The organism is Pandoraea apista, from assembly GCF_001465595.2.
Lineage (GTDB): Bacteria > Pseudomonadota > Gammaproteobacteria > Burkholderiales > Burkholderiaceae > Pandoraea > Pandoraea apista.
In genome coordinates, this window is sequence record NZ_CP013481.2 from 2,119,454 (window position 1) to 2,175,798 (window position 56,345).

At 62.9% G+C, this 56,345-nt stretch carries 54 protein-coding genes (2 of these 54 running past the window's edge); 33 read left to right on the forward strand and 21 right to left on the reverse strand.

Annotated features, from left to right (window positions below; translation table 11 throughout):
- From AT395_RS09840 to AT395_RS09855, 4 genes are all read left to right on the forward strand, one after another.
- A protein-coding gene (locus AT395_RS09840) for a branched-chain amino acid ABC transporter permease (protein WP_042115367.1) crosses the window boundary here: on the forward strand, positions 1-473 show its 3' portion. The gene continues 403 nt to the left of window position 1, outside the view; 473 of the gene's 876 nt are visible here — the last part of the coding sequence; its start codon lies beyond the left edge, outside the window; it ends in the stop codon at positions 471-473.
- A gap of 18 nt (positions 474-491) precedes the next feature.
- A complete protein-coding gene (locus AT395_RS09845; RefSeq protein ID WP_048629152.1) occupies positions 492-1,292 on the forward strand; it encodes an ABC transporter ATP-binding protein in 801 nt (266 codons plus the stop codon).
- Positions 1,289-2,002, forward strand: coding sequence for an ABC transporter ATP-binding protein (locus tag AT395_RS09850; protein ID WP_042115371.1), 714 nt, complete (start codon positions 1,289-1,291; stop codon positions 2,000-2,002). Before AT395_RS09845 ends, AT395_RS09850 begins: the two co-directional genes overlap by 4 nt.
- 365 nt (positions 2,003-2,367) lie before the next feature.
- Complete coding sequence (locus AT395_RS09855) at positions 2,368-3,807, forward strand: sensor domain-containing diguanylate cyclase (RefSeq protein WP_048629153.1); 1,440 nt, start codon at positions 2,368-2,370, stop codon at positions 3,805-3,807.
- Between the two features lie 128 nt (positions 3,808-3,935).
- Here the strand turns inward: AT395_RS09855 and AT395_RS09860 are convergent, their stop codons facing one another.
- The 3 genes from AT395_RS09860 to AT395_RS09870 are packed head-to-tail and all read right to left on the reverse strand — an operon-like array spanning position 3,936 to position 6,384.
- Positions 3,936-4,424, reverse strand: coding sequence for a dihydrofolate reductase (locus AT395_RS09860; RefSeq protein WP_048629154.1), 489 nt, complete (start codon positions 4,422-4,424; stop codon positions 3,936-3,938).
- Positions 4,421-5,215, reverse strand: a complete 795-nt coding sequence (locus AT395_RS09865; protein WP_042115377.1) for a thymidylate synthase — start codon at positions 5,213-5,215, stop codon at positions 4,421-4,423. Before AT395_RS09865 ends, AT395_RS09860 begins: the two co-directional genes overlap by 4 nt.
- Positions 5,216-5,274: 59 nt before the next feature.
- Positions 5,275-6,384 (reverse strand): ABC transporter ATP-binding protein, encoded by a 1,110-nt coding sequence (locus AT395_RS09870; RefSeq protein WP_042115379.1) that lies wholly within the window; start codon positions 6,382-6,384, stop codon positions 5,275-5,277.
- 297 nt (positions 6,385-6,681) lie between these two features.
- On the opposite strand from AT395_RS09870, the gene AT395_RS09875 reads away from it, so the two are divergent.
- A complete protein-coding gene (locus AT395_RS09875; protein ID WP_094068862.1) occupies positions 6,682-8,496 on the forward strand; it encodes an ABC transporter permease in 1,815 nt (604 codons plus the stop codon).
- A gap of 18 nt (positions 8,497-8,514) precedes the next feature.
- Here the strand turns inward: AT395_RS09875 and AT395_RS25545 are convergent, their stop codons facing one another.
- The gene (locus tag AT395_RS25545; RefSeq protein WP_125347423.1) at positions 8,515-8,697 is read right to left on the reverse strand and encodes a hypothetical protein; all 183 of its coding nucleotides are present in this window, start codon (positions 8,695-8,697) and stop codon (positions 8,515-8,517) included.
- Between the two features lie 324 nt (positions 8,698-9,021).
- On the opposite strand from AT395_RS25545, the gene AT395_RS09880 reads away from it, so the two are divergent.
- The 8 genes from AT395_RS09880 to AT395_RS09915 all read left to right on the forward strand — a co-directional run bounded on the left by AT395_RS09880 (position 9,022) and on the right by AT395_RS09915 (position 18,502).
- A complete protein-coding gene (locus tag AT395_RS09880; RefSeq protein WP_042115381.1) occupies positions 9,022-9,945 on the forward strand; it encodes a LysR family transcriptional regulator in 924 nt (307 codons plus the stop codon).
- A 161-nt stretch (positions 9,946-10,106) separates the two neighbouring features.
- A complete protein-coding gene (locus AT395_RS09885; RefSeq protein ID WP_048629155.1) occupies positions 10,107-11,183 on the forward strand; it encodes an ABC transporter substrate-binding protein in 1,077 nt (358 codons plus the stop codon).
- A gap of 128 nt (positions 11,184-11,311) precedes the next feature.
- Positions 11,312-13,339, forward strand: coding sequence for an aconitase family protein (locus tag AT395_RS09890; protein ID WP_072632809.1), 2,028 nt, complete (start codon positions 11,312-11,314; stop codon positions 13,337-13,339).
- 3 nt (positions 13,340-13,342) lie between these two features.
- The gene (locus tag AT395_RS09895; RefSeq protein ID WP_048629156.1) at positions 13,343-14,626 is read left to right on the forward strand and encodes a CaiB/BaiF CoA transferase family protein; all 1,284 of its coding nucleotides are present in this window, start codon (positions 13,343-13,345) and stop codon (positions 14,624-14,626) included.
- Positions 14,627-14,738: 112 nt separating this feature from the next.
- On the forward strand, positions 14,739-15,848 hold the full coding sequence (locus tag AT395_RS09900; RefSeq protein WP_072632810.1) for a CaiB/BaiF CoA transferase family protein: 1,110 nt from the start codon (positions 14,739-14,741) through the stop codon (positions 15,846-15,848).
- A gap of 131 nt (positions 15,849-15,979) precedes the next feature.
- Positions 15,980-16,768 carry a hypothetical protein gene (locus AT395_RS09905; protein WP_376738382.1) on the forward strand — a complete coding sequence of 263 codons (789 nt, stop codon included), beginning with the start codon at positions 15,980-15,982 and terminating at the stop codon, positions 16,766-16,768.
- Positions 16,769-16,839: 71 nt separating this feature from the next.
- Positions 16,840-17,967 (forward strand): DNA polymerase IV, encoded by a 1,128-nt coding sequence (gene dinB, locus AT395_RS09910; protein WP_042118179.1) that lies wholly within the window; start codon positions 16,840-16,842, stop codon positions 17,965-17,967.
- Positions 17,968-17,992: 25 nt separating this feature from the next.
- Positions 17,993-18,502, forward strand: coding sequence for an MgtC/SapB family protein (locus AT395_RS09915; protein WP_042115384.1), 510 nt, complete (start codon positions 17,993-17,995; stop codon positions 18,500-18,502).
- Positions 18,503-18,748: 246 nt separating this feature from the next.
- Here the strand turns inward: AT395_RS09915 and AT395_RS09920 are convergent, their stop codons facing one another.
- Positions 18,749-19,204, reverse strand: a complete 456-nt coding sequence (locus AT395_RS09920) for a hypothetical protein (protein WP_048629157.1) — start codon at positions 19,202-19,204, stop codon at positions 18,749-18,751.
- 111 nt (positions 19,205-19,315) lie between these two features.
- Between AT395_RS09920 and AT395_RS09925 the strand changes: the two genes are divergently transcribed.
- Positions 19,316-20,812: a cryptochrome/photolyase family protein gene (locus AT395_RS09925; RefSeq protein WP_048629186.1), complete on the forward strand. Its 1,497-nt coding sequence runs from the start codon at positions 19,316-19,318 to the stop codon at positions 20,810-20,812.
- A 303-nt stretch (positions 20,813-21,115) separates the two neighbouring features.
- Here AT395_RS09925 and AT395_RS09930 read toward each other — a convergent pair whose 3' ends face one another.
- The 3 genes from AT395_RS09930 to AT395_RS09940 form a co-directional block, all read right to left on the reverse strand.
- The gene (locus AT395_RS09930) at positions 21,116-21,991 is read right to left on the reverse strand and encodes an urea transporter (RefSeq protein ID WP_048629158.1); all 876 of its coding nucleotides are present in this window, start codon (positions 21,989-21,991) and stop codon (positions 21,116-21,118) included.
- 342 nt (positions 21,992-22,333) lie between these two features.
- Entirely contained in the window at positions 22,334-24,052 is a 1,719-nt protein-coding gene (locus AT395_RS09935) for a glutamine--tRNA ligase/YqeY domain fusion protein (protein WP_042115388.1), read from the reverse strand.
- Positions 24,053-24,281: 229 nt separating this feature from the next.
- Entirely contained in the window at positions 24,282-24,479 is a 198-nt protein-coding gene (locus AT395_RS09940; RefSeq protein WP_042115389.1) for a hypothetical protein, read from the reverse strand.
- Between the two features lie 147 nt (positions 24,480-24,626).
- Between AT395_RS09940 and AT395_RS09945 the strand changes: the two genes are divergently transcribed.
- The 9 genes from AT395_RS09945 to AT395_RS09985 all read left to right on the forward strand — a co-directional run bounded on the left by AT395_RS09945 (position 24,627) and on the right by AT395_RS09985 (position 35,362).
- A complete protein-coding gene (locus AT395_RS09945; protein WP_042115390.1) occupies positions 24,627-25,142 on the forward strand; it encodes a hypothetical protein in 516 nt (171 codons plus the stop codon).
- 557 nt (positions 25,143-25,699) lie between these two features.
- Positions 25,700-25,933: a hypothetical protein gene (locus AT395_RS09950; RefSeq protein WP_042115391.1), complete on the forward strand. Its 234-nt coding sequence runs from the start codon at positions 25,700-25,702 to the stop codon at positions 25,931-25,933.
- Positions 25,934-26,030: 97 nt separating this feature from the next.
- Positions 26,031-26,498: a GNAT family N-acetyltransferase gene (locus tag AT395_RS09955; RefSeq protein ID WP_048629159.1), complete on the forward strand. Its 468-nt coding sequence runs from the start codon at positions 26,031-26,033 to the stop codon at positions 26,496-26,498.
- A gap of 129 nt (positions 26,499-26,627) precedes the next feature.
- On the forward strand, positions 26,628-28,559 hold the full coding sequence (locus tag AT395_RS09960; protein ID WP_048629160.1) for an ATP-binding cassette domain-containing protein: 1,932 nt from the start codon (positions 26,628-26,630) through the stop codon (positions 28,557-28,559).
- A 295-nt stretch (positions 28,560-28,854) separates the two neighbouring features.
- A complete protein-coding gene (locus AT395_RS09965; protein ID WP_042115394.1) occupies positions 28,855-30,834 on the forward strand; it encodes a DNA topoisomerase IV subunit B in 1,980 nt (659 codons plus the stop codon).
- A 110-nt stretch (positions 30,835-30,944) separates the two neighbouring features.
- The gene (locus AT395_RS09970) at positions 30,945-31,364 is read left to right on the forward strand and encodes a DUF4399 domain-containing protein (RefSeq protein ID WP_197090698.1); all 420 of its coding nucleotides are present in this window, start codon (positions 30,945-30,947) and stop codon (positions 31,362-31,364) included.
- The gene (locus AT395_RS09975; protein ID WP_082164799.1) at positions 31,345-32,295 is read left to right on the forward strand and encodes a lytic transglycosylase domain-containing protein; all 951 of its coding nucleotides are present in this window, start codon (positions 31,345-31,347) and stop codon (positions 32,293-32,295) included. Before AT395_RS09970 ends, AT395_RS09975 begins: the two co-directional genes overlap by 20 nt.
- A gap of 265 nt (positions 32,296-32,560) precedes the next feature.
- A complete protein-coding gene (gene parC, locus AT395_RS09980; RefSeq protein WP_048629161.1) occupies positions 32,561-34,897 on the forward strand; it encodes a DNA topoisomerase IV subunit A in 2,337 nt (778 codons plus the stop codon).
- 12 nt (positions 34,898-34,909) lie between these two features.
- Entirely contained in the window at positions 34,910-35,362 is a 453-nt protein-coding gene (locus tag AT395_RS09985; protein WP_042115396.1) for a CopD family protein, read from the forward strand.
- A gap of 7 nt (positions 35,363-35,369) precedes the next feature.
- On the opposite strand, the gene AT395_RS09990 is transcribed toward AT395_RS09985, so the two are convergent.
- Positions 35,370-36,293 (reverse strand): LysR substrate-binding domain-containing protein, encoded by a 924-nt coding sequence (locus AT395_RS09990; RefSeq protein ID WP_048629162.1) that lies wholly within the window; start codon positions 36,291-36,293, stop codon positions 35,370-35,372.
- 131 nt (positions 36,294-36,424) lie between these two features.
- Here AT395_RS09990 and AT395_RS09995 point away from each other — a divergent pair, with 131 nt between their 5' ends.
- Positions 36,425-37,690: an MFS transporter gene (locus AT395_RS09995; RefSeq protein ID WP_042115398.1), complete on the forward strand. Its 1,266-nt coding sequence runs from the start codon at positions 36,425-36,427 to the stop codon at positions 37,688-37,690.
- 136 nt (positions 37,691-37,826) lie between these two features.
- On the opposite strand, the gene AT395_RS10000 is transcribed toward AT395_RS09995, so the two are convergent.
- The 5 genes from AT395_RS10000 to AT395_RS10020 form a co-directional block, all read right to left on the reverse strand.
- Positions 37,827-38,282: a RidA family protein gene (locus AT395_RS10000; RefSeq protein WP_042115399.1), complete on the reverse strand. Its 456-nt coding sequence runs from the start codon at positions 38,280-38,282 to the stop codon at positions 37,827-37,829.
- A gap of 183 nt (positions 38,283-38,465) precedes the next feature.
- Positions 38,466-39,656 carry an aminotransferase-like domain-containing protein gene (locus AT395_RS10005; protein WP_042115400.1) on the reverse strand — a complete coding sequence of 397 codons (1,191 nt, stop codon included), beginning with the start codon at positions 39,654-39,656 and terminating at the stop codon, positions 38,466-38,468.
- A 140-nt stretch (positions 39,657-39,796) separates the two neighbouring features.
- Positions 39,797-40,693: a DMT family transporter gene (locus AT395_RS10010; protein WP_042115401.1), complete on the reverse strand. Its 897-nt coding sequence runs from the start codon at positions 40,691-40,693 to the stop codon at positions 39,797-39,799.
- Between the two features lie 75 nt (positions 40,694-40,768).
- Positions 40,769-41,455 (reverse strand): VOC family protein, encoded by a 687-nt coding sequence (locus AT395_RS10015; RefSeq protein WP_048629163.1) that lies wholly within the window; start codon positions 41,453-41,455, stop codon positions 40,769-40,771.
- Positions 41,456-41,509: 54 nt separating this feature from the next.
- Positions 41,510-41,875: a DUF2917 domain-containing protein gene (locus AT395_RS10020; protein ID WP_048629164.1), complete on the reverse strand. Its 366-nt coding sequence runs from the start codon at positions 41,873-41,875 to the stop codon at positions 41,510-41,512.
- 191 nt (positions 41,876-42,066) lie between these two features.
- Between AT395_RS10020 and AT395_RS10025 the strand changes: the two genes are divergently transcribed.
- From AT395_RS10025 to AT395_RS10045, 5 genes are all read left to right on the forward strand, one after another.
- Positions 42,067-43,512: an aminotransferase-like domain-containing protein gene (locus tag AT395_RS10025; protein ID WP_047014184.1), complete on the forward strand. Its 1,446-nt coding sequence runs from the start codon at positions 42,067-42,069 to the stop codon at positions 43,510-43,512.
- Between the two features lie 302 nt (positions 43,513-43,814).
- A complete protein-coding gene (htpG, locus tag AT395_RS10030; protein ID WP_048629165.1) occupies positions 43,815-45,701 on the forward strand; it encodes a molecular chaperone HtpG in 1,887 nt (628 codons plus the stop codon).
- A 228-nt stretch (positions 45,702-45,929) separates the two neighbouring features.
- A complete protein-coding gene (locus AT395_RS10035) occupies positions 45,930-46,511 on the forward strand; it encodes a chorismate--pyruvate lyase family protein (protein WP_042115404.1) in 582 nt (193 codons plus the stop codon).
- A 5-nt stretch (positions 46,512-46,516) separates the two neighbouring features.
- Positions 46,517-47,044 (forward strand): DNA-deoxyinosine glycosylase, encoded by a 528-nt coding sequence (locus AT395_RS10040; protein ID WP_042115405.1) that lies wholly within the window; start codon positions 46,517-46,519, stop codon positions 47,042-47,044.
- A gap of 113 nt (positions 47,045-47,157) precedes the next feature.
- Positions 47,158-48,000, forward strand: a complete 843-nt coding sequence (locus AT395_RS10045; RefSeq protein ID WP_042115406.1) for a class I SAM-dependent methyltransferase — start codon at positions 47,158-47,160, stop codon at positions 47,998-48,000.
- A gap of 98 nt (positions 48,001-48,098) precedes the next feature.
- Here AT395_RS10045 and AT395_RS10050 read toward each other — a convergent pair whose 3' ends face one another.
- The 4 genes from AT395_RS10050 to AT395_RS10065 all read right to left on the reverse strand — a co-directional run bounded on the left by AT395_RS10050 (position 48,099) and on the right by AT395_RS10065 (position 51,898).
- The gene (locus AT395_RS10050; RefSeq protein ID WP_042118187.1) at positions 48,099-48,443 is read right to left on the reverse strand and encodes a DUF2322 family protein; all 345 of its coding nucleotides are present in this window, start codon (positions 48,441-48,443) and stop codon (positions 48,099-48,101) included.
- Positions 48,444-48,526: 83 nt separating this feature from the next.
- Entirely contained in the window at positions 48,527-49,723 is a 1,197-nt protein-coding gene (locus AT395_RS10055; protein WP_048629166.1) for a benzoate/H(+) symporter BenE family transporter, read from the reverse strand.
- Between the two features lie 143 nt (positions 49,724-49,866).
- The gene (locus AT395_RS10060) at positions 49,867-51,042 is read right to left on the reverse strand and encodes a vWA domain-containing protein (RefSeq protein WP_048629167.1); all 1,176 of its coding nucleotides are present in this window, start codon (positions 51,040-51,042) and stop codon (positions 49,867-49,869) included.
- A gap of 13 nt (positions 51,043-51,055) precedes the next feature.
- A complete protein-coding gene (locus AT395_RS10065) occupies positions 51,056-51,898 on the reverse strand; it encodes an AAA family ATPase (protein WP_048629168.1) in 843 nt (280 codons plus the stop codon).
- Between the two features lie 281 nt (positions 51,899-52,179).
- On the opposite strand from AT395_RS10065, the gene AT395_RS10070 reads away from it, so the two are divergent.
- A complete protein-coding gene (locus tag AT395_RS10070; protein WP_042115410.1) occupies positions 52,180-52,545 on the forward strand; it encodes a c-type cytochrome in 366 nt (121 codons plus the stop codon).
- A gap of 25 nt (positions 52,546-52,570) precedes the next feature.
- Entirely contained in the window at positions 52,571-52,984 is a 414-nt protein-coding gene (locus AT395_RS10075; protein WP_224787377.1) for a c-type cytochrome, read from the forward strand.
- Positions 52,985-53,057: 73 nt separating this feature from the next.
- Here AT395_RS10075 and AT395_RS10080 read toward each other — a convergent pair whose 3' ends face one another.
- A complete protein-coding gene (locus AT395_RS10080; RefSeq protein WP_010807475.1) occupies positions 53,058-53,489 on the reverse strand; it encodes a DUF1841 family protein in 432 nt (143 codons plus the stop codon).
- Positions 53,490-53,694: 205 nt separating this feature from the next.
- On the opposite strand from AT395_RS10080, the gene AT395_RS10085 reads away from it, so the two are divergent.
- On the forward strand, positions 53,695-54,591 hold the full coding sequence (locus AT395_RS10085) for a DMT family transporter (RefSeq protein ID WP_048629188.1): 897 nt from the start codon (positions 53,695-53,697) through the stop codon (positions 54,589-54,591).
- Positions 54,592-54,682: 91 nt separating this feature from the next.
- Positions 54,683-55,276: a malonic semialdehyde reductase gene (locus AT395_RS10090; protein WP_042115411.1), complete on the forward strand. Its 594-nt coding sequence runs from the start codon at positions 54,683-54,685 to the stop codon at positions 55,274-55,276.
- A gap of 113 nt (positions 55,277-55,389) precedes the next feature.
- Here the strand turns inward: AT395_RS10090 and nth are convergent, their stop codons facing one another.
- Both nth and rsxB read right to left on the reverse strand, forming a co-directional pair.
- Positions 55,390-56,034 carry an endonuclease III gene (gene nth, locus AT395_RS10095; protein ID WP_042115412.1) on the reverse strand — a complete coding sequence of 215 codons (645 nt, stop codon included), beginning with the start codon at positions 56,032-56,034 and terminating at the stop codon, positions 55,390-55,392.
- Between the two features lie 64 nt (positions 56,035-56,098).
- Positions 56,099-56,345, reverse strand: the final stretch of a protein-coding gene (rsxB, locus tag AT395_RS10100; RefSeq protein ID WP_048629189.1) for an electron transport complex subunit RsxB. 677 nt of this gene lie beyond the right edge of the window; 247 of the gene's 924 nt are visible here — the last part of the coding sequence; the start codon falls outside the window, past its right edge; its stop codon occupies positions 56,099-56,101.

Sequence of the window (56,345 nt, forward strand, 5' to 3'; positions counted from 1 at the left end):
GTGCTGTCGTGATCACCCTTGCGGTGCTGTGGCGCCTGCGCCGCTCGAAGGTGGGCCGTGCGTTCGAGGCCATCAAGGAAGACGAGACGGCGGCGGGCCTCATGGGCATCAACGTCACGGGCTACAAGATGCTCGCGTTCGTGCTGGGGGCGGTGCTTGCCGGGCTGGCAGGGGCGCTCAATGCGCATCTTACGTTCTTCATCGGCCCGAACGAATTCGGGTTCGACCGTGGCGTCGAGATTCTGACGATGGCAATTCTGGGCGGGATCAACGGGTTGATGGGGCCGATATTGGGCAGCACCATTCTGACGTTGTTGCCCGAGTTGCTGCGCGCGTTCAACGACTTCCGCCTTGTGGTCAACGGCCTGATCCTGGTGCTGATCGTGCTGTTTCTGCCCAAGGGTATCTGGGACCCGATGCGATTTCGCCGTTGGTTCCGTGCCGACAAGGCGCGTTCGGCCTCTTCCACGTAAGCGGACGGGGAACACGACATGCTCAAGCTTTCCAATATTTCCAAACGATTCGGTGGATTGCACGTTCTGCAGGACGTGAACATCGAGGTGCCGCAGGGCACCATCTTCGGCCTGATTGGCCCGAACGGCGCCGGTAAAACGACCGTTTTCAACCTCATCACCGGCCTGTTGCAGCCGACTGGCGGCAGCATCACGTTCGACGGCGAGACGCTCGTGGGGCAGAAGCCCCACAAGATCACGCAGCGCGGTATTGCCCGTACGTTTCAGAACATCCGCATCTTCAAGGAGATGACGCTGATCGAGAACGTGGTGGTCGGTATGCATCGCCACCTCTCCTATGGCCCGGCGGGGCTATTGCTCTCGCTGCCGGGTTTTCGCGAGATGGAGAAGCGTTCGCGCGAGCGCGCTCACGAATTGCTGTCGTGGGTGAAGCTCGACCATAAGGCATACGACATAGCCGATAACCTCTCGTACGGCGACCAGCGCAAGCTGGAGCTGGCGCGAGCGTTGGCCACCGAGCCCAAGCTGTTGCTGCTCGACGAGCCGGTGGCGGGCATGAACACAGGCGAGAAGGTCGATCTCATGAGCGAGATCGAGAACATCAAGGCGCGCGGTTACACGATCTTCATGATCGAGCACGACATGCGCTTCGTGATGGGCCTGTGCGAACGCATCGCGGTGTTGAACTTCGGCCGCATCATTGCCGAAGGCAAGCCCGAAGAGATCAAGAACAACCCGCAGGTCATCGAGGCTTATCTCGGCCGCGACGACGACGACGATGCGGCCGCGCTTGCGGCCGGCGCGGAGGACAAAGCATGAGCGCGCTGCTTGAAGTGAAGGGCCTTAAGGTGGCCTATGGGCATATCGAAGCGGTGAAGGGCGTTGATTTCTCGTTGCGCGAGCACGAAATCACCTCGCTTGTGGGGGCCAATGGCGCAGGTAAGTCCACGACATTGCTGGCGCTATCCGGTCTCATCAAGAAGCAGAGCGGCTCGATCCTGTTCCAGGGCGAAGAGATCGGTGGTCTGGCGCCGAACAAGATCGTGCAGCGCGGTCTCGTTCAGGTTGCCGAGGGACGAGCTACGCTCACGACAATGTCAGTACGCGAGAACCTTGAGCTCGGCGCCTATACGCGTCGAGACAAGCAGAACGTGAAGCCGGACCTGGACAAGGTGCTCGATCGTTTCCCGCGTCTTGCCGAGCGCATCGATCAGATGGCGGGCAACCTGTCGGGCGGCGAGCAGCAGATGCTGGCAATCGGGCGTGCGTTGATGGCACGTCCGCGCTTGCTGCTGCTCGACGAGCCTTCGATGGGGCTGGCGCCGATCATTGTGCAGGGCATCTTCAGCACCTTGAAAGAGATCAACGCCGATGGCTTGACGATTTTCCTGGTGGAGCAGAACGTGCGTCAGGCGCTGAAGATCGCGCAACATGGCTACGTGCTGGAGACCGGCAAGGTCGTGTTGGAAGACACGGGCCGCAGCCTGCTGGGCAATCCACGCGTGCTCGAAGCCTATTTGGGCGGTTGACGTCGGCCCGCATTGAGGGATCGTCTTCCGTTATGCGGTGACGTTGCCGAGATGCCGACAGACAGCCGAAAACGCGCCGATGGGTCTTGAGTGACCGATCGGCGCGTTTTGTTTTTCTCGGTGCGAGGGCGTCGTTACCGTGCGGTGGTCTACCTTATTACGTACTCGGGCTCCGATACCGCAAGTGACGACGGCGCTACGATCCCCCGCAGCCCATGCGGATCCGGTGCTCGCGGCGCCCCGGCCGTTGGCATCCGGCGAGAATTGGTGCATGCTTCGCGAATCACCTGCCTACGCAGCGACTCGACTGCAACGCGCCGGTGCGAGCACGAGACACAGACTCGCGAGGGACTTAAGGAGCCTTCATGGACGGCTTTCTGATGACGCGGGCATCACGGGGGCAGCGGGCATTTGCCGGCGGTCTGGCGATCGCGATCCTCGCAGCCCTGATATTGGCGGCGCCGCAGGCAACGGCAGTCTTGCCCGCGGTCGCGCCTTTCCTGCCGATGTGCGGGCTGACGGTGTTCACGACGGCGTCGATTGCGTCGTTCCTGTTGGCTGCGCAGTTTCAAGTGAGCCGGTTGCCGGTCTTCGGGCTGCTGGCTGGCGCCTATGCCTTCACGGCGTTGACGGTTGCCATGCAGTTGTTGACCTTCCCGGGCCTGTTCTCGCCGCAAGGGTTGTTTGGCGCGTTTCCCTCTACATCGGGTTGGATTTGGGCGATTTGGCATGCGGGGTTTCCCACGCTCGTGCTCATCGCGATGATTTCGCGGCGTCTGTTCGCCACGCAGTCCGTAACGCAATTGCCGCCGACGGGACGCGCCTTGTGGGTCTTCGTCGGCTTGCCGCTCCTCGTGGGGGCGCTGCTTTGCATGACGGTACTGGCCGTGCAGTTACCGCCAGCGTTGTCACCGGCAACCGCCCCGGGGGATTTTTCGGCGAGGGGGGCGGGCCTGGTGTTGCTCGTGGTGAATCTGGCGGCGCTGGGAGCGGTGCTGGCTATCGGCCGTCTGCGTACGGTGCTCGATCTGTGGGTGGCGCTGGCTGTCCTCGCATGTGTGACCGATACCGTGCTCAGCCTGATGAGTACGGTGCGGTTTTCGCTGGGCTGGTACCTGGCGCGACTGTTCAGCATGTCGGCACCGGGGCTGCTGGTTTGCTTGCTGGTATGGGAGGTCACGCGGCTTTATCGAGAGCTTACGCGCGCGCATCTGCGTCTGATCGAGTACAGCAACCGTGATGCACTCACCGGCATTTTCAATCGTCGTTTCTTCAACGACCGGTTTCCGCGCGACTTCGAGCAGGCGCGTCGCTCGGGGCAGCCGCTATCGCTGCTCATGATCGACGTGGACTATTTCAAGCGTTACAACGACCAGTATGGCCACCCCGTGGGCGACGAGTGCCTCGAGCATGTGGCATTGGCGCTTATGCGGGCGACGCACCGACCGGCGGACGTTGTGGCGCGTTACGGCGGGGAGGAGTTCGTGATCGTGCTGCCCGACACCGGCGCGAACGGCGCGTATTTCGTCGCCACCCGTGTGACGGAGAGCGTGCGGGCACTGGCGAGGCCGGCACCCGAGCCGCAAGGCATTGTGACCGTCAGTGTGGGGTGTGCGACACATGTGCCGCAGTACGGAAATCCTGCCGACACGCCGGAGCGCCTGATCGCGCTGGCCGACGAGGCGTTGTACACGGCCAAACGTCTTGGCCGCGATCGCGTGCATGTTTCGGAGGGAATTCTGCCGGTAAGCGGCGGGGAGACGAGCACGGCGGCACAGGTGCCGCACGCCGATCTGCGCGCGTGAGCGCAAGAGCAGGAACGCAAGAACGGGAACGCAAGAACGGGAACGCAAGAACGGGAACGCAAGAACGGGAACGCAAGAACGGGAACGCAAGAACGGGAACGGCGCGTGCGCGCCGCCCGTCGAATCTCTCAAATCCGTTCGTACGTTACAAACGCGTAGTCGAAGTCGTTCGGGGCGGGGGAGTGATGCGTCTCGCGCGCGGTCTCTTGCCACTGCGCAGCGGGCAGGTCGGGGAAATGCGCGTCGCCCTCGAAGGCTTTGGCAATCTCCGTGACGATCACCTTGTCCGCACTCGCCAGCGACTCCGCGTACAACTGCGCGCCGCCGATCAGGCAGATCTCCTCTACACCCACACACAGGCGCATCGCATCGATGAGCGAGCTGGCCACCTCGCACCCGTCGATCTTCAGGTCCGGATTGCGCGACACCACGATGTTACGGCGTCCCGGCAGCGGGCGGCCGATCGAATCGTAAGTCTTGCGTCCCATGACAACGGGCTTGCCGAGCGTTGTGCGCTTGAAGTGGGCAAGATCTTCCGGCAAACGCCACGGCAATTGATTGTCGCGCCCGATCACGCCGTTTTCGGCGCGGGCGACCACCAGCGTCAGTATCGTCATACGGCCACCGGCGCCTTGATATGCGGATGCGCCTCGTACCCAACGATCCGGAAGTCTTCGAAACGGTAATCGAAAATCGAATCGGGCTTGCGCGCGATCTCCAGCTTCGGCAGCGGGAACGGCTCGCGCTCGAGTTGCGTGGCGACCTGTTCCAGATGATTGTTGTACAGATGGCAGTCGCCGCCCGTCCACACGAAGTCGCCGACCTCCAGCCCAGTCTGCTGCGCCATCATGTGCGTGAGCAATGCGTAGCTCGCGATGTTGAACGGCACGCCGAGGAAGATATCCGCGCTGCGTTGGTAAAGCTGGCATGACAGCTTGCCGTTGGCCACATAGAACTGGAAGAACGCGTGGCACGGCGGCAGCGCCATGCGCGGAATTTCACCGACGTTCCATGCGGAAACGATCAGACGGCGCGAGTCGGGTGTTGTGCGGATCTGCTCGACAAGTTGCGTGATCTGATCGATATGACCACCGTCGGGGGTTGGCCACGAGCGCCATTGGGCGCCGTACACCGGGCCGAGTTCACCGTCGGCATCGGCCCATTCGTTCCAGATGGACACGCCGTTTTCCTGCAGATAGCCCACGTTAGTGCTGCCCTGCAGGAACCACAGGAGTTCATGCACGATGGACTTGATATGCACTTTCTTGGTCGTGACGAGCGGGAATCCTTCCTGCAGGTCGAAGCGCATCTGATAGCCGAACACCGAGCGCGTGCCCGTGCCCGTGCGGTCGGTCTTGTCTGTGCCATGTTCGAGTACATGGCGCATGAAGTCGAGGTACTGTTTCATAGGCCCATCCGTTTTGCCGGATTTTACCAGCCTCTGAGTGACGGCGTGCTGTCGAGGCGTCAGACCGGCGCGGTACCGGCCGCAAACGCCACCGGATGCTGTACCGCAAGACGCAGCCCCACCCGTTCGCCTGCCTCGTGCGTCAACTCGCCGTCGACGCGCGCAATGACCTCCTGGCCCGACGCCAGGCGCAACGTGTAAAGCTGATCGGCGCCGCGGAACGCGCGCCGCACCAGCGTGGCTTCGAACGGACTGGCGGGGTCATGCGCAATATCGTCTGCGCGCAGCAACACGTCGACGTTCACTGGATACGCGTCTTTCGCGGCGGTGCGCAGCAGCTTGTCGGCCAATGCCGGCGAGACGGCGATCTCCCCGAGTTCGATCGAGATGCCGCCGCCGTCGGCGTTGCCTCGGAACGTGCCCGGAATCAGCGCGCCGCGTCCGATGAAATCGGCGACCACGCGGTTGGCGGGCGTGCGCCACAACTCTCGGGCGGGCGACCACTGGGCGATCGCGCCCGCATGCATCACCCCGATGCGATCGGCCATCGCGAAGGCCTCATGTTGATCGTGCGTGACGAGAATCGCTGTCGCGCCGCTCGCCCGGATGATCTCGCGCACCTCCACGGCCAGCCGTTCGCGCAGATCGAGGTCGAGATTCGAGAATGGTTCGTCGAGCAGCAGCAGGGCAGGCGAAGGCGCCAGGGCGCGTGCAAGCGCCACGCGTTGCTGTTGACCCCCGGAGAGTTCGTGCGGGTATTGGCGCAAGGCGCCGGCCAGACCCACACGTTCGGCGAGGGTCGCCACCCGGTCCTCACGTTCGGCCCGGGTCATGCGTCCGAGGCCAAAACCGATGTTCTGAGCGACATTCAGATGCGGGAACAACGCGTAATCCTGAAACACCACGCCCACATGACGTCGCTCCGGCGGTTCGCTCAATTGCGCGTTGGCGACCTCGTGACCGTCGAGCACGATACGTCCGCCGGAGAGCGGCTCGAAGCCGCACACGGCGCGCAACACCGTGGTCTTTCCGCAGCCGGACGGGCCAAGCAGACAACCGATCTCGCCGCGCGCGAGCGATAGCGTCAGGTCGCGAACGGCCGTGTGGAGGTGGCCGCCGGCGTCGTAATTCACCGAGATGTGGTCGAGCAGCAGGTAAGGCAGGGGCATCGGTTCGGGAGGGCGTGTGTCGACGCAGGTGCGTCAACGAAAGTGGATCGAAAAATCAGCTCGACAGGCCGATCGACGCAAGCGATTCGGTGGGCTCTGCACGGCGGCAGGGCACTTTCTGCGGCGGGCCGCGTCAGAGATCCAATCGCGAATGCGTATAATTTACAACGCTTTAGACCGGCGAGCGTCTTCCGGTTCCCTGAGACGATGCAAGGCGCACGGCCGTCGGCCGTCATGGGCGTACTTTCCGCCACCTGATTGTCCCTCCCATTTACCGCTACCCATCACGATTTGCCGATGTCATCGACGCCCCCGTCACGCGCCGCCAATGATTCTGTTTCCGTCGATGCCTTGTCCCGGCTGGGCGATCCGGCTGAGGGCCTGATCACGTCCCCCGCACAGGCTGGCACTGCGCAGACGCAGCCCCTCGGCCGTCGTTCGTCGGTGCCCGACCGTGAAGTCGGCTACGCCGGCCGGCGCCCACGGGCAGGCCGGCTTTCCCGTGCGTGGGCGTGGCGACTGGTGGCGTGGCTGCCTGCATTGGTCGTGCTCGTGCCGATGTTCGGCATCGTAGCGGCGTTGGGAACGGGAGACGCGCAGACGCGCGCCATCCTCGTTCATATGCTCGACACGGTGCTGCCCGAATACGCCCTCAACTCACTACGCATCTCGCTGGCAGTCAGCGCTGGCGTCGTTGTGATGGGGGTGGCAAGTGCCTGGCTGGTTGTGCACTATGCGTTTCCGGGACGACGTCTGCTCGAGTGGGCGTTGATCCTGCCGCTCGCGATGCCTGCCTATGTGACCGCCTACGCGTACACCGACTTCCTCCAGTTCGCCGGGCCCGTGCAGAGCGCACTGCGCCAGTGGCTCGCCGTTGATCGTGTGGTGTGGTTTCCGGAGATTCGCTCGTGGTACGGCGCGGCATGGGTGTTCGCCGGCGCCTTCTATCCGTATGTCTATCTGCTGGCCCGCACGGCGTTTCTCGAGCACAGCCAGCGCTTCTTCGAGGCGGCGCGCACGCTCGGCTGCACGCCCTTGCAGGCGTTCATGCGTGTGGCCTTGCCGCTGGCGCGACCGGCGCTGGTCGCGGGCGTGGCGCTCGTGCTCATGGAGACACTTGCCGATTATGGGGCCGTCGCTTACTTCGGCGTGCCGACATTTACAACCGGCATTTACCGCGCGTGGTTGTCTATGGGGGATCGGGTCGCCGCCGCACAACTCTCCGCATGTCTGCTGTTTGCCGTTCTTTTCCTGCTGATCGCGGAGGCACGCAGCAGGGCGCGGCTGCGGTATTACGGGACACCGGGACGTGCGCCGACGATCTCGCGGCGCACCCGCCTGCGAGGCGCGCGCGCAGCGTTGGCGACGCTCGCATGTGCGCTGCCGCTCATCGCCGGCTTCGTGCTGCCCGCACTGGTCATGCTGCGACTGGCCGTCTCGGAACTGGATCAGGTGCCTTGGCCCCGCTATGGCGAATGGGTCTACAACACCGTGCGTCTGGCGGCCGTGGCGGCGCTTGTCGCGAGTGCCTTCGCCATTGTGCTTGGCTATGCGCAGCGTCTGGCGCCGGGACGTGTGACGCGCGTTGCTACCCGGCTGGTAGGGGTGGGCTACGCGATTCCCGGCGCCGTCATTGCCCTGGGCATTCTCACGCCGGTGTTGTTTCTCGACACCTGGCTGGGCAACGTGTTTGGGGCCAGGGGGCTGGTGCTTGCCGGCACGGGCGGCGTCCTGATCTATGCCTACGTCGTACGATTCCTGCCGGCGGCGCTGCAAAGTGTGGATGCCGGCTTCGCGCGCATCGCGCCGAATCTCGATGCCAGCGCCCGCAGCCTGGGCGTGGGCGGCTGGTCGATGTTGCGCCGGGTGCATTTGCCGTTGCTGCGCGGCAGCGTGCTGACGGCCGCGCTGCTGGTGTTCGTCGACGTGATGAAAGAACTGCCCGCCACGCTCGCGTTGCGCCCGTTCAATATGGATACGCTGGCGGTTGTCACCAGCCACCTGGCGGCCGACGAGCGCCTCGCCGAGGCCGCCGTGCCCGCCCTGACGCTGGTGCTCGTGGGCTTGCTGCCCGTGCTGGTACTTGCGCGCGCCATTGCGCGACGGGCCTGAACCTGCGACAGATTCCGGTCACGTTATTTCCTGAAATGATTGATGGTTGCCGCCCCGATAGCGCCGCACTATAGTCAAAGCAGACCCGGCGACGAAACCGGGATGACTGAGCGTCAACAAAATGATTGCGATCGTCATTTGCAAATGTTGGCTCTTCATGGCCTTGGCGTCGGCACCGCCGCCCGAGGTATCGTTCGACACGGCGGACGGCGGCTGGAATGCCGTACTGATGGCGGGAGCGATACGCTAGGCGCAGTCCTGGGAGGGACCGGTGCAGGCACCTGAATCGGACGCCCGACGTCCGATGGCTGCGTGTAACCTGTGGGCTTGAAGACAGTTTCATGTCATTCGGCGTCTGACGCGTTCTCCCCCTCCTGAGTCGTCGAGCCATCGGGTTTTCTGAATTTCGCGTTCTATTGGCGATTTCGGTGTTGTTTTCCGGTGTCGTCGGGGGTGGTCGCGCGTGGTGTTTTTGCCACATGCGCCGCAAAATCGCTGTCAATGCAGTGCCTTCGGGAGATGGGCATGGCGCTATGGCGGATCGATCTTGTCTCGCTGCGACTGTTTGTCGCCGTTTGCGAAGAAAGCAGTATTGCCCGTGCCGCCGAGCGCGAATTCATTGCGCCCTCGGCTGTCAGCAAGCGCATCAACGACCTCGAGTCACTCGTGGGGTCGGCGCTTCTCCAGCGCCACAAATGGGGCGTTCGGGCCACTCCGGCAGGCGAAGCCCTGTTGCATCACGCGCGCAACGTCTTGCGCAGTCTCGAGAAGATGCAGGGCGATTTGTCTGAGTACACCAGTGGTGTGCGCGGGCACATTCGTATCTTCGCCAATGTTTCCTCGATCGTCGAAACCTTGCCCGATGAACTGGGCGCGTTCCTGCGCCGCCATGAAGGGGTGAAGGTCGACCTCGAAGAGCACACCAGTGCACAGGTGGTGCGTGGCGTGGCCGACGGTGCGACCGACATCGGTATTTGCTGGGATGCGGTCGACACCCGCGACGTCGAAGTCTTTCCCTACCGTCACGACCAGATCGTGACCGTGCTGCACCGTGAACACCCGTTGGCGTGCGCGGAGCAACTCGCGTTCGTCGAAACGCTCGACTTCGATCAGGTCGGTGTGCATCCGGACAGCGCCATGTATACCGTGCTGCGGCGTCTGGCCGCCGAGCAGGGCAAGACTGTCAAATTCCGCATCCATGTCTCGACCTTCGAAGCGGTTTGCCGCATGGTGCGCGCGAACCTTGGGTTGGCGATCGCGCCGCGCGAGGCGGTCGGCATCTATTCGCAGGTGACGGACGGAGAGGCGCTGCGCATTGTGCCGCTGACCGATCCGTGGGCGCAGCGGCGTCTGATTGTGTGCGTGCGCCGGTACGATGCCCTGCCGGTGGCGTCGCGCATGCTGGTCGACCATTTGTGTGCACGTAACGTAACAGAGGGTAACGCCTGATGCGTGGCGCGGTGGCAAGCATCGTGATCGACGATGTCTGGCATGCCGAAACACAACTTGCCGAGGCATCGGGGGCGGCGGATGCTTTGTGGGCCGATAGCGATTCCGGCCGGCGAGCCGGAGCGCGCCTGTGTCCCGCATCGTGCGGGAGGAGACACGCGATGACACATGTCGAAGCGCGCCGTGTGCGCGATGCCGTAGGACGCCTGATTTTCGTGCTCATCTTGATTGCGCTGGGCCTCGTGGCGTTGAGCCTGAGCGCCGGGGCGTCTGCGGCTGCCGCTCAGCCGCTCGAAAAGCCGAAGATCACCATTGCCGTAGGCGGAAAACCCGGTCTTTATTACCTGCCGCTGACCATCGCCGAACAACTGGGCTACTTCAAGGATGAAGGTCTAGATGTCACTATCGACGATTTCGCGGGGGGCTCGAAAGCGTTGCAGGCCGTGGTCGGCGGCAGCGCGGATGTGGGCACCGGCGCTTTCGAACATACGTTGCTGATGCAGACCAAGGGGCTGACCTATCAGGCGTTCGCCGTGCTGGGCGCCGCACCGCAACTGGTACTCGGCGTGGTGAAGGCCAAGGCCGGTGAGGTCAGATCGGTCAAGGACCTGAAAGGGATGCGGATCGGTGTCAGTGCACCGGGATCGAGTACGCACATGCTGGTGAACGTGGCGCTTGCGAAGGTCGGGCTCAAACCGTCCGATGTCTCGATTGTCGGTGTCGGCAGCAACGCAACGGTGGTCGCTGCCGCCCGTGGCGGACAAGTCGACGCCGTCTCCAACGTCGATCCGATGATGACGCTGTTGCAGGAGTCGGGCGATCTCAAGGTACTTGTCGATACCCGTACGCAGGCCGGCACTCGCGCCATGTTCGGCGGCCCGATGCCCGCGGCTGTCATGTATGCACCGCAAAGTTTCATTCAGAAGAACCCACGGACTGTGCAGGCGTTAGCCAATGCCATCGTGCGGGCGGACAAATGGCTCCAGCGCGCCTCTGCCGCCGACCTCCTGAAAACCGTGCCGGAAGCCTATCTGCTGGGGGACAAGACGCTTTATCTGAAGGCATTCGCCAACTGTCGCGAGGCGTTTTCGCCGGACGGCATGATGCCCCCCGATGGCCCCGCCACCGCGCTCAAGGCGCTCGCGTCGTTCACCCCCGAAGTCAAGCCGTCGCAGATCCGGCTTGGCGACACGTGGACCAACACGTTTGCGATACAGGCAAATCGGCAGTACCCCTGAGCATCTGCTGACAAACGCGTGTTTGGACGTCATGACCTCACATTCCCCACCTTGCCGCGCGAGCGTTCGGCACGGAACTTGCGATCAAAACGGGTGAACCCATGCGGGAACATTCGAGGAGCGATCTTATGCAAGCCACCGTGCGACTGAACGGACGTGTGCTGTGGTTGAGCGACCGTGCCGAAGTCATGACCCGTCAACTGGCGGGCGAGTCCCTGACGCGGGCCGAAGCCGGGCCTCTGCGCGACCAGATTTCCACCGACGAGATGACGCCCGCGTGGGCGTGCCTGGCGTTCGACGAAACGCTGGGCGACTACGTTTATGTCGGATTGCGATGCAGCGAAGACTCGGCTGACCCCGCCGGGGTGTTTCCCGTCAGGCCGAAGGCGGTACGTGAGGGGGGCTTTGCACTCTCGGTCGCGGGCCTGCGCCGGGGCAAGGGGTCGTCGCGAGAGGCCAGTCCGTTTGCCGAATGGTGCGCGGGAATTCGCGTGGTGATTGCCGAGAGTTTCGAGCGTATCTACGCGCAGAACTGTCAGAACCTCGGGCTCTTGATGTCGACCGACCTGACGCTTGCGGAGCGCTTGCAGGCGGGAGAGGCGGTACCGATCGAAGCCTTTCTCGAAGATTGCGATTCGTTGGGCGAGGCGATCGTGCGCAGCGGCGGGCTGTTCGGCTATACGCGACGGCGGCTGGCGGGCGATACCGTGCCGCCGCGTCCCGCCCACCCGCCGGGCGCGATGACCTACGGCGAAAAGCTGATTGCGAAGGCGCTTGGCGTTGCGCGCGTGCGAGCGGGAGACGCGGTGTTCGTGCCCGCCGACTGGCGTTTCTCCCACGAATATGTGACGCCGATGGCCGTGAGTTTCCTTCGGCATGCCTTTGGCAACGCTGTGCCGGCGTTGCACGATCCGGAGTCGATGCTGTGCTTCGAGGACCACCTGACCCATCTCGACGCGGTTTCCGCCGACGGCAGCCGCCCGCCGCCGCTGGTGGATGCGGCGAGACGCTTGGGGGCGGTGCAGCGGGAATTCTGCGCGCAGTACGATCTGCGCCTTCACGGGCGTGCGCCCGGCGGCGGCTCGGAAGGCATCTGCCACGCGCTGATGCTTGAGCGCTACGCACTGCCGGGGCAGGTGATTGTGGGAACCGATTCGCACACCCCGCATTGCGGTGCTGTCGGTGCGTTTGCGTTCGGCGTCGGTGCGACGGAAATGGCGAACGCCTGGCTCACGGGCGACGCACGTCTGGCCGTACCCGGCACCTGCCTCATTCATTTGCGCTCGCGTTTGCCGGCGGGGGTCGGGGCGAAGGATCTGGCGTTGCATCTGCTGCATCTGCCGTATATTCGCGACGGCCGCGCGATCGGCCAGATCATCGAATTTTCCGGCGAGGCGGTGGCGCACCTGTCGACCGACGAGCGCGCCACGCTTACCAATATGGTCGCCGAGATCGGCGGGCTGACCGGACTGATCGTGCCCGACGCCGAGACCGTCCGTTATCTGCGCGAGCGGCGTGGCATCGACTTCGCGTTGGCCCCGTGGATGACGAGCGATGCGCAGGCGTCATATGCCCATGTGATCGAGATCGATTGCGCGTGTCTCGGGGCAATGGTGGCGAGTCCCGGAGATCCCGGCAACGGTCTGGCGCTCGCCGATCTGAGGGCGTCGGTGCCGATCGACATTGCGTATGGCGGGTCGTGTACGGGCAGCAAGCGCGACGATTTGCGTGCCTGCCACGACGTACTCGCGTGGGGGCTGTCGCGGGGGCACCGTGTGGCCGAAGGCGTGCGCTTCTACCTGCAGTACGGCAGCGAAGATGTGCGCGCGTGGTGCGAGAGACAGGGTTACACCGAGGTATTCAGGGCGGCGGGCGTGACGATGCTCTCGCCCGGGTGCGGCGCATGCGTGAATGCCGGGCCGGGCGTGTCTCGCGCGCCGGGTGAGGTGGTCATCAGCGCGCAGAACCGTAATTTTCCCGGACGCTCCGGTCCGGGACAGATGTGGCTGGGAAGTCCGGCCACCGTGGCGGCGAGTGCCTTGGCGGGGTACATCGTCGGCTTCGATCAACTACAACGCGACGGATTCGTTTCGCAGGCCGTGAGCACGCCGGGCCGGTCGTGCAGCGAAGCGTCGCGGGCAGGTTCGGGGGGGTAGCAGATGCCGGATGAATCTCCTGCGGCGCCGACGCCGTTGCAAGGCATTCGCGTCGTGGAGTTTTCCCATATGGTCATGGGCCCCATGTGCGGCATGGTGCTTGGCGATCTCGGTGCCGACGTCATCAAGGTGGAGCCGGTAGGGGGCGACGCAACGCGGCGTTTGCTGGGCACCGGGGCGGGCTTCTTCCGCACATTCAATCGCAACAAGCGCAGCCTCGCCGTGGATGTTACGCGGCCCGAAGGGCGCGAACTGATTTTGCGTCTGGTGAGCAAGGCCGACGTGGTGACCGAGAACTTCAAGCCGGGGCGAATGCGTCAGATCGGGTTGGACTATGCGACGTTGTCGCGGTTGAACCCGGCGCTTGTCTACGTCTCGCTCAAAGGCTTCTTGCCGGGACCGTACGCCGCACGCACGGCGCTCGACGAGGTCGTGCAGATGATGGCGGGGCTGGCCTATATGACGGGGCCGGTCGGGCAGCCATTGCGTGCAGGCACGTCGGTCAACGACATCATGGGCGGTGTGTTCGGCGCACTCGCTGCCATCGCGGCGTTGTACGAGCGCAAGACGACCGGACGGGGACAGGAAGTGCAGGGTGCCCTGTTCGAGAACTGTGTGTTGCTCGCGGCGCAGCACATGCAGCAGTACGCGGTGACCGGCGTGGCGCCCGACCCGATGCCTGCGCGCGTGTCGGCCTGGGGCATTTATGACGTGTTCACGGCGCGCGATGGCGTGCAGATCTTTCTCGCCGTCGTGAGCGATACCCAGTGGCGGATTTTCTGCGACGTGTTCGGTCGCCACGATCTGGCCGACGACGCCCGGCTCGCGACGAACAATGACCGGGTTCTGGCCCGTGACTGGCTGTTGCCTCTGCTGCGCGAGATGATGCAAGGGTTCGACGCCGGTTATCTGGCGGCAGCGTTCGAGCGTCACGGTCTGCCGTTCGCGCCGATCGTCACGCCACAGGCGTTGTTCGACGATCCGCATTTGCTCGCCAGCGGCGGATTGGGCGACCTGGTGACTGAGAACAGTGAGCACACGCAGGTGCCGTTGCTGCCGATCACCCTGGCGGGGCAGCGTTTGCCCGCGCGTTTGCCGTTGCCGGCGGTGGGGGAGAATACACATGAAATCCTGCGCGATCTGGGATATCTCGATGCCCAGATCTCCCGTCTGGTGACGGAGGGGGTGGTGGCCGGTCCGGCGGACGAACCTCATACGGACGCTACCTCGGATGTCGGCGATCCCGCCAACGCCGTTATGTGGGAAGACGGCACCCGCCGCGGCTGAATTCGGCGTTTTCCGAGAGAGGTAAGCGTGTTGTCTGCTTGCCGGCAGACGGCAGGGCGCGGTACGGTGTGGGCATCGCCCCTCACTCGTTTGCCGCCCACTACCGCCCACTATGACCGAACCGCTCGAACCGTCTCAGGCACGTGAATCGTCCGCCCAGTTTTCAGCCTCGGCGTCTTCCGGAGCGCCGGACACTCCCGACGCTCCGCTTGTTGGCGTCACCGTTCTGGATCTCACACGTTTGTTACCCGGTCCGCTCGCGGGGCTTCGCCTCGCCGAATTGGGGGCACGCGTCATCAAGATCGAGGACAAGGGCGCCGGTGACTATGCCCGCGAGATGATGCTTGGTGAGAGCGAGGCGCCACCGAGCGCCTTCTGGCGTTTGCTCAATCGCGGCAAGGCGATCGAACGACTCGACCTCAAAGACGACACCGATCGCGCGACGTTTCGGGAATGGGTGTCTCGTGCCGACGTGTTGCTCGAGGGTTTCCGCCCCGGCGTGATGGCGCGACTTGGCTTCGATTACGAGACACTGGCGCGTCTCCGGCCGTCGCTGGTGATGGCGTCGATTACGGGTTACGGACAGCATGGCCCAATGGCACACGCCGCGGGGCATGACATCAACTACATCGGCTACGCCGGCGTGCTCGATCAGTTGGGTGACACGGCAGACGCACCGATCGTTCCGAACTTCCAGATCGGCGACTTGTACGGCGGCGGGCAGGCGACGGTGCAAGCCGTATTGGCGGCACTTGTCTCGGCACTGCGTACGGGGCGCGGCAGATGGCTCGATATCTCGATGACCCACGAGGTGTTTCGGGCGAATCTTATCCCTGCGGTCGCGTTGCATCGGCAGGGGCATGTATCGCGGGCGGGCACCGATTTGCTCAACGGGGGCGTGCCTTGCTATCAGGTCTATCGTACGCAGGATGGACGGCACATGGCCGTGGGGGCGCTTGAGCTCAAGTTCTGGCAAGCCTTGTGCGACGTGCTCGGGCGCAACGACTGGAAGTCGCGGCACTGGTCACTTGGGCAAGTGATCGGCGGCGCCGATGCTCGTGCGCTTCAGGGCGAACTGGCCGCGGTGTTTGCGAGCGCGTCGCTGGCAGACTGGACGTTGCGTTTTGCCAATGCGGATTGCTGTGTCACTCCTGTGTTGCGTCTGGAGGAAGCCATGACGCACCCGCTGTTCGCTCAGACGCGCGGGTCGCTGACGCCGTGATGCCGAGGTGAGGGCGCCGAGGGGGCGGATAGTGCGGAGCGTTACCGAATGTCACAATTTTTCAGGCAGGAGAAACGCGAAGCGTGGCTGTTCATCGCGTAGAGTCGTCGCTGACTGACACAGATACGCTCATGACCCGACGGCTTGCCCTGCACCAACATCGATACTGGATTACCCGTGCCGCGCGAGGACGACTGGCAATGGTGCTCGTGAGTGCGGCTGCGGGCGCGGCGGTTTCCGGGTGTGTGTCTTATCAGGATGCGCCGATCGATCACGGGAAGGTGCGATCGACGCCGATGACGACGGCCGATCTGGCGCAGACGGACATCAATCGGATGGCGACGCTGGGCATGCGGGCCAATCTCGAGAGTCTGTACGTGCTTGCCGACAAGCTTTACAAACGCAACCCGCGCGAATGGCGTAAGGGCGGGCTCGCGACTCAGGCGCAGGCAATGGCGCAGTTGCGCGCTGCGGTGGAAGGGCGTCGCAATCTGCCGGAACTGAAGGACCTGCGCGACGTGAAGGCACTCTCGCTCTCACTCGATCCGGCATTTGGCGGCGATCGCGTGGCCGCTTTCGTCTTCAGCCTGTCCGATACGATCATTGCCGCGCATGGCGGAACGACCGTGTTTTATCTGAGCGATGGTCTTGACGCGCAGCGAATCTACAACGCCGCGCGCAACGTCGAAATCGCGGCCTGGTTGCTGGCGAGCCGTCGTGACGCCGTGGGCAAACCACTACTGCTGGCGAACGAGATCGCCGACGTGCGGAACGTGAGCTTTGAACGGGAATTCGGCAAGATCATCGGCCGACTCGATCTGCTGGCCGAAATGCTTGACGAGAAGTACCGTCGGGCGGGCATCGGTTACGCCCAAAATCTGCTCGGTGCGCAGTTTCTCCAGTTCCTGCCGGTGCGATGACCAGACGTTACTGATGGGGCGCAGATGCTGCGCAAATGCTGTATATTTGCACAGTGTTTTCGCTGCCCGCCATGTCATCCTCAATTCGCAAGATCATTCACTGCGACGCTGACTGCTTCTACGCCTCCGTCGAGATGCGTGACGATCCGTCGTTGCGAGGAATCCCGTTGGCCGTCGGTGGGCAGCCCGATCAGCGCGGCGTGGTTGCGACATGCAATTACGAGGCTCGCGCCTTTGGTGTGCGTTCCGCAATGCCGTCGGCTCAGGCGCTCAAGCTGTGTCCCGAACTGCGCATTATTCCGCCCGCGATGAGCCGGTACCAGGAGGCGTCGCGGCGCATCATGGCGATCTATCGCGATTACACGGATCTCGTCGAACCGCTTTCGCTGGATGAAGCGTATCTGGACGTGACGGACAGTGAGCATTGCGATGGCTCAGCGACATTGATCGCTCGCGAGATTCGCGCGCGCGTCGCGGCCGAAGTCGGGCTGACGGTCTCGGCAGGCGTAGCGCCTAACAAGTTCATCGCGAAGATTGCCAGTGACTGGCGCAAGCCCGACGGCATGTTCGTTGTGAAGCCCGCGCAGGTCGATGCGTTCGTGGCGGAGCTGCCGGTCGAACGTCTGTTCGGCGTGGGGAAGGTCACGGCTGAGAAGCTCCGCGCGCTGGGCGTAGATTCGTGCAGCGATCTGCGACGTCATTCGATGGCTGATCTCACCGAGCGTTTCGGTGTGTTCGGACAACGTCTTTTCGAGCGATGCCGCGGCATCGACACGCGCGAAGTGAGCCCAGATCGTGAGCGCAAGTCGATCAGCGTCGAGACGACTTACACGCGCGATCTGCGAACGCTCGCCGAATGCGAGACGGCGCTCGAACCGCTGCTTCGCCAATTGTTCGAGCGCATTGAGCGCGCGCGACGCAGCGAGCCGCTTTCGGTTGCCAAGGTCTTCGTCAAAATCCGCTTCGCCGACTTTTCGCGCACGACAGCCGAAGCCGGTGCGTTGCGCGTCGACCCCGCGCAGTGCCGAGAACTGCTGGCGGAAGCCGTGGGACGCAAGCGCAAACCGGTTCGACTGATGGGCGTTGGCGTGCGCCTCATGGAGGCGCAGGCTGCCCGCCAGTTGCGACTGTTCGACGACTGGGATGACGCCACCTTACTCATTGCGCCGACGGGTGATAATGCTCCATCACAGTCATAGATCGCACAGGCGAGTGAGGTGAGGGATGGCGGAGATCATCGAGGTCACATTGCGACTGACGGCGGCATTGATTCTGGGCGGCCTTGTCGGACTCAATCGAAATCTGCATCACAAGTCTGTCGGCTTGCGAACGCTGGCAATCGTGTCGTTTGGCTCGGCGTTATTCGTGCTGGCGGTCGTGCCGTTTCCGGGGTCGTCGCTCCCCTATGACGGTTCGTCGGTCAGCCGGGTGATACAAGGCATTGTTGCCGGCATCGGTTTTCTCGGCGCGGGTTGCATCATCCGTCCGAGTCACGGTGCCTCGGTCCATGGGTTCACGACGGCGGCGGCGCTTTGGAGCACCACGGGAATTGGCATTATTTGCGGTCTGGGGCGCTGGCACATTGCGCTCGTGGCGATGGTGCTACTGCTTATCGTGCTGGCTGTCGGCGGGCGCATCGAAGCGCTCGTACACCGCTGGCTGGGACACGGCGAACCGCAGGCGCCGTCGTTTGACGGGGACGCATCGGCGCCGCGTGAGCGCGACGGCAAGTGACATCCATCCAGCGTCTGCAAAAGATGCACATCGCTGCCCCCTTGCCCGGGAAGTCACGGGAAAAATCCTGCGGATACCGAAGAAAAATGCCCGCCGAAGCGGGCAAATGACGTTGTCGCAGTACCCCCAAAAGGACGTAAGAGGGCGATTTCATTTTGGTCAGCGGCGTGTCGTTCGCCAATCGGGGCTTGCCCGATTAGGGAAAGCACGTCGGGGGGACTACGTAGGTTCCCGCGATATCCCGCTTTACCGGATCGCGCGAAGTTCCGTGGCGCGGGCGCGTGCAACGCGCAGGCCGTCGGCCTTCAGGGAGAGGGTAGCAGCGTCGGCTTGCTGCGCGGCGTCGGTTGCTGAGGTGTACGTCAGAATGGCCGCCTGCCGCTCACGGTAAAACCGCTCGGTAATCGGTGCGCACTCCGCAGCGGCTTCGTCTGCCAGCCGGCCGGGATCGGGCACGAGATTGATGTAACGCGCCACATGGCCGTAAAGGCACGTACGGTACTGATCGGCTGCGGCGTCAGCGGCCGCCAGATGTCGCTCACGCAAAGTCGCGGCGTCCGGCGCGGCAGGACGCGTTGCCGCAGGTCCGGTATTCGGTTTCGACGGGGTGGCGCAGCCGGTGACAAGCAGGGCGGTTGCGACACAGAAGAGGGCCGGCGCGACAAGGCACGCACGGACCAAATTCGGAAACTTCCGAGTCATGAGGTAATCGAGGCCGATGGCATAAAGTCCGCGATATCGCTATGGTACGGGATTTGAAGGATTCGTCCCGAATCAACCGACAACGGCGCGCAGGTGTCGCGCCAATCCGACATGAGCGAATTTCAAAAAGGGCTGGTATGGATGCGGCGCGATCTGCGCTGCACCGATAACGCAACACTGACGCAGGCGCTCAATGCGTGCCGCGAGGTGTATGCCGTGTTCGTTTTCGACACCACGATTCTCGAGGGATTGCCGACCAACGATCGTCGTGTTGCATTTATTCACGAGAGTGTCGCCGAGTTGGCGCGAACCTTTGAAACTGCCGGAGGGGCCCTGATCGTGCGTCACGGCGATCCGACGGTGGAGATACCCTCGTTGGCGAAGTCGCTGGGTGTTCAGGCAGTGTTTTCAGGGCGGGACTACGAACCGGCAGCGGTGGCGCGCGATCGCTCTGTGGCGCACCTTCTCGACGATCTCGGCATCGCGTTCGAGACAGTGAAGGATCAGGTGATCTTCGAGGCGAACGAGATTCTGACCGCACAGGGCGAGCCGTACAGCGTGTTCACGCCTTATCAGCGGGCGTGGTTGAAGCAGGTGCGTCCGGTCGATCTGGCGCCTCACGGGCGTAAAGGCGATCTGCAACGTCTGGCGGTACCCCCGGGCGGCGCCCAGCCACTTCCTTCGCTCGCGTCGATGGGATTCGAGGTGCCCGAAGCACGCCGGATCGCGATCCCCGCCGGAGAATCCGGTGCGCGGCAACTGCTGGAGGATTTTCTGCCGCGCATGGCGCATTACCACGAGTGGCGGGATTATCCCGCAGTGCGAGGGCCGAGCTATCTGTCGGTTCATTTGCGATTCGGCACGATCTCGATCCGTACGCTGGCACGCGAGGCGCATCAGGCCATGTTGAAGGGCGGTGACGGGGGCAGTGGCGCCCAGACGTGGCTAAGCGAACTGATCTGGCGCGAGTTTTACTTCATGATCCTGCATCACCATCCCGAGGTCGTCGGGCGCGCATTCAAGCCGGCGTACGACGCCATCGAATGGGCCTTGGGCAAGGCTGCCGAGGCGAATTTTCAAGCCTGGTGTGAGGGCCGAACGGGGTATCCACTGGTCGATGCGGCCATGCGTCAGATCAACCAGACCGGCTACATGCACAACCGTCTGCGGATGGTCACTGCCAGTTTCCTGGTCAAGGATCTGGGCATCGATTGGCGGAGGGGAGAGGCGTATTTTGCCCGCGCGCTCAACGATTTCGACTTGGCGGCGAACAACGGAGGCTGGCAATGGGCTGCCTCGACGGGGTGCGACGCGCAACCCTATTTCCGCATCTTCAACCCGGTCACGCAGTCGGAGAAGTTCGACCCGCAAGGCCGTTTCATCCGGAAGTACGTGCCAGAGCTGGCCGGATTGCCGGATAAGGCGCTACATGCGCCGTGGCGAGCCGATGCGCAGACGCTGCTGGACGCCAAAGTGACGCTGGGACGCGACTATCCGCAGCCCCTGGTTGCCCACGACCTAGCGCGAAAGGAGACGCTGGCGCGGTATGCGGTGGTGAAAACGCCTGCCGTTTCCAGCGACAACGACGACACGTCGAGCGCCGATTGACGAGAGATCGGTGTATACCCCGGTCAACTTTTTCTGTGGCCGACCGTTGATATCGGTAGGGCCCGTGAGAGGCCCAGGCTTCCGTAACGGTTCGCAACGTCGGGGGGCGTTAGTGAGCGTCAGTGAGCGCCAGTGGGTGTCAGGGAGGGAGTCGTACACCAGCGAGAAGTGCTCGGAAACGAGCGAGGGCAGGCCAAAACCACACGGAGAAGCTGAAAAATCCTTTGCCGCACAGACGGCAGCTTCGCCACACGGGGTTTGCGAAGAGCGAATGCCCGGAGCGTGATCGTTCCGGGCATTTTTTTATGGAGCGCCGGGCCGCCGACGCCGAGCGGTGGCCCCCAAAACGATCCAGACTGCCAGATTGAACGGCAGTGTGAAGTACGGCCAGCCCAGAGGGCCCAGCGCCTGACCCAGCGCGATACAGATAACGCTGGCCAGCGCGGCGCCAGCAAAGCGCAGGGCGGGTCGGCGGTTGAATACGCCCAGCCCGAGTGCCGCTAGAAACGCGTTCACGCCAATACCGCCCGCCTGCGCGGCCATCGCAGGCCATGGGATGGCCAGACCTGCGAGACCCGCCCACACGGAGATACCTGCTGCAAGCGCCCACAGCGTGACCCGCACGTTCCACAGCGCGAGGAGGTACCAGGTGAGCAGGCCCAGCACCAACGGGGCCACGAAGACGACCTGACCGACGGAGCAGAAGACGAAACCGGGGGTGCCTGTGTCGCACGAGAGTGCCCCCATGCGTGGCAGTAACGCCAGCCAGGGCTGCGCGGCCCATGTGAGCACCATAACGCCTACGAACGGGCCGGTCAGCGCCGGGAGGCTGTGGCGGGCGAGTATGACCGTCATGAAGACAGTCAGGCAGACGCAAACCACGAGCCACGCAGCGAACGTGGCGTTGGGCTGCCACAAGGCGCCAAATGCAATGCCGGTCAATGCACCGTTGTAGCCGAGTAATCCGCTGCGGCGCTGCTCGCGTGGCAGCCGTAGCGCAATCCCCAGACACGACGCGGCAACGCTGGCGGCCAACCCCGACAGCGCCGCAGGTAAGTCAGCGAGCGCGAGTAGGGCGAACAACAGCATGCCGATGCCGGCCGATGGAATGAAATAGATCTGCGCAAAGTTCGCGACCGTGCCGCGTAGCTCGTCGATCAGCCAATGGCGCTCGCCCATCGCTTGCCTCGGGGACCTCGGGGCGGGGGATGCTGGCATGGGTGAGGGGCGAGGCAGTGGCATGGGCGTACAGCAGTAATTCGGGCGAATGTTGACGGTGGGCTCACGGCGCACGGCGGCTCGGTGGGAGGCGTGGCCCACATGAGCAGGAGCGATGGGCGCGAGCTTACGCCGAACCGGCGTGGGCGAGTGCGGCGGCTAGTTATAGTTGGTATTTGGTGCAACGTGATGGCGTCTCGTCGGACGGTTTGCCTGTCTGGCCGTTGGGCGTTGCACCCCGGAAAAAACAAAACCCGCGCACAACGGCGCGGGTTTGGTTTGGCGATTGTCGCTACGCGGCGATTACTTGCCGCCGCCCTTGGCCGGTTTGACCGCCCAGCTATCCTTCAGCGACACGCTGCGATTGAAAACGGGCTTGCCCGGTACCGAATCGTGACGATCGGCAACGAAGTAGCCGTGACGCTCGAATTGCACTCGATCTTCCGGCGCAACATGCATCAGGCCCGGTTCGACATAGGCCTGCGTGACACGCTTGGCGTTCGGGTTGAGGGCGTCGAGGAAGTTCTTGTCACCCGCGTCCGGATTCGGATCGAGGAACAGGCGGTCGTAGATACGCACCTCGGCGGCAACCGCGTGCGGCGCACTCACCCAGTGGATGTTGCCTTTGACCTTGTAGTTGTCGGCCCCCGGCGTGCCCGAACGGCTGTCTTCAAAGTAATTGCAATGCACGGCGGTGACGTTGCCGTCGGCATCGGTATCGAAGCCCGTGCACTCCACCACGTAACCGTAGCGCAGACGCACCTTGTTGCCCGGGAACAGGCGGAAGAAACCCTTGACCGGCTCTGCCTGGAAGTCTTCGCGCTCGATCCACAACTCGCGCGAGATCGGGAACGTGCGCATGCCGCGCTCCGGGAAGTGCGGGTGCACCGGGGCCTGACAGTCTTCCTGCTGGCCTTCCGGGTAGTTGTCGATAATGAGCTTGAGCGGATCGAGCACCGCCGTGGCGCGTGGTGCCTTCGGGTCGAGGTCGTCGCGCAGGGCCTGCTCGAGAATGCTCATGTCGATCCACGAGGCCGACTTCGCTACGCCGATGCGCTCGCAGAACAGTTGCAGGCTTTCCGGCGAGAAGCCGCGACGGCGCAGGCCGACGAGCGTGGGCATGCGCGGGTCGTCCCAACCGTCGACGTGCTTTTCGTCGACCAATTGGCGAAGCTTGCGCTTGCTGGTGATGGCATAGGTCAGTTGCAGACGCGCGAATTCGATTTGCTGCGGCGTGGGGCGCGTGAACATACCGGCATCGGCCAACTCGCCGAGTACCCAATCGTAGAACGGACGCTGATCTTCGAATTCCAGCGTGCACAGACTGTGCGTGATGTTCTCGATGGCGTCTTCGAGCGGGTGTGCGTAGGTGTACATCGGATAGATGCACCAGGCATCGCCCGTACGATGATGGTGGGCGTGACGGATACGATAGATGGCCGGGTCGCGCAGGTTGATGTTCGGCGAGGCCATGTCGATCTTGGCGCGCAGCACATGCGTGCCGTCGGCGAATTCGCCCGCGCGCATACGGCGGAACAGATCGAGATTCTCTTCGATCGAACGGTTGCGGAACGGCGAATCCTTGCCCGGTTCGGTGAGCGTGCCACGGTTGGCGCGCATGTCGTCGGCGCTTTGGCTGTCGACGTATGCTTTGCCACGCAGTATCAGGGTCTCGGCGCCCTGATAGAGCGTCTCGAAATAATCGCTGGCGAAGTAGAGGTGTTCTTTCTGCGGCGTTTGATAGCTGAAACCGAGCCACTTGACCATTTCAATGATCGAGTCGACGTATTCGGTCTCTTCCTTTTCCGGGTTCGTGTCGTCGAAGCGCAGATGGCACACGCCATCGTAGTCGCGCGCCATGCCGAAGTTCACGCAAATGGCTTTCGCGTGACCAATGTGCAGATAACCGTTGGGCTCCGGCGGGAAGCGCGTTTCAACGCGCTGGCCCCATTTGCCCGAGCGATTGTCTTCGTCAATGATGTTGCGGATGAAATTGGATGCCGCGTTCAGCTCTGTGCTCATGCCTGACCAGTATTTGGAGTTTGGCGAATATTCTACCGTACCGCATTGCACCATGGGCGAGCGTTCATGCGGGAATACGGCGGGTGGGCGGGGCGGCGCAGCGTTTCGCCTTGAGGCATGGCGACAGAAGGGGGGCTGATGTCGTGCAAACCACGTCCTGCAAACCAGCACATCAGCGCGGGAGCGCAGATCGCCGATGCCTCGCGCGAGGGGCACCGGCGCGGCAGCGTCAGACGTTCGGGGCCTGTACGGCCGAGCGTTGTCCCGGCCAGTTGGCATAGGACAACAACCAGAGAGAAATGATGTTCACGACCGGGATGAAGGCCAATATCGTGAACCATGGCGACAGGCCGAGCCGCGTCAGAATGCGCCAGACGGGAACACCAACGAGCACGATAGCGACGAGCAAGCCAATAAGACTGGACATACGATATCTCCCGAAAGTCCCGCCGGCGGCGGGCCGTGACGCCAAGTATATCGTGCCGCCCTGCCGTCGCTGCGCCTGGATTGTTCTATCCTGAAAAGACTGCCGGTGCTACCGGCGGCCTGTGAGAATCCCTCAAGGGAGGACATCATGGAACTGCACCTCCACTCGCATCGCTATACGCACCGTTCGCCCGACTGGGTGGCCGCCGCCGTCGCAGGCTTCGTCGCCTGCGCCTTCTTTTCCGCGGTGGAAATGCTCATGGTGCTGCTGGTCTCCGGCCAGAGCCCGTGGGTGCCGCCCCGAATGGTCGCAGCCATTGTGCTGGGGCCAGGCATTCTGTCTCAGCCCGCCACCTTTGATGTGTCGATCGTTGCCATGGCACTCCTGGTTCATGCGGCCATTGGCGTTGTGCTAGGTGTCGTGCTTGGCGCTATCGTTGCCCCGTTCCGGCTGGACTCGGACGTGGTCACGGTGTCGGTTGCCGGCGCCGTTTTCGGGCTGATTGTCTACGCCGTCAATTTCTACGTGATGACGCAGTTGTTCCCCTGGTTCATCGAGTCTCGGGGCTGGACGATGGTGGCCGGTCACGTGATCTTCGGGGCGTTCGCGGGCTACATGTATTGGGTGCTGGCCCAAATCGACGATCGTACGTCGGCGCCGTAGTCATAGTGGGCGCATTCGCCTGCTTTGGTGCATGAGCAGGATTTTTCTGTTATCATTCGCCAACTGTGCTCATTTTTCCGACATCTTCGGATTTAATGGGTAGCAGTCACCCGTGGCATGAATTGCCGGACAGGTTCAGACCCCGTCCGGAGATAGCCAGCGTGTGGCACGATTATCACTACACAAGTGCCGCACGACCGTGCTACCGCATGTCGCCCTGAATGTTCGGCGCGATTCCACGTGACCAACGTTCTTGCCGCTGCCCTCGACCGGGCGGCAGTGCATCGTTCCCCGAAATAGGAAGTCGTACACAGAACGCCCCCATTGCACCTTACGTTGTGCAGTGACGGTGTGCATGCGGTCTTGCGCCATATGCAGCGTTCGGCAGTGCCATCCGTCGTATGTCAGTCACGCGAATGTCTCGTGCCTGTCACATTTGACGGATACGCTGCGTGCACTTCACGGAAACATTTGTGCAAATCTGCACTCTCATCACCGTAAGCCGATTCGAGAGGGATAGTTATTAGTCAAATTTTATGCAGTAAGAAGGATACAAAATGAAAACATCGCAATATCAAGAATTCCAGTACAGCGTTCGTGCAGTGGAGCGTGACAACGCCCGTTGGGACGCGTTCTACGAGATTCACCGCCCGACCCATCGAGGTATGGAAAAAGTGGGCGCCTACCAGGTTCAGACCGCCTACGGCTTCGCGACGCAAGGTAACGCCCTTGACGACGCCGAGCGTAACGCCCGCGCCGACATCGAGCAGGGCATCGTCTACTACCAGTAATTCAGTTCCCCTCATTCCCTGTGCGCGATGCCGGCATCGTCGTTTTGTGACGGTGCTATAGTCCCGCCTTTCGCAACGCGAGGCTGGAGAGTCGGGAATGGAATGGATGTGCAAGTCGTTCGACGAGTTGGGCAGCACACTGCTTTATCGCATTCTGGCGGCGCGAAATGCCGTATTCGTGGTTGAGCAACAGTGCCCCTATCAGGACATCGACGGACGCGATCCCCATAGCCTGCATCTCGTCGCGCAAGCGCGCGATGCGTCGGATCAGCCGCAGATAGCCGCATATCTGCGCTTGCTGTCACCGGGACTTGCCTACGACGAAGCGTCGATCGGGCGGGTGATCACGGCGTCGTCGCATCGCGGTACCGGACTCGGGCGCGAGTTGCTGGCCCGGGCGGTAGCCATTGCCGAGGTGCAGTGGCCGTCGGCCTCGCTGCGTATTGGTGCTCAGGCACATCTGGAAGCGTTCTACGGCGCATTCGGGTTCGTCAAGGCAAGCGAGCCGTATGACGAAGACGGCATCATGCATATTGAAATGCTGCGTGCACCGGCCGCGCAATGACAGTGCCGTAGCCAAGTCATGGCGGCGTAATCGCAGTCCCATAGCAATGCCATAGCAGTGCAATATCGGCCGGGCCTTAGTGCCCGGCACTACAATACCTTCCATCGCAGTTCTCCCGTTCCCCGACACATGGCCTTGTATTCCATCACGGGCGCCCAACTGGCGTTCGGTCACGTGGCATTGCTCGACAATGCCGATTTTTCGCTCGAAGCCGGTGAGCGCGTCGGGCTTATCGGGCGCAATGGCGCAGGTAAGTCGTCGCTGCTCAAGATCGTGGCGGGCCTGACCGCGCCCGATGACGGGCTGGTGGCCCGTCAGGCGGGACTCCATACGGTCTATGTGCCGCAAGAGCCCGAGTTCGACGCCGAGCAGACAGTATTCGACGCCGTCGCGCTGGGTCTCGGCGACTCGCACCTGCTGCTCTCCGATTACGATCGCACGGCCGAGGCGCTCGCCGACGCTCCCGAGGGCGCGGAGCACGATGCATTGCTCGCGCGTCTCAACAGCCTGCAATCTTCGCTCGACGCCGCCGGTGCATGGCAGCTCAAGACACGTGTCGAGACGACCATCGCCCAACTGGGTCTCGATGGTCATGCTCGTGTCGGAGCGCTCTCCGGCGGGATGCAAAAGCGCGTTTCGCTGGCGCAGGCCTGGGTGGCCAAGCCCGACGTGCTGCTGCTCGACGAGCCGACCAACCACCTTGATTTCGACGCGATCCGCTGGCTCGAAGACCTGCTCATCGGCTTTCGCGGCGCGTTGCTGTTCATCACCCACGATCGCAGTTTCCTTGACCGTGTTGCCACGCGCATCGTCGAACTCGATCGCGGACGTTTGCTTTCGTACCCCGGCAACTTCACGCAGTATCAGGAACGCAAAGCCGCACAGCTTGAAGTCGAGCGCGTGGAGAACGAGAAGTTCGACAAGCTGCTCGCGCAGGAAGAAGTGTGGATTCGCAAGGGCGTTGAAGCGCGCCGTACGCGCAGCGTGTCGCGTATCGAGCGCTTGAAGACGATGCGCAACGAGCGCGCCGAGCGCCGTGAAATTCAGGGCAACGTGCGCATGGACGTGGCGCAGGCAGAAAAGTCCGGCAAGATCGTGGCGGAACTCACCAACGTGACGAAGTCGTATGGCGATCGCGTCATCGTGCGCGACTTCACGGCGACTCTCATGCGCGGCGACAAGGTGGGCCTTGTGGGCCCGAACGGCGTTGGCAAGACCACGATGCTCAAGCTCATCCTCGGCCAAATCGCGCCGGACAGCGGGCAGATTCGCGTTGGCACCAATTTGCAGGTGGCGTACTTCGATCAGATGCGCGCCCAACTCGATCCCGAGAAGAGCCTGCTCGACACGATCAGCCCGGGCAGCGACTGGATCGAAATCAGCGGCGTGCGCAAGCACGTCATGAGCTATCTCGGCGACTTTCTGTTCTCGCCGGAGCGTGCGCGCTCGCCGGTGAAGTCGCTCTCGGGCGGGGAGCGAAACCGGTTGCTGCTCGCGCGTCTGTTTGCGCGTCCGGCCAACGTGCTGGTGCTCGACGAGCCGACCAACGACCTGGATATCCCGACCCTCGAGTTGCTCGAAGAACTGCTCGAGGACTACAGCGGCACGGTATTCCTCGTGAGCCACGACCGGACGTTCCTGGATAACGTCGTGACCTCGGTCATTGCGGCCGAGGGGGACGGCAACTGGCGCGAGTATGTCGGCGGCTTCACCGACTGGCAGGTGCAGAGCGAACGCTCCGCTGCGCTTGCCGCGCAGCGCGCACCGGCAGAGGAGACCTCCAGGGAAGCGGCCGGCGCCGCCAAGCGCAGCGCCAATCGCACGGTCAAATTGAGCTACAAGGAACAGCGCGAACTCGACGGTCTGCCGGCGCGCATTGCCGCCTTGGAAAATGAACAAAAGGACGCCGCAGCGAAGATCGAAGACGGTTCGATCTTTGTGAAAGATCCGGCAGCAGGGGCGGCGTTGTCCGAACGTTTCGAGGCCATTGAACTGGAATTGCTCGAAGCGCTCGAACGCTGGGAAGTACTCGAAGCCAAGCAGCGCGGCGAGAACGCCTGAGGGTCGTTAGCTGGACTGGCGGCCGGATATCCGGCGTCTTGATTTTGCCGGAGGCGGCCTGTCGCTCGATCGCGCCGCGAGTACCAGTACAATAGGCCGCGATTCATCGGGCGCGGCTCACTTCCCGGCTGACTTTGCCGGGCGCTGCGTGCGCTCAGAGTGCCCATTATGTGGGCGCCGCAACTCAAGTCGTTGATCCGGCGTCACTTTTGTCATGTGTTAATGGGTTTTCCCCGTGGTTGTCCACAGGAAATGTGGATAATCGCCGGGCGTTGTACCCCAATTCAGTCACGCTATGTCGAAAAAAAATACGCCTGCCCAATACAGCGAAGCGTCCATCAAGGTCCTGAAAGGCCTTGAGCCGGTCAAGCAGCGCCCGGGCATGTACACCCGCACGGAAAATCCGCTGCACATCATTCAGGAAGTCATCGACAACGCGTCGGACGAAGCGCTTGGCGGCTTCGGCAAGCAAATTCTCGTCACGCTGAACAAGGATGGTTCGGTAAGCGTTGAGGACGATGGCCGGGGCATTCCCGTCGGCATCCACCCGGAAGAGGGGGTGCCGGTCGTCGAAATCGTATTTACGCGTCTTCACGCCGGTGGCAAGTTCGATAAGGCTGCCGGTGGCGCTTACACGTTCTCGGGTGGATTGCACGGCGTTGGTGTGTCGGTGACGAACGCACTGGCGACTCGTCTGGCCGTCACGGTGTGGCGAGACGGCCAGGTCTCCGAACTTGAATTTGCCGACGGCGGTAACGTCAACGTGGCACTGCATTCGCGCGCGGCACAACGTGGCGAGAAGAAGAGCGGCACACGCGTCACCGTCTGGCCGGACGCGAAGTACTTCGATAGTCCCACGCTGCCGCTGGGCGAATTGCAACGTTTGCTGCGCTCCAAAGCGGTGCTGTTGCCGGGCGTGCGCGTGACGCTGCGCCAGGAGAAGAACGGCGAAGAACAGACGTGGTTCTACGAGCACGGTCTGCGTGGCTATCTGGTCGAGTCGCTGAACGGTGCCGAGCCGCTCATTCCGTTGTTCGAAGGCGAACGATTTGCCGACGGCAACGAAGACAGCTTCGCCGAAGGTGAAGGTGCGGCGTGGGTCGTTGCATGGACCGAAGACGGTGCGCCGGTGCGCGAGTCGTACGTCAACCTGATTCCGACGCCGGCAGGCGGTACCCACGAATCGGGGCTGCGTGAAGGGTTGTTTCAGGCCGTGCGCGGCTTTATCGAGCTGCACAATCTTCAACCCAAGGGTGTGAAGCTGCTGCCTGAAGATGTCTTCTCGCGAGTGTCTTTCGTGCTGTCCGCAAAGGTTCTCGATCCTCAGTTCCAGGGGCAGATCAAGGAGCGTCTGAATAGTCGTGACGCGGTGCGTCTCGTGTCGTCGTTCACGCGTCCTGCACTCGAACTGTGGCTCAACCACCATGTCGAGCATGGCAAGAAGCTCGCCGAACTCGTGATCCGTCAGGCGCAGGCGCGCACGCGTGCCGGCCAGAAGATCGAGAAGAAAAAGAGTTCCGGCGTGGCGGTGTTGCCGGGCAAGCTGACCGATTGCGAGACCGAAGACATCACGCGTAACGAACTGTTTCTGGTCGAGGGCGACTCGGCGGGCGGTTCGGCGAAGATGGGCCGCGACAAGGAATTTCAGGCAATTCTGCCGTTGCGCGGCAAGGTGCTCAACACTTGGGAAACCGAGCGCGACAGGCTCTTTGCGAACAACGAAGTGCATGACATCGCCGTGGCTATCGGTGTCGATCCGCACGGCGCCAACGATACGCCCGATCTGTCGAATCTGCGTTACGGCAAGATTTGTATCCTCTCGGATGCCGACGTCGACGGTTCGCACATTCAGGTGCTGCTGCTTACGTTATTCTTCCGTCATTTCCCGCAATTGATCGCGAAGGGGCACGTATATGTGGCGCGTCCGCCGCTCTATCGGGTAGATGCACCGGCGCGTGGCAAGAAACCTGCGCAGAAGCTCTATGCACTCGACGAAGGCGAACTCGAAGCGATTCTCGACAAGCTGCGCAAGGACGGCGTGCGCGAGTCCGCATGGTCGATCAGCCGCTTCAAGGGGCTGGGGGAAATGAGCGCGGCGCAGTTGTGGGAAACCACCATGAATCCCGACACGCGCCGGCTGAGTCCCGTGGCACTCGGTGGACTCGATTTCGACGCGACCGTGGCGCGTATGAATATGCTCATGGGCAAGGGTGAAGCGGCGCAGCGGCGCAGCTGGCTCGAAGCCAAGGGCAACGAAGTGGAAGCCGACATCTGAGCATCTGAGCCGATGTCGTTCCAATGACGGGAGCCTCACGGATGGGCAGGCCAGCGTGAGCGCTTACATAGTGGGATAATCCAACCTTCACCCTTACCGGGAGTCGCGTTATGTTGCGTTCCATGCGTTGCATTTTCGTGCCATTGTTGCTTGCTGGCGCAAGCGTTACCGCTTTGGCACAGTCGGCCCAGCCGCGCGTCTTTTTCGTTGCCCCGACCAACGGTGCAACGGTTTCGAACCCGGTAGTGGTCAAGTTCGGCGTCGAGGGAATGGCGATCAAGCCGGCGGGCGATATGACGCCCGATACCGGTCATCACCACCTCATCATCGACGGCGATCCCATTCCGGCAGGTCAGGTCGTACCCACCGACGACACGCACCTGCATTTTGGCAAGGGCCAGACCGAGACGAGCGTCAATCTGACGCCGGGCGATCACACGTTGACGATGCAGTTCGCCAACGGTGCGCACCAGTCATACGGTCCGGCAATGAGCCAGACGATCAAGGTGCATGTCAAAGGTCAGCAATAATCGGTTATCCACGGCGGATCGCCTCGGAGCGCTCCGCCGACACGTCTCTCTGCGCAAGCTCGCAGGGCCTGCGGTGGCGGCTGTGCTACTCGTCGCAGCGCCGTTAGCGCACGCCGAACTCTACGGTTACGTCGACGAGAATGGCGTGGCCCATCTCGCTGCGCGCAAGCTCGATGCGCGTTACCGTCTGGTCGTCGGATCGGGGGGTAACGCCGATCTGCGCACCTCGCAGGGCGGCGTTGTTAGCGGTACTGATCGCTCACGTCTTTACGACGCGCTCGCACGTCATCCCAATCTGAAAAAGCTGGCGCCTGTAATCGCACAGGCGGCGCAGCGTTTTCATGTGGATGCCGCGCTGCTCAAGGCCGTCATTGCAGCGGAGTCGGGGTTCGACAGCGATGCGGTGTCGCCCAAGGGGGCGGTCGGCCTGATGCAGGTGTTGCCGGCCACTGGCGAGCGTTACGGCGTGCGTGCCGATGCGAAGCGCACGGTGGCGGACAAGCTCACCGATCCACGTATCAACGTGCTGACCGGTGCGCGCTACCTTCGCGATCTGCAAGCACGTTATCCCGATCGTCTCGAGCTTGTGCTCGCGTCGTACAACGCCGGGGAGGGCGCCGTAGCGCGTCATGCCGATCAGATACCGCCTTACGCGGAGACCCGCGATTACGTGGCCGCCGTGCTCGAACTCTATCGACGCTTCAATCCCGACGCCCCGGACACCACGCCCGGCGGCAGTGTCATCAGGGCGAGCGGTAGCGGTAATACCGGGCAAGTCGGCCGTGCCCGCGTCAGCGGTACGCGCGATGGCCGCATTCATGTCATTCTGGGCGCGCCGTCCGGTCTGCCCGTCGTGCCTGCTACCATGCCGAACGCGTCGGTGCGTGACTCGGCGCCAAGGGCGCTGTCGTCCGCATCGTCGACCGACTGAATCCCCACGTCGCCGGGTTCGCCGCCGTGGTCTTGCCGGCGGGGAGGGCCTCGCGGTCGCCGGCGTCATGTCGGGTCTCGAGACTCGGATTCGTCTGAAACAGGGGGGGTGTCTTCCCGATCCCCGTCTCCCTAGCTCCTAAATCACGTCTCGCTTTGTCAATCGGACGTGTTTTTGCCGAAATGTGCCGACGAGCTTGGTATGATCTCGCGGTCAACGTCCACCCGAACTCTCGTCAAACGTTCGCAGCAAACCCACAGGTTTTATGGAACAAGTAGAAGATCTCTTTACGCAACCGTCGGATGACGACACGCTGACGCTTGGCGCCTATGCCGAGCGCGCTTATCTGGACTACGCAATTAGCGTGGTCAAAGGCCGTGCACTGCCGGACGTCTGCGATGGCCAGAAGCCAGTGCAGCGCCGGATTCTGTTCGCGATGAACGAAATGGGCCTCGCGGCCGACGCCAAGCCAGTCAAGTCGGCGCGAGTCGTCGGCGACGTGCTCGGCAAGTTTCACCCGCACGGCGATCAGTCCGCTTACGACGCGTTGGTGCGTCTTGCGCAGGACTTCTCGATGCGCTATCCGCTCATCGACGGCCAGGGCAACTTTGGCTCGCGCGATGGCGATGGCGCGGCAGCCATGCGTTACACCGAAGCGCGATTGACACCGATCGCGAAACTGCTGCTCGACGAAATCGATGCAGGCACGGTGGACTTCGTGCCGAACTACGACGGCTCGACGGAAGAGCCGCGTTTGTTGCCGGCACGCTTGCCGTTCGTGCTGCTTAACGGGGCATCGGGGATCGCCGTGGGTCTGGCGACGGAAATCCCGTCGCACAATTTGCGCGAAGTCGCGTCGGCAGCGGTTGCGCTGATTCGCAACCCGAAGCTCGACGATGCCGAGTTGATGACGTACGTGCAGGGCCCGGATTTCCCGGGAGGCGGTCAGTTGATTTCGAGTGCTGCGGAAATTCGTGCTGCCTACGAAAGCGGCCGTGGCAGCCTCAAGGTGCGCGCACGCTGGAAGATCGAAGAGATGGCGCGCGGCCAGTGGCAAGCCGTGGTGTATGAGCTGCCGCCGAATACCTCGGGCCAGAAGGTGCTCGAGGAAATCGAGGAAATCACCAACCCGAAGGTCAAGCTCGGCAAGAAGACGCTCACCCCGGAGCAGCAGAATCTCAAGCAATCGGTGCTTGGCATGCTCGATACCGTGCGCGACGAATCGGGCAAAGATGCCCCGGTGCGCCTGGTGTTCGAGCCGAAGTCGAGTCGCATCGACCAGCAGGAATTCATCACGATGCTGCTCGCGCACACGAGCCTGGAGTCGAGCGCGTCGGTCAACCTCGTTATGGTGGGGGCCGATGGTCGCCCGGCACAGAAGTCGTTGCGCGACATCATTACCGAGTGGATCGGCTTCCGCTTCGAGACGGTCACACGTCGCTCGCGCCATCGTCTGGGTAAGGTCAACGACCGCATTCATATTCTCGAAGGGCGGATGATCGTCTTCCTGAATATCGACGAGGTCATTCGCATCATTCGCGAGTCGGACGAGCCGAAGGCGGCGCTGATGAGCGCGTTCCAGTTGAGCGAGCGTCAGGCGGAAGACATTCTGGAAATCCGTCTGCGTCAGTTGGCGCGTCTGGAAGCGATCAAGATCGAGCAGGAGCTGACGTCATTGCGCGACGAGAAGGCAAAGCTCGAAGAATTGCTCGCCAACGACAGCGCGATGAAGCGCTTGATCATCAAGGAAATCGAGACCGACGCGAAGCAGTTCGGCGACGATCGCCGCACGCTGATTCAGGAAGAGAAGCGCGCGATTGCCGAAGCGCGGGTGGTCGACGAGCCGGTCACAGTGGTGGTCTCTGCCAAGGGCTGGGTGCGCGCGCTCAAGGGCCACGGCCTTGACGCTCAAGGCTTCTCGTTCAAGCAGGGCGATGCCCTGTACGGCGCATTCGAGTGCCGCACCGTTGATCCGCTGATTGCCTGGGGCAGCAACGGCCGTGTCTATTCCGTGGCCGTGTCGCTATTGCCGGGCGGCCGGGGCGACGGCGTGCCGCTCACGTCGCTGATTGAGCTCGAATCGGGCTCGCGCTTGCTGCACTACTACGCGGCATCGGCCGAGCAGCCGCTGTTGCTGGCCACGTCGGCAGGTTTCGGTTTCACAACGAAGCTGGGCGATATGGTCAGCCGCGTGAAAGCGGGTAAGTCGTTCATGACCATCGACGACGGCGCAGAGCCGTTGGCACCGACGCCGATCTGGCAAGGGGCGAGCGCTGTGGCATGTCTGTCGAGCGACGGCCGTCTGCTCGTGTTCGGGATGGACGAGATGAAGTCGCTCACAGGCGGCGGGCGCGGTGTCACCCTGATCGGGCTCGACGACAAGCAGACGCTGGTGTCGGCCGTGCCGATCAGCGAAGCCGGGGTCACGGTGTACGGCGAAGTTCGTGGCGGCAAGGTGCAGTCCGAGACTCTCTCGGGGGCATCTCTGGCGCCTAATATCGGCAAGCGTGCCCGTAAGGGGCGTTCGCCCGCGGTCAAGTTCGCTACATTCAAGCCGCGTTCGCTCGAGCCTGTGTTGCCGGCCGCGCCTTCGGCATCCTGACGGGAGTCATGCATGAGCGTTTATGCCTTTAGCCTGTTCTTGCATCTGGTGAGCGTCGCGGTCTGGATCGGGGGAATGTTCTTTGCGTTGGTCTGCTTGCGGCCGGCGTCGTCTGAACTCTCGCCACAACAACGCCTGCCGCTGTGGGAGGCTGCCCTCACGCGCTTCTTTACGTGGGTGGGCGTGGCCATCGTGGTGATTCTGCTCTCGGGCGGTCATATGATGATGGGGACGGGCGGCCTGCACGCCCGTTGGCCCGTGCATGCGATGGCGGGCATCGGCGTGCTGATGATGCTTGTGTTCGGTCACATCCGGTTTGCGCTGTTCCCGCGCCTGCAACGCGCGGTGCAGGCGCAATCATGGCCGGATGGTGCTGCCGCGGTGAATGGCATTCGCCGTCTGGTGATCCTCAACCTCGTGCTGGGCGTCGTCGTCATCGGGCTGGCCGCGTCGCTGCGAGGCTGATCCCGAGTCAGTTCGGCGACTGGCCCCTCTCGTGAAGACTGCCAGCCACTTCATGGCACATCGCGACGAACGCCTGCACTAACGGGCTGGTGTCGTCGCGGCGTTTGGCCAGTAGCAGTGGGGTATGTGCGTCGGGCTCGCTGAGGTCCATGAAACATGCTCCCTCGATCTGAATGCATCGTACGGCGGCAGGCAGGACAGCAACGCCTAGCCCGCTTGCCGCGAGTGCGACGATGGTTGTCGACTCGCGTGCTTCCTGCACCACGCGCGGCGTGAATCCCGCCCGCTCACACATCGCACGGATTTTCCCATCAACGGCCGTACCGACATCGTGCGGATGCATGATGAACGCTTCGTTGGCCAGATCCGCAATGGACAGGTGCTTACGTCGCGACAGGGCATGCCCTTGATGCAGGACGACCACCAGCGCTTCATCGACCAACGTTTCGAAACTCAATCCGGCCACGGGGGGCGCACTGTCTGCCTGACGCAACAGGCCGATGTCGAGTGTGCGCTCCGCCAGGGCGTCGCGTTGGCGCTCCGAGGGGGATTCGCTCAGCGTGAGCGTTACACGCGGATACCGCTGCCGATAGCTGGTGAGCACGCGTTTCATCAGATTGGTCATCGGTGCGGAGGTCGTGAACGCGATGCGCAACTCTCCGGCGTCGAGCCCCGCAATTTGCTGTACCTCCAGACGGGCTGCGTCGGCGTCGGCGAGGATCTGCCGCGCTCGCGCGAGAAACGCACGCCCGGCGGTGGTCAGGAAGACACGGCGCTGGGAACGCTCGAACAACGGCACGCCAAGTTCTTCCTCCAGCGCACGAATCTGCATGGAAAGCGGTGGCTGTCCGATATTGAGCTTTTGCGCCGCACGACTGAAATGCAATTCTTCAGCCACGGTGACGAAGTAGCGGAGATGGCGCAATTCCATACGTCGAACCTCGATTGATCTGTTTTATATATGAAAACATCACTTAAATATATATTGGACGAGGGGTAACGGCAAACCTATCATTCGCTCTATATATTTCATCCTTGGTTCGCGCGAGGCGAACCGGTGTCATGGCATCAACAAACTCATTACCCCTTCCCAACGGGGCGCCGGCCGGCAGCGCCTCTGCATCCAAGCTTCCAGCAGGTGTCGCGCGTGGCACCCGGGAATATGCCGTCATCAGCCGGGCCCTCTTCTTCGGTGGCTTTTCGACGTTTGCGCAGTTGTACTGCATGCAGTCGTTGCTGCCGTTGCTGACCACCACGTTCGGTATTACGCCGGCGCAAGCCAGTTGGTCGGTGTCGGCCGCCACCATGATGATGGCGCTGGGGTTGCTCGTGACCTGCGTTGCTGCCGACCGAGTGAGCCGCAAGCGGATGATGACGATCGCACTGCTGAGTTCGTCGGTACTCACGCTGGCCAGTGCGTTTTCCACCAACTTCGAGACGGTCGTGATTCTCGGTGCGCTAAAAGGATTGGCGCTCTCCGGGCTGCCGGCCATCGCAATGGCCTATCTGAGCGAAGAGATCGATCAGCGCTCGCTCGGCATGTCGATGGGTCTGTATATCGGCGGCAACATTCTCGGCGGCATGGCAGGGCGCGTGCTTGCCGCCTTCGTGGCAGACATGTTCTCGTGGCGGGTGTCGGTCGCGGTGATCGGGCTGGTGTGTCTGGCGATGGGGCTGGAGTTTGCGCGCAGCCTGCCACATTCGCGCCGCTTCACGCCGCGGCACATGACCGTGCGCGAGGCGGTGGGTCACGCGCGCCGCCATCTGGGCGATCCGGCGCTGTTGGGGTTGTACTTGTTCGCCGGGCTGATGATGGGCAGTTTTGTCAGCGTCTACAACTATCTGGGCTTCCATCTGTCGGCGCCGCCGTTCCATTTGCCGCACGCGGCAATTGGCGCGATCTTCACGATGTATCTGATTGGTGTGGTGGGCTCGTTCATCGCCGGGCCGCTCTCGGATCGTGTGGGACGTCCTCGTTTGCTGTGGGTGCTGGTCGCGCTGTCGCTCGTGGGACTCGTCACCATGCTCTGCTCACAGGTGCTGGGCGTGGTGACCGGCCTGGCGATCTTCACATTCGGCTTCTTCGGTGCACATACCGTTGCCAGCAGTTGGGTGGGACGCCGCGCCACGGAAGGGCGCGCGATTGCCTCGGCGCTGTACCTGTTCTTCTACTATCTGGGGTCGAGCCTGTTGGGCAGTTACTCGGGCGTGATGCTGAAGTCGCACGGTTGGCATGGGGTCGTGGCGTTACTTGCCTTGGCAGTAGTGCTGTCGCTTGCCGTTGCCATTGCCATGCGCCGCGCTTACGGCCGGGGGAAACCTCTCTGATCGGGCTTTCGCTCCGGCCGCCGGCACACTCAGCACCCGCAAAAGACAACAGCCACCCGAGGGTGGCTGTTGTCTTTTGGTGCGTAAGGGAAGTGGGACGCGCCCGCGACGCGGCACATCGTTCACCCCGCAATCGTCATGCGAGTTCTGCGATCAGTTCGATCTCGACGCACGCGCCCAGCGGAATCTGCGCAACGCCAAAGGCCGAGCGCGCGTGTTTCCCGGCATCGCCGAAGACTTCCGCAATCAGTTCCGAGGCACCGTTGGTCACCAGATGCTGATCGGTGAATTCCTGCGTCGAGTTCACGAGGCTCATCAGCTTCACAATGCGCTTGACCTTGTTCAGATCCCCTGTGTGGGCATGCAGCGTGGCGATGAGTTCGATGGCGACAGCGCGTGCGGCAGCTTTGCCTTCGTCAACGCTCACGTCGCGGCCGAGCTTGCCGGTCCAGATCTTGCCATCCTTCTTCGGCAGATGGCCCGAGAGGAACACGGTGTTGCCGGTTTGGGCGCTCATCACGTAAGCGGCAGCGGGGGCGCCGGCGCTCGGCAGTTCGATACCCAGTTGCTTCAGTTTGTCGTAGACGGACATTTACGGCTTCCTTGCAGATGCATTGAAACGGACCGATCGATCGGTCGGACAGGTCGGTATGAGGCTGGTACGGCGATCGGCGTCGAACCCACGGCTTCACCGGAGCTACGCAGTAACGCAGCAACGTCGATATGCCGGTCCGAACTCCCTTCGGGCGGCACATCGACGCTCAGGGCGATCGGGTCAGGCGGCGCGGCGCGTGAGCGCGTCGGCTACGAGGGCACCCAATCGTGCAACGCCCACCTCGATCTTCTCGGGGGGCACGGTGACGAACGACAGCCGCAGCGTATTCGATTGCGGTGTGCCGACGTAGAACGGCGCGCCGGGCACGAACGCCACATTCTGCGCAATCGCTTTTTCCAGCAACTGCATGGTGTCGATGCCGGCGGGCAATGTCAACCAGATGAACATGCCACCCGCCGGCGTGGTCCAGGTGGCGTCTGCCGGCATGTGCTTCGCCAACGAGGCCAGCATCGCCTTGGCTTGCGCTGCGTAGAGCGTGCGGATCGACGGGATATGCGTATCCAGGAAGCCGTCTTTCACGACCTCGTACGCAATGCGCTGCGTAAGGCTGGGCGTGTGCAGGTCGGCGGCCTGCTTCGCCTGAACGAGCTTGGCGATCACGGCCTTCGGGCCGATGATGAAGCCGAGCCGCAGCCCCGGCGCGAGTACCTTCGAGAACGAGCCCATGTACAGCACATGCTCCGGCGCGAGCGACATGAGACTGGGCAGACGCTGGCCTTCGTAGTCGAGTTCGCCATAGGGGTCGTCTTCGATGATCGCCAGACCTTCGCGCCTGGCGACGGCAGCCAGCGCCTCACGGCGTGCCATTGGCAGGCGGCGTCCGGTCGGGTTCTGGAAGTTCGGCATGGCGTACAGGAAGCGCGCGCCATCAACGATCTCGGGCGTAAGTGCCTCGGGCAGCAGGCCGTGCTCGTCGGTCGGCACCGGCACGTACTTCGGCGCGAACAGCGAGAACGATTGCAGCGCGCCGAGATAGCTGGGGGCTTCCACCAGCACGCGGCTGCCTTCGTCGATGAAGATCTTGCCGATGAGGTCGAGGCCTTGCTGCGAGCCCGTGGTAATCAGAATGTTCTCGGGCACGAGCACGAGGCCGTCGCGCGAGTAGCGTTTGGCGATCCACTCGCGCAGCGGCGCGAAACCTTCGGTGGCGCTGTATTGCAGCGCGGCCTGCGGTGACTCGGTCAGCACGCGCTCGGCGGCGGCGCGCATCTGCGCGACGGGGAAGGTGGCGGGCGAGGGCAGACCGCCAGCGAACGAAATGACTTCGGGGCGTTCCGTAACTTTCAGAATTTCGCGAATGGCCGAGCTGGTCAGGTTGCGGGCACGTTCGGAATATTGCCAATCATGCATGATGGTCTCGCTTTGAGAATGCGGCCCTGATGAGCGGCCGCGAGTATCGGGCGTTGCGAGTGCCGGGGCGTGAGGGCAGGCGCAAACGCCGGGGGGCAGGCGCGTCGCGGTGCAGGGATCGCATGCACCGCAATGCGCCGTCAGACCGGTTTGCCCGTGAGTCGCGAGGCGCCGATCTTCATGTTCTTGCCGAGTGCAATGGTCAGGACAACGCCGGCCGCGAAGAGCCACGTCGCTGCGTCGACCTGTTCGCCGAAAAAGAGGGCGGACAACGCAATCGTGAAAAAAATCTGAAGCAATTGTACTTGGCCCACGCGCGCGATTCCGCCCATGGCGAGACCGGCATACCACGCGAAAAAGCCAATGAACTGCGAGAAAAGGGTGACGTAGGCGAATGCGCCCCAGGCTTTGCCGCTCACGGGCCAGGGCTGCTGCCATGCGAGCCAGCCCACCGGCAGGACCAGCACCGGCGCGCACACGACCAGCGCCCAGCAGATCACTTGCCAGCCCCCCATCTCGCGGGCAAGCTTGCCGCCTTCGGCGTAACCCAGGGCGCCAATGATCACGGCGAGCAGCATCAGGCCGTCGGCCGCATGCAGGCTGCCGCCCCCGGCGCGCAGCGCAAACGCGATCACCAGCGCGCTGCCGGCGAGTGCAAAGACCCAGAAGCCACGCGACGGACGCTCGCCACCGAGCCAATATGCGTAGATCGCGACGAAAAATGGCTGCAAACCGTTGACGACCGCACCATGCGACGCCGGGATCGTTTTCATCGCCCATGCGGAGAACACGGGGAAGGCAACGATCACGCCCAGCGACGTGATGGCAAGACTTTTGAGTTGCGGTAGCGTGGGCCACGGTTCACGACGCCACCAGAGCAGGGCGCCGGCGAGCACGGCAGCGACCAGCGCGCGCCCCAGTCCGTTGAGCAGCGGATTGACCTCCGCCACGACGATGCGCGTCATCGGCAACGTCAGACTGAAGATCAGCACGCCGATCAGTCCGATCAGCATGCCCCGGGATTCGCGCGAATTCATGTGTCGCCTCGTATGTCTTGTTTTCGGTTGTCCGCCCGCCATGCGTTGTGCCGGGCGTTCGGTGTGGCTTCAGCCCTAGCGCAACGTGCGCGGACCGTCGGGGGTATCGATTTCTGCGACGAGCGACGGCTCGACCAGTGTGGCTTCGACATTGATGAGCGTGTCTGCGCCAAGCCATTGCAACTGTTCATTGATCGCGGCCGCCTGCGGATGGAAGCCTCGCAACAGCGTGACGGCACAATCGGCAGACGGTAGCGTATCGGCCGGGTGCTGCGGCGAATCCCACTGGATCAGCGTCGGCAACACGCCCTGTCCGGCGCCCTGCCACGCGGGCAGGCTGCCGTCTTCGGGCACGCCGATCTGCCAGGTCAGCGCGCCGCGCTGCATCTCGATGACCGGGGCGAGCCGTTGCGGATACTGTTTCTGCCAGCGCGGCAGCGAGCGCGGACGATCCACCCGTGCCACCCAATGCGCCAGATACGGCCCTTGGGCGAGACGGGCCTGAACCGCCTCGTCGTCAAGCCCGAACCAGCGCGCGCGGCCGGGCGGCGGGGCGTCCGGATCGATGGCGATGATCTCCAGATAGACACCGCCCCACAGCCCCAGCAAACTGTTGTGCGTGCCCATGCGTGCGTGCTTGCCGCCACGCTGGGGCACAACCTCCGTCAAACCAAGCTGCTCGATGACATGGGCTTCGCCCGCCTCCAGCGTTTGCGCGGCAACAACGAGGTGATCCAGTTTCAGGGCTTGAGGTACGGACATAGTGGATTCGGGCGACAAAACCGATAGCTTACTCCGCCTCGCGACTTGCGAGACTCATCCACGCGAGAGCCGCGCCATCGACCGATTGGCCAGCCGCGCGGCCAAGTCGCGCCAGGCCAGTCGCCAGCCAGGGCGTTTGCCGCTCCCCCGGGCCGGCTTCCCGGCGGGAGGCGAGACTGTGTTGGCCGGCTGGCTCACGCGCAACCGCGCGCCGTCCTGCCACGTGCCGAGCCACACGCGTTGACCGCTGCGAATCTCGAAGCTCTCGCCAGCATGCAGCCAATGGTCGGCGGGCTCGCCTTCCACAGTCAGCCACAGTAGGCCCTGCAATACCTGAAGCGATTGCGGCAGGTCAGCAGCCGGGCTCGGCCAGAAGACTGTCTGTCCCCGGTCCAGTTCGAAGAGTCGGATTTCACGCATGGCGGTCTCCAGTTGAGAGGACACTTTATCGGTTAACTCCTGTACAGTACCGGTACAGATATTCAGGAAATCTTCGGTACAGTTCGGGATTGACAGGGAATTTGGCTGGCGTACAGTGGCGACCCATGAGCGGATGCGGGCAGACACTTTGGTAGTGCCATGCCGGTCAACCGGGCAGAGGTAGATAGACGATGACGACAACGAACCGTATTTCTCCGCTGGCGCTGGCGGACAATGCCGCAATCGACACGGCGCGCATGACGCTCGTCGATCAACTCGTGCACTGGGCGAGTCTGCGCATCGAGGAGCGGGTGTTCCTGCCGGGCATGCGCATGCCGTCGATCCGCTCGCTCGCGGAAGACAAGCGCGTATCGCGCTTTTCCGTCGTGGAAGCGTACGAGCGTCTGGTTGCGCAGGGGTATCTCGAAGCACGTCGCGGCTCGGGTTTCTATGTGCGCGAGCGGCCGGCCGTGCCGCCGCAGAATGCCGCAATGCCGATGGTGGCCAAGGGCCCCATCGACGTGGCGTGGCTCGTGCGCAGCATGTTGCATTCGGTAGCGCCCGAGCGTGGTCCTGGCATGGGCTATCTACCCCCTAGCTGGCTCGACGCCGAGATGATGACCTCGGCCATGCGCTCCATGAGCCGTCAGTCGAGTGCGCACTTGCTGCAAACCGGCAATCCGCATGGCTTCTTGCCGTTGCGCGTTCAACTGCAAACGCAACTCGCCGAACTCGAAATCGGTGCGCGGCCGGAGCAGATCGTGCTGACGTCTGGCATTACGCAGGCGGTCGACTTTCTGCTGCGTCTCTACGTGCGCGCGGGTGATACGGTGCTCGTGGGCGATCCGGCATGGTTCGTGATGTTCGGTCGCATTGCATCGCAAGGCGCGCATACGGTGGGCGTGCCGTACACGGTTGACGGGCTGGATATGCAGGCGCTGGAGCGTCTGGTGCAGCAGCACCGCCCGAAGTTGCTGATCCTCAATTCGATCCTTCAGAATCCGACCGGCACGTCGCTGACCCCGGCGCGCGCGTTCCAGATTTTGCGTCTGGCGGAGCAGTACGACTTCATGGTGCTTGAAGACGACATTTACTGCGACCTGTGCCCGCCGCACCAGCAAGTCGCGCGTCTGGCGAGTCTCGATCAGCTCAAGCGCGTGATCTACATGGGCAGTTTTTCGAAGACGCTTGCGGCGAATCTGCGCGTGGCATTCGTCGCCTGTTCTCCCGAACTGGCGAAAACCTTCATCGATCACAAGATGCTGTCGGGCTCGACCACGCCGGAGATCAACGAGCGGATCGTCTACAAGGCACTCACCGAGGGGCATTACCGGCGTCACGTAGAGCGCTTGCGCTCGCGTCTGGACGACGTGCGCGACAGCACGCGACGGCATCTGGAGCGCATTGGCCTTCGCATGTTCGGCGATCCGACGTCGGGCATGTTTCTCTGGGTCGACACCGGCGTCGATACCAGTGCGGTCGCCGCCGCCGGTCACGAGGCAGGGTTTCTGTTTGCGCCGGGCGCGCTGTTCTCGCCGCGTCAGGCGCCGAGTACCTGGATGCGGATGAATGTCGCGTGCTCCAGCGATCCCGCCATGCTGTCGTTCCTCTCGCGGCAACTCGAACTGGCCGCCTGACCGGCTGGACGGCCGGGCGCCGATAGCGAGGCGCGTAGACAGCGCAGTGAGCCGATGGGCCAACGAGCCCGACGGGCCACGAACGCTCCGGTGGCTGCGGGTGTGGCGAAGGTTTTGCCGCAATTTTCGGCATCGTCGCGTAACTTGCCTCGAAATAACCCTGTCGTCGGCCTTGAAATGGCGGTGTCCTGTCCCTATGTTCCGATCTGTACCGCCGTTTGGGCAGCGCGCGCGCAAGTGCGCCGGGCGGCGGTCAGCGTCGACATTCCATCCATCTCACTGATTCACGAGGGTTCCCGACCATGGCGCAAGAAACCATGAGCTTTCAGGCGGAAGTCAAACAGCTTCTGCAACTGATGATTCATTCGCTGTACAGCAACAAGGAAATCTTCCTGCGCGAACTGATCTCCAACGCCTCGGACGCCGCCGACAAGCTGCGCTTCGAAGCCATCAACAACGCAGCGCTGTACGAGCAGGATCCGGAACTCAAGATTCGCGTGTCGTTCGACAAGAATGCCCGCACCATTACCATCGAGGACAACGGCATCGGCATGAGCCGCGAGGAAGCGATCTCGCATCTCGGTACGATCGCCAAGTCCGGCACCAAGGAGTTCTTCTCGCGCCTGTCGGGCGATCAACAGAAGGACGCCGCGCTCATCGGCCAGTTCGGCGTGGGCTTCTACTCGGGCTTCATCGTGGCAGACCGCATGACGGTCGAATCACGTCGCGCCGGCCTGCCGGCATCGGAAGGCGTGCGCTGGTCGTCGACCGGCGAGGGCGACTTCTCGGTCGAGACCATCGAGCGCGCCTCGCGTGGCACGGCCATCACGCTGCACTTGCGCGAAGGCGAAGACGAACTGCTTTCGTCGTGGAGACTCCAGTCGATCATCCGAAAATACTCCGACCACATTTCGCTGCCGATCGTGATGCGCGGCGAGACATGGGACGAGGAGAAAAAGGAGAGCGTCCCCGCCGAGACCGATGAGACCGTCAATCAGGCAAGCGCGCTGTGGACGCGCAGCAAGAGCGACATCACCGACGAGCAGTACACGCAGTTCTACCAGCACATCGCCCACGATATGCAGGCGCCGCTGGCGTGGACGCACAACCGCGTAGAAGGTCGCAGCGAATATACGCAACTGCTGTACGTGCCGGGTCACGCTCCCTATGATTTGTGGGATCGCAATTCGCAGGGCGGCCTCAAGCTGTACGTGAAGCGCGTGTTCATCATGGATGACGCGGACCAACTGCTGCCGAACTACCTGCGCTTCGTACGCGGTGTCGTGGATTCGGCCGATCTGCCGCTGAATGTTTCGCGCGAAATCCTTCAGGAAAGCCGCGACGTGAAGGCGATCCGGGAAGGTTGCGCCAAGCGCGTGCTCAGTCTGCTCGAAGATCTGGCCGAGAACCATCAAGACAAGTACACGCAGTTCTGGGGCGCGTTTGGTCAGGTGCTCAAGGAAGGCACGGGCGAGGATCACGCGAATCGGGAGCGCATTGCCAAGCTGCTGCGCTTCGCCAGCACGCACAACGATTCGGCAGAGCAGAGCGTATCGCTGGCCGATTACGTGAGCCGCATGAAGGAAGGTCAGGACAAGATCTACTACGTCACGGCCGAGAGCTGGGTGGCGGCAAGCCACAGCCCGCATCTCGAAGTCTTCCGCAAGAAGGGCGTGGAAGTGCTGTTGCTGACGGATCGTGTCGATGAGTGGATGCTCTCGTACTTGCATGAGTTCGACGGCAAACCGCTCGTGAGCGTGGCGCGCGGCGATCTGGATCTGGGCGCGCTTGAGGACGCGGACGAGAAGGCTGCGCAAGAGAAAACCAGCGACGAACTCAAGCCGCTCGTCGAGAAGATGAAGGAACTGCTCAGCGACAAGGCGAAGGATGTGCGTGTGACGTTCCGTCTGACCGATTCGCCGTCATGTCTCGTGTCGGATGAGAACGACATGAGCGGCACGCTTCAGCGTCTGATGAAAGCGGCCGGGCAGAAGATGCCGGAATTCCGCCCGATTCTCGAAATCAACCCTGAGCACGCGCTGGTTCAGCGCCTCACGGCCGAGAGCGCCGATTTGTCCGACTGGGCGCAACTCCTGTTCGATCAGGCGTTGCTGGCCGAAGGCGGCAGCCTCGAAGATCCGGCCGCATTCGTGAAGCATACCAACGCGTTGTTGCTCGCTGCCCGTTAATCCCGGTAGGTCCGGTCATGCCGGATCCCACGCGCCGAGTCGAGGCCGATCCCGTCCCGGCATCGCTCGCAGCGTAGTTCAAAAACCCCCGCGTCGAAATGTCGCGGGGGTTTTTTATTCCGCCGGGGTCCCTTGCCGTCACGGCTGTGCCGACGGATTTCCGTTGGCAGGCAATGGGGAGATGCGTGGGCGGCGCGCTGTCGCCTGGCGCCTTTATAATGCCGAGCCATGACTTTCCGATTCGATGTAGGCGGGCGGCGCTGGCAGGCTGTCCCGGCGCCGGCGCTCTCGCGTCGTCACAAGGACTGGCTGACCCGCGGCGGTGCGCTCACGCGCCATCTGTCGACACTCGGCCGGGTGAGCGTGCGTGTGGTGGCAGAGCGGGTGATGCCTGCCGACGCCGATCAGTGCCGCGCTATCGGCGTGCCGTTGCGCACACCGATGTGGGCCCGCGATGTCATTCTGCTGGTCGACGACGAGCCGGTGGTCGTGGCGCACAGCGTCACGCCGCTCGCGTATAGCCGGTCGATATGGCAGGCAATGCGTCGTCTGCGTACGCGTCCGCTCGCCGATCTTCTCTACCACGACCCGACGGTCACACGTTCCGTGCTGGTGTCGAGCCCGCTGGGGCCGCGTCATTTGTTGCATGGCCGTGCCCGGCACGATGCCCGCGATCCGCTCGTCGGCACCCGGTCGCATTTGCGACTGTGGGCGCGCCGCTCGGTGTTCCTCCGGCACGGTGCGCCGTTGCTCGTGACCGAAGCGTTTCTGCCCCGATTCTGGCGGCGTCTGCAAGCGACGCACGACTGAACCTCATGGCGACACGTCCACTGCCCGAACTCAAGCGCAACTTCCCGCCGGTGGCGGACGCGCATACACGTGTGCTGATTCTCGGCAGCCTGCCCGGCGAGGTTTCGCTCGCACACCAGCAGTATTACGCGCATCCGCAGAATCGCTTCTGGCATCTGGTGGGGGATGTGATTGGCGAGCCGTTACCGTCGCTGCCGTATGCGGTGCGGCTGGATGTGCTGCGCACGCATGGCGTGGGGCTTTGGGATGTGGTTGCGCAGGCGCGGCGCGAAGGCAGTCTCGATAGCAATATTCGTCTGCATGCCGGTAGCGATCTTGCAGGCCTGATCGCCACGCTGCCGTCGCTGCGTGCGGTGGCGTTCAACGGCGGCACGGCGGCGCGTATCGGGCAGCGTGCGTTGGCACAGGGGGGGGTGACGACGCCGGTGGTGCGACTGCCGTCGAGTAGCCCGGCTTATACGATTCCCTACGCGACGAAACGCGACGCGTGGCTTGCATTGCGTGACTGGCTGGGGCCGGACGCGTCTGCCTGAGTCGCCGGATCTTCGCAGTGGCGCGTGACCGGCGGGCAAGCGCGTCGGCTGGGCTGCGCGAACCCGGTACAATGCGAACCCATCGGAATTCCCCGAGTTTCACTGAAGGACACATGACCCTCATCAAACGCAAATCCATCGAAGCCGAAGCGTTCGTCAGCGACGAGCGCACCACGCGTGCTCCCCGTCCCGCTTACAAGCCGCGTTTTGCGCCGGTGACATTCTCTGAACAGGGTGGCGTGCGTTACCTGCATTTCGGCACGGAGTGGGTGCAAGGGGCGATGCGTCTGTCCAAGCCTGACCGTATCGAGCTGGAATATGCACAGCAGATGATGGCGTGGTTGCTGTTCATGCGTGCCCCGAAGCACGTGGTGCAATTGGGTCTCGGCACGGGGTCGATCACGAAGTTCTCGCACCAGCATTTCCCGCGCACGCAGGTCACGGCAGTCGAACTGAACCCGGCGGTGGTCGTTGCCGCGCGCACGATGTTCAGCCTGCCGGACGATTCGCGTTACCTGAAAGTGCTGGAAGCCGATGCCTGGGACTTCGTCACCGACACGGCGAATCACGGTGCCGTCGACGTGTTGCAGGTCGATCTCTACGATGCGACCGCACGCGGTCCGGTGCACGATACGCCGGCGTTCTACAAGGCTTGCCGCGCCACGCTGCGTGAGCCGGGCATGCTCACGATGAACCTGTTCGGCGATCACGACAGCTATCCGAAGAACATTCGTCGTCTGCGTCAGGCGTTCGACAACCGCGTGATCGAATTCCCGGAAGTGCACGACGGCAACGTTATCGTGCTTGCCTTCAACGGCCCGCTGCTGTCGGTCGAGTGGAAGGACGTGGAAGCGCGCGCGAAGGTGGTTGAAGCTGCCACGGGCCTGCCGGCCAAGCGTTGGGTCAAGCAGCTCCGGTCGGCTAACGGCGACGGTGGTCCGGTGCTCACGGTCTGACGTTTCCCGCCGGATCTGCGCCGTTCATGCGCGTGCAGAAGACGTAAAAAAGCCAGCCGCAAGGCTGGCTTTTCTTTTGGCGCGGGGCGGTCGCCGGTTCAGGCGGCGGCAGCGACTTCGTCGATGCTCAGTGCTTCTCCACCCGCCACGATCGCCAGCAGACGATCCACGTTCGGGTGTGCGCCCGGACGGTTGCGTGCGTCGGCAGTGTGCTCGCCGAAGACGGCCAGACCGTGCTCGGCGGCCTTGGCGTCGAGCGTGCCGAAGGCCTGCTTCAGGTAGTGGTACACGGCGAGCGAGCCTTGTTTGCCCGGGGCGTTCTCGATGGTCGCCACGACCGCGCCCTTGCCGTCGCGCAGTTCGATGCGAGCGATGCCCTCGATGCTGCCGATAGCGGCCATCTGTGCCAGGTTGTCCTTGAAGACCGGGGTCGGTTCGATCACTGCCATGATTGTGCTGCTCCTGCGGTTACGTTGAATTCGGAAAACGGTGCGGGCCGAATGGTATCACTTCGGCCCTTGGGAAATCAGGCGCGCCGCCATTGCAGGATCGTGAGCGTCAGCACGCCCGCGATCAGGCCCCAGAACGCCGAGCCAATCGAGAGCAGCGTCAGGCCCGAGGCCGTCACCATGAACGTAATGAGGGCGGCTTCGCGTTGGCGGGTGTCGTGCATGGCGTTCGCCAGACCGTTCATGATCGAGCCGAACAGCGCGAGGGCGGCAATCGAGACCACCAGCGCCTTCGGGAAAGCGGCGAACAGTGCGGCAATGGTCGCCCCAAACGTGCCGGCAATCAGATAGAACACGCCCGACCACACGGCGGCGGTGTAACGTTTGGACGGGTCTTCGTGCGCTTCGCGTCCCGTGCAGATGGCGGCGGTAATGGCTGCCAGATGAATACCGTGCGAGCCGAACGGTGCGAGCAGCACCGACGCGATGCCGGTGGTCGAGATGAGCGGCGATGCCGGCACGTTGTATCCGTCTGCGCGCAGCACGGCAAGGCCGGGCACGTTTTGCGACGCCATGGCCACCACGAACAACGGAATCGCGATGCTGATCGTGGCTGACAGCGAGAAGGACGGTGTGGTCCAAACCGGCATCGCGAGCGAGACATTGAAGTGACTGAAGTCGAGCAGGCCGAGCCCGCCTGCAACCGCCGTACCCACGACCAAGGCCAGCAGAATCGCGTAACGCGACGCGAAGCGCTTGACGACCAGATACGTGAAGAACATCGAGAGTACCAGCGCGGTTTGGTGCTGGGCCGCCACGAAGATTTCCAAACCGATGCGAAACAGAATCCCGGCAAGCAGCGCCGAGGCCAACGCCGGGGGCACGCGACGCATGATCGTCTCGAAGCCCCCCGTCAGCCCGCACAGGGCGATGAGGGCGTTGCAGACGATGAACGCGCCGATGGCCTCGCCATAGGGCACGCCGGGGAGCGAAGTAATCAGCAGCGCGGCGCCCGGTGTCGACCACGCAATGACCACCGGGGTGCGATAGCGCAGGGACAGACCGATAGTCGTCACGCCCATGCCGATCGAGAGCGCCCAGATCCATGACGAGATTTGTGCCGCAGAGAGGTGCGCGGCTTGTCCCGCCTGAAACATCAGAATCAGCGAGCTGGTGTAGCCCGTCATCATGGCCACGAAGCCGGCGACAATGGCTGACGGCGACGTATCGGCCAACGGCCGGAGCGGTGGCAGGGGAGTGGTGCTGGACGTCATGGTGGAGGGGAGGTTCTCGTTGCGTTGTCGTTGTGATGGCGTGCCGCGTGATGCGTCGTGCGTCATGCGATGCCGGGGGAGACGTACGCCGCCGACGTCCCGGCCCGGTATCCGATCGGCGGCGATGCCGTCGGGTCCCGGCGCTACTTGTTTAGCACGCGCATGGCCGATTCCAGCCCGGCTAGCGTAATCGGATACATGCGGCCCGCGAAGAGCTGCCGGATAACCGAAATCGACTGACGATATTGCCATATCGCCTCGGGCTCCGGATTGAGCCATGCATGATGCGGGAAGCGGTCGATGAAGCGGCGCAGCCACACGGCGCCGGCCTCCTTGTTGTTGTATTCGACCGACCCGCCTGCCTGCAACACCTCGTACGGACTCATCGTCGCGTCGCCCACGAAGATCAGCTTGTAGTCGGACGGGTACTTGCGCAGCACGTCCCATGTCTCGAAGCGTTCGTTGTGACGGCGTCGATTCTGCCGCCACAGATAGTCGTAGACGCAGTTGTGGAAGTAGTAGAACTCAAGGTGCTTGAATTCGGATTTTGCTGCGGAAAACAGTTCTTCGGTACGCGCGATGTGGTCGTCCATGGAGCCGCCGACATCGAGCAACATCAGCACCTTCACGTTGTTGTGGCGCTCCGGCACCAGTTTCAGATCGAGCCAGCCCGCGTTGGCCGCCGTCGAACGAATGGTGTCGTCGAGATCCAGTTCCTCGGCGGCACCTTCGCGCGCGAACTTGCGCAAGCGCCGCAGTGCGACCTTGATGTTGCGGGTGCCGAGTTCGACGGTGTCGTCGTAGTCGCGGTACGTACGTTGATCCCACACCTTCACTGCGGTGCGATTGCCATTACTCTCGCCGCCGATGCGGATGCCCTCGGGATGGAAGCCACCGTTGCCGAACGGCGAGGTGCCGCCCGTACCGATCCATTTGCTGCCGCCCTCGTGACGGCCTTTCTGCTCTTCGAACAGTTGCTTGAGCCGCTCCATGAGCTTGTCGATGCCGCCCAGCGCCTGAATGCGCGCCTTGTCCTCGGGGGACAGTTCGCGTTGCATGCGCTTCTTGAGCCACTCGAGCGGTACCTCGCCCGAGGCGTCGACCGCTTGCTGCACGCCCTTGAAATATGTCCCGAACGCCTGATCGAACTTGTCGTAGTGCTTCTCGTCCTTGATAAGCGAGAGGCGCGCCAGATAGTAGAACTCGTCGAGCGAGGGCGCGATGACCTGACGCTGTAGCGCTTCGAGCAGCGTCAGGTATTCCTTGACCGAGACCGGCAGCTTCGCCGCGCGCAAGGTGTAGAAGAAGTCGATCAGCATGACGGTGGCGCGCTTATCGGTTGGCGCGATTCATGAAGACGATGCGCTCGAACAGATGCATGTCCTGTTCGTTCTTGAGCAGTGCGCCGGCCAGCGGCGGAATCGCCAGCTTGTTGTCGGCGCTGCGCAGCGCTTCGGGGCCGATTTCCTCGGCCATCAGCAGCTTGAGCCAGTCGATCAATTCCGAAGTCGAGGGCTTCTTCTTGAGCCCCGGAATCTCGCGCACTTCGAAGAAAGTCGCCATCGCCGCCTTGACCAGTTCGCGGCGAATGTTCGGGAAATGCACGTCGATGATCGACTGCATCGTCGCCGGATCGGGAAACTTGATGTAGTGAAAGAAGCAGCGGCGCAGGAAGGCGTCGGGCAGTTCCTTTTCGTTGTTCGACGTGATGATGACGATCGGACGGTGGCGCGCCTTCACGAGCTGGCGCGTCTCGTACACGTAAAACTCCATGCGATCGAGTTCGCGCAGCAGGTCGTTGGGGAATTCGATGTCGGCCTTGTCGATCTCGTCGATGAGCAACACGACGGGATGATCGGCCTCGAAGGCCTGCCAGAGCACGCCCTTGACGATGTAGTTGGCGATGTCGCGCACTCGCTCGTCGCCCAGTTGCGAATCGCGCAGACGCGAGACGGCGTCGTACTCGTACAGGCCTTGCTGGGCCTTGGTCGTGGACTTCACATGCCATTGCAGCAGCGGCATGTCGAGCGCGGCGGCGACTTCCTCCGCGAGCATGGTCTTGCCGGTGCCGGGTTCGCCTTTGATGAGCAGGGGGCGTTGCAGCGTGGCCGCCGCGTTCACGGCGAGCTTGAGGTCGTCGGTGGCGACGTACTGGGAAGAGCCTTCGAAGCGCATTGTCTATGCCGTCCGCAAACAGCCGGCCAACCGGCCGGGCAGAGAAAAAGTTCAGTATAAGACATTGCGCATGAGCCTCGCTCAGGCGGTCAAAATCTGTCTTTGCATCAAGGGCTTGCGGAAAAACTTCGGAGAACTGTGCGGGTCAGCCCCGAGTTTGCGGGGGCGGAGGTGTGGGTTACAATCGATTGCTTTTTTCACAGGTCGGCGGCCTTGGAGTCGGGACGCCGATCTGCGTGTTGCGGGCCGGTATTCCAACCAAAAACGTTCCCAAGAAGACCATGAAAAAGTTCCTCACGATGATGGCGCTGGCGCTCGGCAGCACGTCGCTTATGTCGCTCAGTGCGCTTCATGCGGCCGAACTCAAGCCCAATCTGGACGCGGCAAAGGACAAGGTGGCCATGTGTATCGGCTGCCACGGCATTCCCGACTATCGCACCGCATTTCCCGAGGTGTATCACGTGCCCCGGATCGGCGGACAGAATGCGAAGTACATCGAAAACGCCCTGAAGGAGTACGCCAAGGGCGATCGAAAATTCCAGACGATGCATGGCATCGCAGCCACGTTGACCGATCAGGACATCGTCGACATTGCCGCGTATTACGCGGCGCAAACGGCGTCGACGCCGGTCAATCCCCAGAAGTAAAACGTGCGTGGCTGAGGAGAACACGATGAAGCATTCGATGGTAAAGGCCGCGGCGGCGGCATCCCTGGCGCTTGGCGCCACGCTCGCCGGCTGGACCGGCTCGGCAGTTGCGGCCGGCAATATCGCCAACGGTAAAGCGCTTGTCGACAAAGGCATGTGCGCGAGTTGCCATGGCGCCAATCTGAACGCGCCGATTACTCCGGAGTATCCGAAGCTGGCGGGGCAATACGCGGACTATGTGTATAACGCGCTGCGGGCTTATCAGAACGAAACCAGTCTGGTCTATGGCCGCAGCAACGCCATCATGAAGACGCAGGTCATGTCCAATCCCGCAACGGTCGGTAAAGATGGCAAGCCGCGTCCGTTCACGTCTCAGGAACTCAAGGACATTTCGGCCTATATCGAATCGCTGCCCGGCGATCTCGTGACGAAGAAGTAAGCGGTCCGGCGACGGCACAAAAAAACGACGGTGGCCCCTCGCGGGGCGACCGTCGTCTTCGTTTTATTTTCGCTCAGCGCGAGGCCTGCTGCTCGATGCGTTGCAGGTAGGCGTCCGAGTCCGGGGGCTGACCGGTACGCTGCGCTTCCCAGAGGGTTTGTCCCAGACATTCCATGATGCGGTGCTGTGCGTCGTGCGGCGAATCCAGACGCTGGGTCAGCTTCTCGTATGCGGCGCGAATGCCCGGCGGCTGATCGATTGAGACTTGCTCGCTGATCGCCAGATGCATCGACAGATGCAGGAACGGGTTGGTCTGTCCGGCCTCGGGCGAATAATCGCGGGCGCTGGCTTCTTCGGTGTCGGACAGCGCGTCGTGATACTCGGGATGTTCATGGATCCAGTCGGCGGCAATCGTCTCAAGCGGCGTCAGAATGCTGCCGCTGCGCTGCTTTTGCCAGGTGGTGCAGAAGAATTGCCGGACTTCGTCGCGGCTCGGGTTGAACATGAGGACTCCGTGGGGTTCTGGTAAGGCATCTTGCGGGGCGCCATGCCATGACTACAATGGCGGATCGATTGCCGCAGTGCGCCGGGCGGGTCGTTGTCGGTGGAACGCGCCGGTATCGCACAAAAACATGCTGTATTGTCGCTCAATTTTCCCAATCATGTCGCAAAGCTCCCGTGTGCCGGCCGCTGCCGGCGACCTCTCTGCCATGCATGCCGCTCCGCCGCCTTCGGCCTGGGCCGGCGTGGCATTGATCGCTGTGTCCGCATCTGCGTTCGGCGCCATGGCTATCTTTGCGCGGGCGGCTGCGGCGTCCGGCGCGGACATCTTCGCGATGCTGCTGTTCCGCTTCTTCATGGCGGCCATCCTGTTGCTGGTCTGGTGCCGGTTGCAACGAGTGCGTTTCCCCGCGCGCCGCCGGGCGCTTGGCATTGCGCTGATGGGCGGTGTCGGCTACGTCGGCCAGTCGCTCTGCTTTTTTGGGGCGCTGCAATACGCGCAGGCGTCGCTGGTTGCGCTACTGCTGTATTTGTACCCCGTATTCGTGACGATTTTGGCGGCCATCTTTCTGCATGAACGGCTGACGCCGGTGAAGCTGGGCGCGCTTTTGCTTTGCTCGCTCGGCACGGCGCTCACGGTGGGCGGCGGTCACGGACAGCCGTTGGGCATGGCCCTGGCGGTGGCAGCAGCGCTGATCTATTCGGGCTACATCGTGGTCGGTGCGCGGCTGACGAAGGGGGTCGACGCCCGCGCTACCGCAACGCTCGTCTGTCTGGCGGCAACGGTCTCCTTCGGGGCGATGGCCGCTGTGCGCATGTCGCAAGGGTTGCCGCTGCAATGGCCAGCGGGGGCGGGCGGCTGGGCGGCGCTCGTTGCCATTGCGGTGTGTTCGACGGTCATCGCTATCCTGACGTTCTTCGCCGGTTTGCAGCGCCTTGGGGCCGGGCGCGCCTCGATGCTCTCGACACTGGAGCCGGTCGTCACGGTGCTGCTCGCGGCCATGCTGCTGGGCGAAACACTCTCGGCGGCGCAGCTTGGCGGCGGCGTGCTGATTCTCGCCGGGGTGGTCTGGCTATCGGCGCGCGGCGTGGCGGCAACCCCTTGATGCCGCAGGAATTTTTGCCACCTCAGCGCACGTTGTGCAGCAACGGTACAATCGCCCATCGTTTGTCATTCATCTGCCGAGGTTAATCGTCATGAGCGTCATTGCCAAAGAAGCCATCGCCCAATTGTTCACCGATGCCCGCACACACAATGTGTGGCTCGACAAGCCTGTCAGCGACGATACGTTGCGCGAACTTTACGACCTCGTGAAGTGGGGGCCGACGTCGGCCAACACCACGCCTGCACGCATCGTCTTCGTGAAGAGCGCCGAAGCGAAGGCCAAGCTGCTTGAATGCATGGCGCCGGGCAACGTGGAGAAGACGCGCACGGCGCCCGTAACGGCGATCATTGCGTTCGACCTGAAGTTCTACGAACACCTTCCGAAGCTGTTCCCGAACGGCGCGGAGAAGATGGTGCCGATGTTCTCGGGCGATGCGGCGAAGGCTGCCGGTGCAGCCCACATGAACAGCTCGCTGCAAGGCGGCTACTTCATTCTCGCCGCTCGCGCATTGGGCCTCGACTGCGGCCCGATGGCCGGTTTCGACGCCCAGAAGGTCAACGATACGTTCTTCGGTGGCACCGACTGGCGCGTCAACTTCATTTGTAATCTGGGTTACGGCGACCACGACAAGCTGTTCCCGCGCAATCCGCGGCTGTCGTTCGACGAAGCGGCCCGCATTATCTAAGCCGGACGCGCGGCGCTTCGATGATGCGATCGGGGCGTACCAGACAGAACGGGCGGTCCCGATGCCGGGGCCGCCCGTTTTGTTTGCGGAGGACTCTGCGAGATACGCGCGAGTCAGGCCTTCGGTGCGGGCGTCTTTGGGCGGAAGTCGCACAACGGCTCGATGGCGCAATGCCAGCACTCGGGCTTGCGGGCCTTGCACACGTAGCGACCGTGCAGAATGAGCCAGTGATGCGCGTCGTGCTTGAATTCGCGCGGGGTCACACGCTCTAGCGCCAGTTCCACCGCCAGCGGGTCTTTGCCTGGCGCAAGGCCGGTACGGTTCGCTACACGGAAAATGTGCGTGTCGACTGCGATCGTGTCTTCGCCAAACGCGGTATTGAGCACCACGTTCGCGGTCTTCCGGCCGACGCCAGGCAGCGCCTCGAGCGCTTCGCGCGAGCGCGGCACCTCACCGCCGTGTTTGTCGAGCAATAGCTGACACGTGGCGATAACGTTCTTGGCCTTGGTACGGTACAGACCGATCGTCTTGATGTAATCGGAGACACCGGCCTCGCCCAGCGCCAGCATCTTCGCCGGCGTGTTCGCCACAGCGTAGAGCTTGCGGGTGGCCTTGTTCACCGAGACATCGGTTGCCTGCGCCGAGAGCAGCACGGCGATCAGCAATTCGAAGGGCGACGTGTACTCAAGCTCCGTTGTCGGATGCGGATTGAGTTGTTGCAGCGTCTCGAACAGGGCACGGCGTTTGGCGTCGTTCATGGCGGGTGGCGCGTGGGTGGGGCGTCAGTCTTGTTGTCGTGGGACGGATCGCGTGGCGGTCCGTCTAGGCATCCCCGGAAGGGGTATCCGCCTCCGGGGCAGCGGCATCCTGATGCTCGGCGAGACCCAGACGCTTGCGGCGTGCTTCGGCCTCGTCGATCTGTGCCTGTACGGCGGCAGAGACATTTTCCGTATTCTTCGGCCCGCGCCCCTCGGCGGCCAGCGTGGCCTTCTTCTGCCGGGCGCGTTCCAATGCGGCCTGAATGATGGCCTGCTTTCGAGCTGCGGCGGCGGCAGCCTCGTCGACCATC

Bases quoted from the DNA above. Each gene is read 5' to 3' on its own strand.
- AT395_RS09870 (WP_042115379.1), bottom strand. From the start codon at position 6,384: ATGCCCCTGCCTTACCTGCTGCTCGACCACATCTCGGTGAATTACGAC.
- AT395_RS09845 (WP_048629152.1), top strand. From the start codon at position 492: ATGCTCAAGCTTTCCAATATTTCCAAACGATTCGGTGGATTGCACGTT.
- AT395_RS10045 (WP_042115406.1), top strand. From the start codon at position 47,158: ATGACCCTCATCAAACGCAAATCCATCGAAGCCGAAGCGTTCGTCAGC.
- AT395_RS09995 (WP_042115398.1), top strand. From the start codon at position 36,425: ATGGCATCAACAAACTCATTACCCCTTCCCAACGGGGCGCCGGCCGGC.
- AT395_RS09900 (WP_072632810.1), top strand. From the start codon at position 14,739: ATGACCGAACCGCTCGAACCGTCTCAGGCACGTGAATCGTCCGCCCAG.
- AT395_RS10005 (WP_042115400.1), bottom strand. From the start codon at position 39,656: ATGCATGATTGGCAATATTCCGAACGTGCCCGCAACCTGACCAGCTCG.
- AT395_RS09945 (WP_042115390.1), top strand. From the start codon at position 24,627: ATGGAACTGCACCTCCACTCGCATCGCTATACGCACCGTTCGCCCGAC.
- parC (WP_048629161.1), top strand. From the start codon at position 32,561: ATGGAACAAGTAGAAGATCTCTTTACGCAACCGTCGGATGACGACACG.
- nth (WP_042115412.1), bottom strand. From the start codon at position 56,034: ATGAACGACGCCAAACGCCGTGCCCTGTTCGAGACGCTGCAACAACTC.
- AT395_RS09955 (WP_048629159.1), top strand. From the start codon at position 26,031: ATGGAATGGATGTGCAAGTCGTTCGACGAGTTGGGCAGCACACTGCTT.
- AT395_RS09975 (WP_082164799.1), top strand. From the start codon at position 31,345: ATGTCAAAGGTCAGCAATAATCGGTTATCCACGGCGGATCGCCTCGGA.
- AT395_RS09990 (WP_048629162.1), bottom strand. From the start codon at position 36,293: ATGGAATTGCGCCATCTCCGCTACTTCGTCACCGTGGCTGAAGAATTG.
- AT395_RS09965 (WP_042115394.1), top strand. From the start codon at position 28,855: ATGTCGAAAAAAAATACGCCTGCCCAATACAGCGAAGCGTCCATCAAG.
- AT395_RS09890 (WP_072632809.1), top strand. From the start codon at position 11,312: ATGCAAGCCACCGTGCGACTGAACGGACGTGTGCTGTGGTTGAGCGAC.
- AT395_RS10060 (WP_048629167.1), bottom strand. From the start codon at position 51,042: ATGCTGATCGACTTCTTCTACACCTTGCGCGCGGCGAAGCTGCCGGTC.
- dinB (WP_042118179.1), top strand. From the start codon at position 16,840: ATGTCATCCTCAATTCGCAAGATCATTCACTGCGACGCTGACTGCTTC.
- AT395_RS10015 (WP_048629163.1), bottom strand. From the start codon at position 41,455: ATGTCCGTACCTCAAGCCCTGAAACTGGATCACCTCGTTGTTGCCGCG.
- AT395_RS09855 (WP_048629153.1), top strand. From the start codon at position 2,368: ATGGACGGCTTTCTGATGACGCGGGCATCACGGGGGCAGCGGGCATTT.
- AT395_RS10040 (WP_042115405.1), top strand. From the start codon at position 46,517: ATGGCGACACGTCCACTGCCCGAACTCAAGCGCAACTTCCCGCCGGTG.
- AT395_RS09935 (WP_042115388.1), bottom strand. From the start codon at position 24,052: ATGAGCACAGAGCTGAACGCGGCATCCAATTTCATCCGCAACATCATT.
- AT395_RS09925 (WP_048629186.1), top strand. From the start codon at position 19,316: ATGAGCGAATTTCAAAAAGGGCTGGTATGGATGCGGCGCGATCTGCGC.
- AT395_RS09960 (WP_048629160.1), top strand. From the start codon at position 26,628: ATGGCCTTGTATTCCATCACGGGCGCCCAACTGGCGTTCGGTCACGTG.
- AT395_RS09875 (WP_094068862.1), top strand. From the start codon at position 6,682: ATGTCATCGACGCCCCCGTCACGCGCCGCCAATGATTCTGTTTCCGTC.
- AT395_RS10020 (WP_048629164.1), bottom strand. From the start codon at position 41,875: ATGCGTGAAATCCGACTCTTCGAACTGGACCGGGGACAGACAGTCTTC.
- AT395_RS09920 (WP_048629157.1), bottom strand. From the start codon at position 19,204: ATGACTCGGAAGTTTCCGAATTTGGTCCGTGCGTGCCTTGTCGCGCCG.
- AT395_RS09915 (WP_042115384.1), top strand. From the start codon at position 17,993: ATGGCGGAGATCATCGAGGTCACATTGCGACTGACGGCGGCATTGATT.
- AT395_RS10055 (WP_048629166.1), bottom strand. From the start codon at position 49,723: ATGACGTCCAGCACCACTCCCCTGCCACCGCTCCGGCCGTTGGCCGAT.
- AT395_RS10085 (WP_048629188.1), top strand. From the start codon at position 53,695: ATGCATGCCGCTCCGCCGCCTTCGGCCTGGGCCGGCGTGGCATTGATC.
- AT395_RS10090 (WP_042115411.1), top strand. From the start codon at position 54,683: ATGAGCGTCATTGCCAAAGAAGCCATCGCCCAATTGTTCACCGATGCC.
- AT395_RS10065 (WP_048629168.1), bottom strand. From the start codon at position 51,898: ATGCGCTTCGAAGGCTCTTCCCAGTACGTCGCCACCGACGACCTCAAG.
- AT395_RS10075 (WP_224787377.1), top strand. From the start codon at position 52,571: ATGAAGCATTCGATGGTAAAGGCCGCGGCGGCGGCATCCCTGGCGCTT.
- AT395_RS10025 (WP_047014184.1), top strand. From the start codon at position 42,067: ATGACGACAACGAACCGTATTTCTCCGCTGGCGCTGGCGGACAATGCC.
- AT395_RS09895 (WP_048629156.1), top strand. From the start codon at position 13,343: ATGCCGGATGAATCTCCTGCGGCGCCGACGCCGTTGCAAGGCATTCGC.
- AT395_RS09850 (WP_042115371.1), top strand. From the start codon at position 1,289: ATGAGCGCGCTGCTTGAAGTGAAGGGCCTTAAGGTGGCCTATGGGCAT.
- AT395_RS10070 (WP_042115410.1), top strand. From the start codon at position 52,180: ATGAAAAAGTTCCTCACGATGATGGCGCTGGCGCTCGGCAGCACGTCG.
- AT395_RS10000 (WP_042115399.1), bottom strand. From the start codon at position 38,282: ATGTCCGTCTACGACAAACTGAAGCAACTGGGTATCGAACTGCCGAGC.
- AT395_RS10010 (WP_042115401.1), bottom strand. From the start codon at position 40,693: ATGAATTCGCGCGAATCCCGGGGCATGCTGATCGGACTGATCGGCGTG.
- htpG (WP_048629165.1), top strand. From the start codon at position 43,815: ATGGCGCAAGAAACCATGAGCTTTCAGGCGGAAGTCAAACAGCTTCTG.
- AT395_RS09950 (WP_042115391.1), top strand. From the start codon at position 25,700: ATGAAAACATCGCAATATCAAGAATTCCAGTACAGCGTTCGTGCAGTG.
- AT395_RS09970 (WP_197090698.1), top strand. From the start codon at position 30,945: ATGTTGCGTTCCATGCGTTGCATTTTCGTGCCATTGTTGCTTGCTGGC.
- AT395_RS09940 (WP_042115389.1), bottom strand. From the start codon at position 24,479: ATGTCCAGTCTTATTGGCTTGCTCGTCGCTATCGTGCTCGTTGGTGTT.
- AT395_RS09885 (WP_048629155.1), top strand. From the start codon at position 10,107: ATGACACATGTCGAAGCGCGCCGTGTGCGCGATGCCGTAGGACGCCTG.
- AT395_RS09880 (WP_042115381.1), top strand. From the start codon at position 9,022: ATGGCGCTATGGCGGATCGATCTTGTCTCGCTGCGACTGTTTGTCGCC.
- AT395_RS09865 (WP_042115377.1), bottom strand. From the start codon at position 5,215: ATGAAACAGTACCTCGACTTCATGCGCCATGTACTCGAACATGGCACA.
- AT395_RS09985 (WP_042115396.1), top strand. From the start codon at position 34,910: ATGAGCGTTTATGCCTTTAGCCTGTTCTTGCATCTGGTGAGCGTCGCG.
- AT395_RS10035 (WP_042115404.1), top strand. From the start codon at position 45,930: ATGACTTTCCGATTCGATGTAGGCGGGCGGCGCTGGCAGGCTGTCCCG.
- AT395_RS09905 (WP_376738382.1), top strand. From the start codon at position 15,980: ATGACCCGACGGCTTGCCCTGCACCAACATCGATACTGGATTACCCGT.
- AT395_RS10080 (WP_010807475.1), bottom strand. From the start codon at position 53,489: ATGTTCAACCCGAGCCGCGACGAAGTCCGGCAATTCTTCTGCACCACC.
- AT395_RS09860 (WP_048629154.1), bottom strand. From the start codon at position 4,424: ATGACGATACTGACGCTGGTGGTCGCCCGCGCCGAAAACGGCGTGATC.
- AT395_RS09930 (WP_048629158.1), bottom strand. From the start codon at position 21,991: ATGGGCGAGCGCCATTGGCTGATCGACGAGCTACGCGGCACGGTCGCG.